This is a genomic window from Streptomyces chisholmiae (assembly GCF_031845445.1).
Taxonomy (GTDB): Bacteria; Actinomycetota; Actinomycetes; order Streptomycetales; family Streptomycetaceae; genus Streptomyces; species Streptomyces chisholmiae.
Genome location: NZ_JAVREO010000004.1, coordinates 230687 through 287154, shown reverse-complemented (window position 1 = coordinate 287154; position 56468 = coordinate 230687). Strand labels below are relative to the sequence as shown.

The 56468-nt window shown below is 76.3% G+C and carries 50 protein-coding genes and 1 pseudogene (2 of these 51 running past the window's edge); 21 read left to right on the top strand and 30 right to left on the bottom strand.

Going from position 1 to position 56468, the window contains the following annotated elements:
• Positions 1–507, bottom strand: the 5' portion of a protein-coding gene (locus RM844_RS08710; RefSeq protein WP_311666393.1) for a class I SAM-dependent methyltransferase. 276 nt of this gene lie to the left of the window's left edge; the window shows 507 of its 783 coding nt (coding positions 1–507); its start codon is at positions 505–507; the stop codon falls past the left edge of the window.
• Between the two features lie 272 nt (positions 508–779).
• Between RM844_RS08710 and RM844_RS08705 the strand changes: the two genes are divergently transcribed.
• From RM844_RS08705 to RM844_RS08695, 3 genes are all read left to right on the top strand, one after another.
• Positions 780–1598 (top strand): FadR/GntR family transcriptional regulator, encoded by an 819-nt coding sequence (locus RM844_RS08705; protein WP_311666392.1) that lies wholly within the window; start codon positions 780–782, stop codon positions 1596–1598.
• A gap of 345 nt (positions 1599–1943) precedes the next feature.
• Positions 1944–2957, top strand: a complete 1014-nt coding sequence (locus tag RM844_RS08700) for an aldo/keto reductase (protein ID WP_311666391.1) — start codon at positions 1944–1946, stop codon at positions 2955–2957.
• Positions 2954–3817 (top strand): amidohydrolase family protein, encoded by an 864-nt coding sequence (locus RM844_RS08695; protein ID WP_311666390.1) that lies wholly within the window; start codon positions 2954–2956, stop codon positions 3815–3817. The genes RM844_RS08700 and RM844_RS08695 overlap by 4 nt, the downstream gene beginning before the upstream one ends.
• Before the next feature lie 914 nt (positions 3818–4731).
• On the opposite strand, the gene RM844_RS08690 is transcribed toward RM844_RS08695, so the two are convergent.
• Together RM844_RS08690 and RM844_RS08685 are read right to left on the bottom strand one after the other, a co-directional pair.
• Positions 4732–5397: an AAA family ATPase gene (locus RM844_RS08690; RefSeq protein ID WP_311666389.1), complete on the bottom strand. Its 666-nt coding sequence runs from the start codon at positions 5395–5397 to the stop codon at positions 4732–4734.
• Positions 5398–6062: 665 nt separating this feature from the next.
• The gene (locus tag RM844_RS08685; protein ID WP_311666388.1) at positions 6063–6938 is read right to left on the bottom strand and encodes a hydrolase; all 876 of its coding nucleotides are present in this window, start codon (positions 6936–6938) and stop codon (positions 6063–6065) included.
• A 406-nt stretch (positions 6939–7344) separates the two neighbouring features.
• Here RM844_RS08685 and RM844_RS08680 point away from each other — a divergent pair, with 406 nt between their 5' ends.
• On the top strand, positions 7345–8166 hold the full coding sequence (locus RM844_RS08680) for an arylamine N-acetyltransferase family protein (RefSeq protein WP_311666387.1): 822 nt from the start codon (positions 7345–7347) through the stop codon (positions 8164–8166).
• A 128-nt stretch (positions 8167–8294) separates the two neighbouring features.
• On the opposite strand, the gene RM844_RS08675 is transcribed toward RM844_RS08680, so the two are convergent.
• A complete protein-coding gene (locus RM844_RS08675) occupies positions 8295–8666 on the bottom strand; it encodes a hypothetical protein (RefSeq protein WP_311666386.1) in 372 nt (123 codons plus the stop codon).
• Between the two features lie 102 nt (positions 8667–8768).
• Positions 8769–9305, bottom strand: coding sequence for a DinB family protein (locus RM844_RS08670; protein ID WP_311666385.1), 537 nt, complete (start codon positions 9303–9305; stop codon positions 8769–8771).
• A 72-nt stretch (positions 9306–9377) separates the two neighbouring features.
• Between RM844_RS08670 and RM844_RS08665 the strand changes: the two genes are divergently transcribed.
• From RM844_RS08665 to RM844_RS08655, 3 genes are all read left to right on the top strand, one after another.
• Positions 9378–11198 (top strand): gamma-glutamyltransferase family protein, encoded by a 1821-nt coding sequence (locus tag RM844_RS08665; RefSeq protein ID WP_311666384.1) that lies wholly within the window; start codon positions 9378–9380, stop codon positions 11196–11198.
• Between the two features lie 120 nt (positions 11199–11318).
• Positions 11319–12833, top strand: a complete 1515-nt coding sequence (locus tag RM844_RS08660; protein WP_311666383.1) for a hypothetical protein — start codon at positions 11319–11321, stop codon at positions 12831–12833.
• Positions 12834–12926: 93 nt separating this feature from the next.
• The gene (locus RM844_RS08655; RefSeq protein ID WP_311666382.1) at positions 12927–13781 is read left to right on the top strand and encodes an inositol monophosphatase family protein; all 855 of its coding nucleotides are present in this window, start codon (positions 12927–12929) and stop codon (positions 13779–13781) included.
• A 533-nt stretch (positions 13782–14314) separates the two neighbouring features.
• Here the strand turns inward: RM844_RS08655 and RM844_RS08650 are convergent.
• Positions 14315–14923 (bottom strand): GNAT family N-acetyltransferase, encoded by a 609-nt coding sequence (locus tag RM844_RS08650; protein ID WP_311666381.1) that lies wholly within the window; start codon positions 14921–14923, stop codon positions 14315–14317.
• 153 nt (positions 14924–15076) lie between these two features.
• On the opposite strand from RM844_RS08650, the gene RM844_RS08645 reads away from it, so the two are divergent.
• From RM844_RS08645 to RM844_RS08635, 3 genes are all read left to right on the top strand, one after another.
• A complete protein-coding gene (locus RM844_RS08645; protein WP_394814460.1) occupies positions 15077–16525 on the top strand; it encodes a phytoene desaturase family protein in 1449 nt (482 codons plus the stop codon).
• Positions 16526–16707: 182 nt separating this feature from the next.
• The gene (locus tag RM844_RS08640) at positions 16708–17850 is read left to right on the top strand and encodes a glycerate kinase (protein ID WP_311666379.1); all 1143 of its coding nucleotides are present in this window, start codon (positions 16708–16710) and stop codon (positions 17848–17850) included.
• A gap of 199 nt (positions 17851–18049) precedes the next feature.
• Entirely contained in the window at positions 18050–18682 is a 633-nt protein-coding gene (locus RM844_RS08635) for a hypothetical protein (protein ID WP_311666378.1), read from the top strand.
• A gap of 277 nt (positions 18683–18959) precedes the next feature.
• On the opposite strand, the gene RM844_RS08630 is transcribed toward RM844_RS08635, so the two are convergent.
• The 3 genes from RM844_RS08630 to RM844_RS08620 form a co-directional block, all read right to left on the bottom strand.
• Positions 18960–19643 (bottom strand): GNAT family N-acetyltransferase, encoded by a 684-nt coding sequence (locus RM844_RS08630; protein ID WP_311666377.1) that lies wholly within the window; start codon positions 19641–19643, stop codon positions 18960–18962.
• A 146-nt stretch (positions 19644–19789) separates the two neighbouring features.
• Entirely contained in the window at positions 19790–20437 is a 648-nt protein-coding gene (locus tag RM844_RS08625) for a hypothetical protein (protein ID WP_311666376.1), read from the bottom strand.
• Positions 20434–21582, bottom strand: coding sequence for an ROK family glucokinase (locus RM844_RS08620; RefSeq protein WP_311666375.1), 1149 nt, complete (start codon positions 21580–21582; stop codon positions 20434–20436). The genes RM844_RS08625 and RM844_RS08620 overlap by 4 nt, the downstream gene beginning before the upstream one ends.
• A gap of 271 nt (positions 21583–21853) precedes the next feature.
• Between RM844_RS08620 and RM844_RS08615 the strand changes: the two genes are divergently transcribed.
• Together RM844_RS08615 and RM844_RS08610 are read left to right on the top strand one after the other, a co-directional pair.
• Complete coding sequence (locus tag RM844_RS08615) at positions 21854–22873, top strand: LacI family DNA-binding transcriptional regulator (RefSeq protein WP_311666374.1); 1020 nt, start codon at positions 21854–21856, stop codon at positions 22871–22873.
• Positions 22870–24021, top strand: a complete 1152-nt coding sequence (locus RM844_RS08610; RefSeq protein WP_311666373.1) for an amidase — start codon at positions 22870–22872, stop codon at positions 24019–24021. Before RM844_RS08615 ends, RM844_RS08610 begins: the two co-directional genes overlap by 4 nt.
• Before the next feature lie 103 nt (positions 24022–24124).
• Here RM844_RS08610 and RM844_RS08605 read toward each other — a convergent pair whose 3' ends face one another.
• The 3 genes from RM844_RS08605 to allB all read right to left on the bottom strand — a co-directional run bounded on the left by RM844_RS08605 (position 24125) and on the right by allB (position 27260).
• Positions 24125–24577, bottom strand: a complete 453-nt coding sequence (locus tag RM844_RS08605) for a ribonuclease domain-containing protein (RefSeq protein WP_311666372.1) — start codon at positions 24575–24577, stop codon at positions 24125–24127.
• Between the two features lie 134 nt (positions 24578–24711).
• Positions 24712–25896: an allantoicase gene (alc, locus tag RM844_RS08600; protein WP_311666370.1), complete on the bottom strand. Its 1185-nt coding sequence runs from the start codon at positions 25894–25896 to the stop codon at positions 24712–24714.
• The gene (gene allB / locus RM844_RS08595) at positions 25893–27260 is read right to left on the bottom strand and encodes an allantoinase AllB (RefSeq protein WP_311666369.1); all 1368 of its coding nucleotides are present in this window, start codon (positions 27258–27260) and stop codon (positions 25893–25895) included. The genes alc and allB overlap by 4 nt, the downstream gene beginning before the upstream one ends.
• Before the next feature lie 156 nt (positions 27261–27416).
• Here allB and RM844_RS08590 point away from each other — a divergent pair, with 156 nt between their 5' ends.
• The 3 genes from RM844_RS08590 (at position 27417) to aceB (ending at position 30709) form a co-directional block, all read left to right on the top strand.
• A complete protein-coding gene (locus RM844_RS08590) occupies positions 27417–28205 on the top strand; it encodes an IclR family transcriptional regulator (protein WP_311666368.1) in 789 nt (262 codons plus the stop codon).
• A 226-nt stretch (positions 28206–28431) separates the two neighbouring features.
• Positions 28432–29043, top strand: a complete 612-nt coding sequence (locus tag RM844_RS08585; protein WP_311666367.1) for a nucleotidyltransferase family protein — start codon at positions 28432–28434, stop codon at positions 29041–29043.
• Between the two features lie 70 nt (positions 29044–29113).
• Entirely contained in the window at positions 29114–30709 is a 1596-nt protein-coding gene (gene aceB / locus RM844_RS08580; RefSeq protein WP_311666365.1) for a malate synthase A, read from the top strand.
• A gap of 24 nt (positions 30710–30733) precedes the next feature.
• Here aceB and RM844_RS08575 read toward each other — a convergent pair whose 3' ends face one another.
• Positions 30734–31606 carry a class I SAM-dependent methyltransferase gene (locus tag RM844_RS08575; protein WP_311666364.1) on the bottom strand — a complete coding sequence of 291 codons (873 nt, stop codon included), beginning with the start codon at positions 31604–31606 and terminating at the stop codon, positions 30734–30736.
• Between the two features lie 114 nt (positions 31607–31720).
• On the opposite strand from RM844_RS08575, the gene RM844_RS08570 reads away from it, so the two are divergent.
• Positions 31721–32197, top strand: coding sequence for an Lrp/AsnC family transcriptional regulator (locus tag RM844_RS08570; protein WP_311666362.1), 477 nt, complete (start codon positions 31721–31723; stop codon positions 32195–32197).
• 24 nt (positions 32198–32221) lie between these two features.
• Here the strand turns inward: RM844_RS08570 and RM844_RS08565 are convergent, their stop codons facing one another.
• The 8 genes and pseudogenes from RM844_RS08565 to RM844_RS08530 all read right to left on the bottom strand — a co-directional run bounded on the left by RM844_RS08565 (position 32222) and on the right by RM844_RS08530 (position 38843).
• Complete coding sequence (locus RM844_RS08565) at positions 32222–33502, bottom strand: sulfite oxidase (RefSeq protein WP_311666576.1); 1281 nt, start codon at positions 33500–33502, stop codon at positions 32222–32224.
• A gap of 144 nt (positions 33503–33646) precedes the next feature.
• Positions 33647–34123, bottom strand: a pseudogene (locus RM844_RS08560) (RNA-guided endonuclease InsQ/TnpB family protein); the annotation flags it as partial.
• A 118-nt stretch (positions 34124–34241) separates the two neighbouring features.
• Positions 34242–35654 carry an 8-oxoguanine deaminase gene (locus tag RM844_RS08555; protein ID WP_311666361.1) on the bottom strand — a complete coding sequence of 471 codons (1413 nt, stop codon included), beginning with the start codon at positions 35652–35654 and terminating at the stop codon, positions 34242–34244.
• A 74-nt stretch (positions 35655–35728) separates the two neighbouring features.
• Positions 35729–36622, bottom strand: a complete 894-nt coding sequence (gene pucL, locus RM844_RS08550) for a factor-independent urate hydroxylase (protein ID WP_311666360.1) — start codon at positions 36620–36622, stop codon at positions 35729–35731.
• Positions 36623–36626: 4 nt separating this feature from the next.
• Positions 36627–37478 carry a 2-oxo-4-hydroxy-4-carboxy-5-ureidoimidazoline decarboxylase gene (gene uraD / locus RM844_RS08545; RefSeq protein WP_311666359.1) on the bottom strand — a complete coding sequence of 284 codons (852 nt, stop codon included), beginning with the start codon at positions 37476–37478 and terminating at the stop codon, positions 36627–36629.
• Positions 37479–37575: 97 nt separating this feature from the next.
• Positions 37576–37962: a helix-turn-helix domain-containing protein gene (locus tag RM844_RS08540; RefSeq protein WP_311666575.1), complete on the bottom strand. Its 387-nt coding sequence runs from the start codon at positions 37960–37962 to the stop codon at positions 37576–37578.
• A 149-nt stretch (positions 37963–38111) separates the two neighbouring features.
• Positions 38112–38399: a hypothetical protein gene (locus RM844_RS08535; RefSeq protein WP_311666358.1), complete on the bottom strand. Its 288-nt coding sequence runs from the start codon at positions 38397–38399 to the stop codon at positions 38112–38114.
• Between the two features lie 51 nt (positions 38400–38450).
• Entirely contained in the window at positions 38451–38843 is a 393-nt protein-coding gene (locus RM844_RS08530) for a DUF5955 family protein (RefSeq protein WP_311666356.1), read from the bottom strand.
• A gap of 327 nt (positions 38844–39170) precedes the next feature.
• Between RM844_RS08530 and RM844_RS08525 the strand changes: the two genes are divergently transcribed.
• Positions 39171–40253: a hypothetical protein gene (locus RM844_RS08525; protein WP_311666355.1), complete on the top strand. Its 1083-nt coding sequence runs from the start codon at positions 39171–39173 to the stop codon at positions 40251–40253.
• A gap of 46 nt (positions 40254–40299) precedes the next feature.
• Here the strand turns inward: RM844_RS08525 and RM844_RS08520 are convergent, their stop codons facing one another.
• The 4 genes from RM844_RS08520 to RM844_RS08505 form a co-directional block, all read right to left on the bottom strand.
• Positions 40300–41490 carry an XdhC family protein gene (locus RM844_RS08520; protein WP_311666354.1) on the bottom strand — a complete coding sequence of 397 codons (1191 nt, stop codon included), beginning with the start codon at positions 41488–41490 and terminating at the stop codon, positions 40300–40302.
• A 97-nt stretch (positions 41491–41587) separates the two neighbouring features.
• A complete protein-coding gene (gene pucD, locus RM844_RS08515; RefSeq protein ID WP_311666353.1) occupies positions 41588–43999 on the bottom strand; it encodes a xanthine dehydrogenase subunit D in 2412 nt (803 codons plus the stop codon).
• Positions 44000–44001: 2 nt separating this feature from the next.
• The gene (locus RM844_RS08510) at positions 44002–44517 is read right to left on the bottom strand and encodes a (2Fe-2S)-binding protein (RefSeq protein ID WP_311666352.1); all 516 of its coding nucleotides are present in this window, start codon (positions 44515–44517) and stop codon (positions 44002–44004) included.
• Positions 44508–45395 (bottom strand): FAD binding domain-containing protein, encoded by an 888-nt coding sequence (locus RM844_RS08505; RefSeq protein WP_311666351.1) that lies wholly within the window; start codon positions 45393–45395, stop codon positions 44508–44510. Before RM844_RS08505 ends, RM844_RS08510 begins: the two co-directional genes overlap by 10 nt.
• Before the next feature lie 267 nt (positions 45396–45662).
• Here RM844_RS08505 and RM844_RS08500 point away from each other — a divergent pair, with 267 nt between their 5' ends.
• Together RM844_RS08500 and RM844_RS08495 are read left to right on the top strand one after the other, a co-directional pair.
• The gene (locus RM844_RS08500) at positions 45663–47327 is read left to right on the top strand and encodes a PucR family transcriptional regulator (protein ID WP_311666350.1); all 1665 of its coding nucleotides are present in this window, start codon (positions 45663–45665) and stop codon (positions 47325–47327) included.
• A gap of 201 nt (positions 47328–47528) precedes the next feature.
• On the top strand, positions 47529–48341 hold the full coding sequence (locus tag RM844_RS08495) for a hypothetical protein (RefSeq protein WP_311666349.1): 813 nt from the start codon (positions 47529–47531) through the stop codon (positions 48339–48341).
• A gap of 434 nt (positions 48342–48775) precedes the next feature.
• On the opposite strand, the gene RM844_RS08490 is transcribed toward RM844_RS08495, so the two are convergent.
• Positions 48776–49492, bottom strand: coding sequence for a GntR family transcriptional regulator (locus RM844_RS08490; RefSeq protein WP_311666348.1), 717 nt, complete (start codon positions 49490–49492; stop codon positions 48776–48778).
• A gap of 134 nt (positions 49493–49626) precedes the next feature.
• Between RM844_RS08490 and RM844_RS08485 the strand changes: the two genes are divergently transcribed.
• Positions 49627–50451, top strand: a complete 825-nt coding sequence (locus tag RM844_RS08485) for a (2Fe-2S)-binding protein (RefSeq protein ID WP_311666347.1) — start codon at positions 49627–49629, stop codon at positions 50449–50451.
• Between the two features lie 235 nt (positions 50452–50686).
• On the top strand, positions 50687–51658 hold the full coding sequence (locus RM844_RS08480) for a DUF2637 domain-containing protein (protein ID WP_311666346.1): 972 nt from the start codon (positions 50687–50689) through the stop codon (positions 51656–51658).
• 51 nt (positions 51659–51709) lie between these two features.
• On the opposite strand, the gene RM844_RS08475 is transcribed toward RM844_RS08480, so the two are convergent.
• The 4 genes from RM844_RS08475 to lon form a co-directional block, all read right to left on the bottom strand.
• Complete coding sequence (locus RM844_RS08475; RefSeq protein WP_311666345.1) at positions 51710–52192, bottom strand: methylated-DNA--[protein]-cysteine S-methyltransferase; 483 nt, start codon at positions 52190–52192, stop codon at positions 51710–51712.
• Between the two features lie 69 nt (positions 52193–52261).
• On the bottom strand, positions 52262–53728 hold the full coding sequence (locus RM844_RS08470) for an AlkA N-terminal domain-containing protein (protein ID WP_311666574.1): 1467 nt from the start codon (positions 53726–53728) through the stop codon (positions 52262–52264).
• Positions 53729–53811: 83 nt separating this feature from the next.
• A complete protein-coding gene (locus tag RM844_RS08465) occupies positions 53812–54273 on the bottom strand; it encodes a PPOX class F420-dependent oxidoreductase (protein WP_311666344.1) in 462 nt (153 codons plus the stop codon).
• A 68-nt stretch (positions 54274–54341) separates the two neighbouring features.
• Positions 54342–56468, bottom strand: the 3' portion of a protein-coding gene (lon, locus tag RM844_RS08460; RefSeq protein WP_311666343.1) for an endopeptidase La. Its footprint extends 285 nt past the window's final position; only the last 2127 of its 2412 coding nucleotides appear in the window; the start codon falls outside the window, past its right edge; it ends in the stop codon at positions 54342–54344.

Sequence of the window (56468 nt, the reverse complement as noted above, 5' to 3'; positions counted from 1 at the left end):
CGGCGAGCGCCAGCTGAACGCGAGTCGCCCGCCGGGGGCCAACAGCCGGGCCGCCTCGGGCACCCAGCGGTACGGGTCGCACCAGAGCGAGGCGCCGTAGTCGCTGATCACCAGCGCGAACCGGCCGTCGCGCAGCGGCACCCGCTCGGCGTCCGCCAGCAGCAACGGGAACTCCAGGCCGAACTCGCGCTGCAGGGCGCGGGCGGTGGCCAACTGCTCGGCGGAGATGTCGATGCCGACCGGCCGGGCCCCGGCCCTGGCCAGCCAGGCCGACACGTAGGCCGTGCCGCAGCCGAGTTCGACCACGTCCTGACCCGCGATGTCCGCCGGGATCAGCCCGGCGCGGGAGTCGGGGGTGCCCCACAGGCCCCAGGTCGGCTCCGTACTGGCCCAGTGGGCGCGGGCCAACGGCCCGTGGATGGCGGCGCGCTCCCCGTCCCAGTGGGCACGGTTGCGGGCGACGTGGTCCTGGCCGTCCGGGGTCGCCCCGGGTCGCGGTTCCGTCACACCCGCCATCGCAGCGGGTGGGCGAGGCCACCCGCAACCCGTTTTTCTCCCCCGCGTCGCTCCCCCGGGGCGGCCGGGAGGCCCAGACATAGGATCACTGGGCCACCGACCACCGCCGGCCCTCGCCCGGCCGGGCCCGCTCACGGGGCAACGTCCCTGCTCGGCGGCCGGTTTGGTGGGAGCGGCGACGGCGGGGGCCGTCGGCCCCCTCGCCCGTGATGGGATCTTCCTGTTAGGGTCCTCCCGTCCCAGGCCCTTGCGAGGTTGAGCTGATGTCGCTGACCGACGACGCCATCGCCCGCATCCGGGAGCTGATCCGCTCCGGTGCGCTCCCGCCGGGCGCCAAGCTGCCCCCGGAACAGCGGCTCGCCGCCGAACTCGGCCTGTCCAGGAACCTGATGCGGGAGGCCGTCAAGGCGCTGGTGGTGGCCGGGGTACTGGAGATCCGCCGGGGCGACGGCACCTACGTGACCAGCCTCCAGCCCCGGCTGCTGCTGGCCGGGCTGTCCGTCGCGGTCGAACTGCTGCACGGCGAGACGCTGCTCGAACTCACCGAGACCCGGCGGCTGTTCGAGCCGGTCGCCACCGGGTTGGCCGCCCGGCGGATGACGCCGGAGGCGCTGGCCGTGGTGGCCGGGGAACTGGCGGCGATGCGCGCCGCGCGGGACGACGTGGCGGCGCTGGTCCAGCACGACGCGGCCTTCCACCGCGCGGTGCTGGCGGCCACCGGCAACGAGACGCTGCTGTCACTGCTGGACGGCATCTCCGGCCGCACCCTGCGCGGACGGGTCTGGCGTGGGCTGGTGGACGAGCGGTCGGCGGACCGGACGCTCGCCGAGCACGAGGCGATCTACCAGGCCCTGGCGGCGGGCGACGCGGCGCTTGCGGAGGCCACCGCGCTGGTGCACGTGAGCAGCACCGAGGACTGGCTGCGGCGCCACCTGCGAGAACAGCGGCGGGCGCGGGCCACGGCGGACGACCAGGGGCATGACGACGCATCGCCGACGCCGGCGGCCGAGCCGACACCGGCCAAGGCGGAGGCCGCCGGCACCGCCAGCGACGGGGACGGGGACGGGACGAGCCGTGACTGAATGGCTGAGCGCTGGACGTCCGGACGCTGGACGGCCGAAGGCCGGTGGGCCGCAGGTCCACGCGCGGAAGGCGCACAAGGCTCCGGGGCAACAGCCGGAGGCCGTCCGGCCGATGACACACCGGCGGGACGCCGCGCGGTCACCGGCCGGACGGCCGAAGGCGCCACGACCGGGGGCCGGGCGGCCGGTGCCGGAAAGACAGGGCGTCCGACGGCCGCAGGCCGGACGACCGAAGGCCCCCGCGCCGAAGGCGCAACGGCCGCGGGCCGGGTGGCCGGGAGCCGAACCGCCGCAGGCGCTCGCGCCGCGGATCGGGCGGCCGGTGGCCGGGCCGCCGGAGGCCCGGTGAACGCCGCCGGGGCCTCGGTGCCGTTGGGGCGCTCGGGGGTGTCGGTCAGCCGGATCGGGCTGGGCACCGCGCCGCTGGGCGGCCTCTTCACGCCGGTGTCCGACGCCGCCGCCGCCGAGACCCTCGCCGCCGCCTGGGACGCCGGCGTGCGCTACTTCGACACCGCCCCGCACTACGGACTCGGCGTCGCGGAGCGGCGGTTGGGCGCTTTCCTGGCGGACCGGCCGCGCGCCGAGGTGGTGGTCTCCACCAAGGTCGGCCGGCTGCTGCGGCCCGGCCACTCGCCGGCCGGTACCGACGGCTTCCACGGCGTGCCGACCGACCTGACCCGGGTGTGGGACTTCAGCGCCGCCGGGGTGCGGGCCTCGCTCACCGAGAGCCTGGAACGCTCCGGGCTGGACGCCTTCGACCTGGTGCTGCTCCACGATCCGGACGACCACGGCGAACAGGCGCTGGCCGAGGCGTACCCGGCGCTGGCGGAGCTGCGCGCCGAGGGCGTGGTGCGGGCCGTCGGCGCCGGGATGAACCAGACGGCGGCGCTGAGCCGGCTGGTCACCGCGACCGACCTGGACTTCGTGCTGGTCGCCGGGCGTTACTCGCTGCTGGACCGATCGGCTGCCGAAGCGTTGCTGCCGGCGTGCGCGGCACGCGGCGTCGGGGTACTGGTCGGCGGGGTGTTCAACAGCGGGCTGCTGGTCGCGCCGCGCGCCGGCGCGACCTTCGACTACGCCCCGGCGCCCGCGCCGTTGCTCGCGCGGGCGCGCCGACTGGCCGCGCGCTGCGCGGAGTTCGGGGTGCCACTGCCGGCGGCGGCGATCCAGTTCCCGCTGCGCCACCCGACGGTCAGTGGGGTGTTGCTCGGCGCGCGCGACGGCCGTGAGGTGACCGAGAACATGGCGCACGCGGCCGTCGAGATCCCCGAGGAGCTGTGGCGGGAGCTGGACGCGCTGGCGGCCGACGACCGGACCGACGACCAGGCGGACGGGAACGGCGACGGGGGCACGGCATGAGCGGGCCGACCGTGATCGACGCACACCACCACCTGTGGGACCCGGCCCACCGGCCGCAGCCCTGGCTGCGCGAGTCCGGCCTCGACCCGCTGCACCGGGCCTTCACGGTCGCGGAGTTGGCCGCCACCGCCGGCCCGGCCGGAGTGGCCGGCACGGTACTGGTCCAGGTGCTGCCCGACCCGGCGGAGACCGCCGAGTTCCTGGCGGTGGCGGACGGGTCGTCACTGGTCCGTGGGGTGGTCGGCTGGGTCGACCTGACTGCCGGGCGGGCGGCGGTGGCCGATGAGCTGGCCCGGCTGCGGGCCGGTTCCGGCGGCGCTCGGCTGGTCGGCGTGCGCCACCTGGTGCAGGGCGAGGCCGACCCGAGGTGGCTGTGCCGGCCCGAGGTGCGCGCGGGACTGTCCGCGGTGGCCGCCGCCGGGCTCGCCTACGACCTGCTGGTCCGCCCCCACCAGCTGCCGGCCGCGGTGGCGACCGTGCGGGCGCTGCCCGAGCTGACCTGGGTCCTCGACCACTTGGCCAAGCCGCCGGTCGCCACGGGGGAGTTGGCCGGCTGGGCGGAGCCGCTACGGGAGCTGGCCGCCGAGCCGGGAGTGAGCTGCAAGCTCTCCGGGCTGGTGACGGAGGCGGACTGGCGGCACTGGACGGTTGACCAGCTGCGCCCGTTCGCGGGGGTCGCGTTGGACGCCTTCGGCCCCGAGCGGCTGATGTTCGGCTCCGACTGGCCGGTCTGTCTCGCCGCCGCCTCCTACACCGATGTGCTGGGCGCGGCCGAGGAGTTGACAGCGGAGTTGACCCCGGCCGAGCGGGCGGCCGTGTTCGGCGACACCGCGCGGCGGGTCTACCGCCTGCCGGACTGACGACGACGCCCCGGGCCACCGCCGGCGGGGACGGGAACGGGGACCGTGGCTCGGGCCGCCGCCGGCGGGGGACGCGAACGGCGCCGCGTCCCCCGCCGCGAGCGCCTGGTAGATCGCCTCGTGCTCGCGAGCGTCCGGTCCGCCGACCGCTCGTGGCCCGGGGCCGCCGCCGGCAGGGACGGGAACGGGGACCGTGGCCCGGGCCGCCGGGGGCCACCGGGGCAGCGCCGAGCGGCCGCGCACCCCCACCCGCGGGCGTTTCGCGCCGGCCCGGCTGACGGGCCGCCCCGGGGCAGCCCTCCGCCCGTATGCCCCGGAGCCGGCCAGCGGGTCCGCCACTCCCCGGGCGGCGAAGCACCGCCCCCGGCTGAGTCGGCTGGGCCAGCGGTCCGGGCGGCGCGGGCCCGGCGCCCCAAGCCGAACGGCCGCCCCGCCACGCCACGATGACCGGCTGCCGGGTCCGCCCGTCGGTGACCCGCCACCCGCCGGGTGACGCGCGGCCCGGCCCCTCCTGACCGGCGCCCGGGACCGGTCTGCCACGTCCGGCGGTGCGGCGACCACGGTGCCCCGGGCGCGATACCCCGACGGCCCCGCCAACTGCCGTGCCCGCGCCCGGCGTCGCCCGGCAGACGTGACAGCACCACGGGCGTGGCAGCACGGCGGTGGGGCGGCGCGCATGCCGGCGGTGCCGACCGCCCGAAGGGCTGCGCTCGCGGAACGAGGGCCCCCGCCGAGGCGGCCAGCGACGCGGAGCGAACCCGGCCGCCACTCGACATCGGCGGGCCCCGCGCCGCGCGCGTCCCCGGTGCCCAACGGCCGCCCGGGCCGGTGGCCAACGGGCAGGTTTCGGCCGGGCTTTGCCGAACATTTGCCCGGCCCGACGCGCTGGGCGTCGCCCCCCGGCCCCACCATCGCTAGACTCGGTCCACCAGCGGAAACGCCCCGGAGGGCGCGTCCGTGTCGGCGGCGAACCGCAGTTGGGTGCGGGCCGCGACCCGACCGTCGATCAGCACCACCGAGCCGCAGCCAGGCGGCAGTCGGCCCGCCTCGACCCGGGCCAACAGCCGGGCCAGCGCCCGCCGATGTCGCCGGAAGGCGTACCGGGAGACCGACCGGCCCCGGCGCCGCTGCCCGGCCAGCGCCCGCTCCGGCGGAACGTCGAAGAGCAGCAGGTGGTAGGGCTGCCGTTGGCGCCTGGCGTGCCAGGCCAACCAGCCGCGCACCCAGCTCAACCGCCCGCAGTCGTGCACCAGCACGGCAGCCGGCCGGCGCAGCGCCAGCCACAGCCGCAGGTAGTGCGCCACCCGAACCAGCGGCCGGTAGGCGGCATACGGCAGCCGGTGCCCCAGCCGGGCGTCCCAACGCTCCCTGACCTCCTGTGAGTCGACCGTGACCAGGCCGCGCCCGGTCCCGTCCGGGCCGGTCGCCCGGCCCATCAGCGTGGACTTGCCACAACCGGGGAGGCCGCTGACCACCACCCGGTGCCCGACCGGCCAGATCAACGACAGCGGTCCTTCGTCGGGGTCATGCCGCAGGTCACGCACGCGAGGGAAGGCCGGGTCGGCCACGGTCTGGTTCATGCTGCCCCTTCGCCCGGCCGCAAGTCGGCCTACCTGGCTGATTCTGCCCGCTCCCCTCGCCGGCCGATCGCCCGCCCACCTCAACTGTCCATCTAGCGACGGACGATGGGCCAGAAATCATCGATGGGTGGTCAGCTCCCGTTCACCTGGCGGACGGATCTTCCCCACGCCGCCGTCGGCCGACGGGGATTGGCCGTGCGGGACGCCGGGTAGGCCCCCGGCTCTCCCTCCCCCAGCGCCGCGCCGTGCCCGGTCCGGCGCGCCCGACTCGGGCCGCGCCGGCGCGCACATCGGCGCCCACGCCGGCGCGCCCGCACACAGCGGGGAGCACCGCGCGCCCATGCCCGAGCCGGGCCGGGCCGCGATCCACCGCGTCGCGGCGTGTCCGCCCGAAGGCCGCCCCTCCGACGCCCGAGCGCGGCGCGGCACCGCCGGTCCCTCGTTCCCCGGTTCCCCCCGTTCCCCCTCGGGTCGGGGCGCCTCGCCCCGCCGGACCGGAGCGTGCTGGCGGTGGCCACCGAACCGTGGCCGCTGACGCACCGCCGACCAGCACCCGGAACCGCCCCGCGGCGGGCGGCCGTTCGCCTCGCGTCTCCGCCCGGGCGTGGGGAACGAGGACGACAGCCCGACCCGGCCCCGGGGTGTGGCCGGGTCGGACGGTCGGTTCAGCAGCCGGTGCGGGTGGTGCCCACCGCCAGGTCGTCGTACCAGAGGGTGTCGGCACCCTGGCCGTAGCTCTCCCAGCCCAGGCGCAGGTCCACCACCTCCGGGGCCCAGGCGCCGCGGCTGAGCCACTGCTGGTCCACGTCGTGGGTCGGTTCGCCGTCCACCACCAGCCCCTCGACCAGTTCGCCGTCGAGCCAGGTCTCCAACAGTCCGTTCGGGCCGTCGAGCGCGAACTCCACGCACGACCACTCGGTCACCGGCAGCGGCGCGCTCAGCGCCACGCCGGCCGGGCTCTGCGCCGGCAGGGTCGCGTCGTCGGACTCCCGGTTCCACTGGAGCGCGCCGTTCTGACCACCCATCCGCAGGTCACGGGAGTTGTCGGCGACGTCCTCCAGGGCCAGGAACGTCACGTGCTGCGCCGGCAGTTCGGTGGTGTGCCGCACCCAGAAGCGGACGTAGAGCCCGGTCGAGGTGGCCACGTCGGCCAGCTCGGTGGCGGCGAAGACGTGGTTGCAGTACCCGTCGGCGCCGTCGATCCGCAGCGCCTGGCCACCGTCCCGGCCGGTGCCGGCCGCCACGGTTGCGGTGCCCGTGCCGGAGCAGTCACGGGCCTCCACGGCCCAGCGCCCGCTGGGCTCGCCGACGGGCAGCCCCTCGAAGTCCTCGCAGAACCCGTCCACGGCGCACTCGGCCGTCGCCCGCTCCGGCGCGGGCGAGGCGCCGGCGGCCGGGCCGCCCAGCGCGGTGCCGGCGCCGGCGGCGACGAGCGCCGCCGCGAGGGCGAGCGCGCGGGGCGCCCGGCGGGCCCGGCGAGCGGGCGCGGGCGCGGGCGCGGGCGCGGGCGGGGTGAACGGCTGGGTCGGGTCGGACGTCATGGCAACTCCTGGGGGTGTGGGGGCGTGACGACGATCGGTCGAGTGCGTGCCGGCTGGCGCCCGCACGCGACGTGGGAGCGCTCCCATTCGGACGTTAGCGGCCGGTCCGGCCCGCGGCCAGAGGCCGGGCACGGCCCGCTTCCGGCGCGGGCCGGCGAAGCGCCGCGCCGGCGGGCGTGGCACCCGGCGCGAACGAGCAGGCGGTGGCGGGCCCGCGGACCCGCCACCGGGCCCGCGGGCGCCGGCCGGGCCGCCGGAAGCTTTACCCGCCCTTGGTCCGGTCGGCCCCGGGCCGGGCCGGACTCAGGACCTAGAGCCGACCGGCGTGCGGCCTAGGACCAACCGCCCTGCCGGTTCGGTCCGGAGCCCGGATACCGGGCCAGGTCCTCCTGGTTAACGTCAACTCATGCCTGACGAAAAGCAGTTCGAACTGGACGCCTATCTGGACCGGATCGGCTGGCGGGGCGGGCGGGCCGCCGACCTGCCGACGTTGCGTGCCGTCCACCACGCCCATCTGCGGTCCATCCCGTTCGAGGCCCTGGACCCGCTGCGCGGCACCGTGCCCTCTCTCGACGTAGACGACCTGGTCGCCAAGTTGGTGCACCGCCGACGCGGCGGCTACTGCTTCGAGCAGAACCTGCTGCTGGCCGCGGCGCTGCGCGCGCTGGGCTTCGGGGTGACCGTGCTCAGCGGGCGGGTGGTGCTGGGCGCGGAGCAGCTGACCAGCCGCCCGCGGGTGCACGCCCTGCTGGTGATCCGGGTGCCCGGCGACCCGCAGCCGTACCTCGGGGATGTCGGCTTCGGGGCCGTCGGCGCCCCGTTGGTGCCGGTGCCGCTGGTGCCGGACGTGGAGTTCCGGGCCGGTCCGCGCCGGCACCGACTGATACACGCCCCGCACGACGGGCCGCTGCCGCTGTGGGTACTCCAGGCGTGGGCGGGGGACGCCTGGCAGGCGCAGGTCGCGTTCACCGAGGAGCCGTTCACCCTGTCGGACCTGGTGACGCAGAACTGGTACACGGCCACCTACCCGAACTCCCCGTTCGTGCTCCGCCCGTTGGCCCAGCGGACCCGGGAGGGCGCGCACCTGATGCTGGACGGCCGGGTGTTGACCGAGACCCGGGACGACGGGACGGTCAGCCGACGGGAGTTGGCGGACGAGGCGGAGGTGCGGCGGGTGCTGGAGGACGAGTTCGAGCTCGACGTGCCCGAGGGCATGGCGCTGCCCTGACCCGGGCCGGGACTGCGCCAGGGGGCGGGCGGCGGGCTCCGGGTACCGGCGCGCGGCGGAGTGAGGGACCGGGGTGCGCGCGCCCCGATCCCACGCCGGCGTGCACGCCGGGGGCGCGCCGGGCGCCGCTAGCGGGAGTCCTTGCCGAACGGGGGTGGCGGGAGGGGGTGGTCCGGGTCCAGCTCCTCCAGCGCGAGCCGGAGCCCGCCGGCGGCTGAGCCCAGCTTCAGCGCGAACCGCGCCTGGGAGACGGGGCGGGTCAGCGGGGTCCGCTGGTGCGTGTGCCCCGCCTTCCTGGCCACCTGGAGCGCCTTGACCGCGCCGGCGAGCAGGCGCTGGACCTCCGTCGACTCGGTGACCTCCAGCAGCTCGTCGGCGTAGGCGGCCACCTGCCGCTCGGCGGCCTCCAGTTCGGCGGCCCGGTGGATGGCGGACGGCCCGTCGAAGCTCTCCACCAGCACGAGGACCTCACGCAACCCGTTCACGGCTTTGACAGACATGAGGGACACAGTATGTCGTCGGCCGGCCGGCCCGGCCGGCGCGTCCCGGACCGGCCGACGCCCGAACTCCCTTCCCCGGGCCGGGGGTTCGTGGTCGGGGGCTCAGCCAGCAGCCGCGCGGAGCAACCGGAGTTGGCCGATCTCGCCGGCGTTCTTGGTGAGTTCGACGTTGGCCCAGGCATAGAGGTGGGCGCGTCGCAGGCCGGCGTCGGCGGGCCAGGGGTACGCGGCGGGGGCCGCCAGGTCGTCGGCGTCGGCGCCGTCGAGCACCTCGCACCAGTCGTCGTGGAGGGCGCGCAACCAGGCGATGGTGGGGTCGCCCGGGCCCGGCCAGTGGATCTCCGTGCGCTCCCGGGGCGTGCGCCCCCGCGCGTGGTCCAGCGCCGTGCTCCACCACCAGCCGAGGTGCCAGCTGACCCAGCCGATGGTGGGCACCGGGATGGGATCGGGTTCGGGGTTCGCCCAGTCCGGGCGCCAACCGCCCTCGGGCGTGCGGTGCATGGTCCAGACGAGCGGGCCCGGCGCCCAGAGGAAGTCCTCGGGCACGAGTCGCTGGAGGTGGTAGTCGAAGAGCGACCAGGCCAGGTCGAACTGCCAACGGAGCTGGGCCCCGGGGGACCCGGGGGACGGTGTAGCCATGGCGGGACCCTGCCACGAACGACCCGTGCCACGAAACGATTAACGGGCCGGCGCCGCGCGTATGCTCCGCGCATGTTCACCACACGGCCCACGTTGCAGGGCACCTTCGGCATGGTTTCCAGCACCCACTGGCTGGCGTCCCAGTCCGCGATGGCGGTGTTGGAGGACGGCGGCAACGCCTTCGACGCGGCGGTGACCGCGGGCTTCGTGTTGCAGGTGGTGGAGCCGCACCTGAACGGGCCGGGGGGCGAGGTGCCGGTGATCCTGGCCCCGGCCGGCGGGCCGGTGCGGGTGCTGTCCGGGCAGGGGCCGGCACCGGCCCGGGCGGACATCGCGCACTACACCGGCCTGGGGCTGGAACTCGTCCCGGGCACCGGGCCGTTGGCGGCCGTGGTGCCGGGCGCCTTCGACGCCTGGCTGACGCTGCTGCGGGACCACGGCACCCGGAGCCTGGAGCGGGTGCTGGAGTACGCCATCGGCTACGCGGAGCGCGGGCACCCGGCGGTGGACCGGATCGGCGCCACCGTGGAGTCGGTCAGGTCGCTCTTCGAGCGGGAGTGGACGAGTTCGGCCGCCGTCTACCTGCCGGACGGCCGGTCCCCGGCGCCCGGCGCGCTGCTGCGCAACCCGACGCTGGCGGCGACCTGGCGCCGGGTGCTGGCCGAGAGCGCCGCCGCCGGCCGGACCAGGGAGGCCCGGATCGACGCGGCCCGGCGGATCTGGCGGGAGGGCTTCGTCGCGGAGGCGATCGTGGCCCACGCCGCCCGGCCGGCGATGGACTCGTCGGGCGAGCGGCACGCCGGGCTGCTGACCGGGGACGACCTGGCCAACTGGGCGGCCGGGTACGAGGAGCCGGTCAGCTACCGGTGGCGCGACTGGACGGTCCTCAAGGTCGGCCCCTGGTGCCAGGGCCCGGTCCTGTCGCAGCAACTGGCCCTGCTCGACCCGGGAATGGACGCCTCCGCCTACGGCACGCCGGAGTATGTGCACGCCCTGATCGAGGGGAGCAAGCTTGCGCTGGCGGACCGGGAGGCCTGGTACGGGGACGCGGCCGAGGTGCCGCTGACCACGCTGCTCTCCGCCGGGTACAACGCGGAGCGCCGCCGGCTGGTCGGCGAACGGGCCTCCCTGGAGCTGCGCCCCGGCGCGCCGGACGGGCGTGCGCCCCGGCTCGCACGCCTGGTCGAGCGCCTGATGACCGAGGGCGTCGCCACCGACGGGCTGGCCGGCGCCGGCGAGCCGACGGTGTCCAGGGACGGCGAGCCGCCGGTGGCACCGAGCGGCGAGACCCGGGGCGACACCTGTCACGTGGACGTGGTGGACCGGTGGGGGAACATGGTCTCCGCCACGCCGAGCGGCGGCTGGCTCCAGTCCAGCCCGGTCATACCCGAGTTGGGCTTCCCGTTGGGCTCGCGGCTCCAGATGAGCTGGCTGGAGGCGGGACTGCCGGCCTCGTTGACGCCCGGCCGCCGGCCGCGCAGCACGCTCAGCCCGACGCTGGCGCTCCGCGGCGGCGAGCCGGTGCTCGCCTTCGGCACCCCGGGCGGTGACCAGCAGGACCAGTGGCAGGCGCACTTCTTCCTGGCACTGGCGCTGCGCGCCCCGGTGCGGGGCGGGCTGGACCTGCAGGGCGCCATCGACGCGCCCAACTGGCACCAGGACGCCTTCCCCAGCTCGTTCTACCCGCGCGGCGGCCAGCCCGGCGCGGTCACCGTGGAGTCCAGGATCGGCGAGCCGGTGATCGGGGAGCTGCGCCGGCGGGGGCACCGGGTCACGGTGGCCGGGCCCTGGACCGAGGGGCGGCTGAGCGCGGTGGCGCGGGACCCGGAGTCCGGGGTGCTGTCGGCGGCGGCCAATCCCAGGGGGATGCAAGGTTATGCCGTGGGCCGCTGAGCACCGGCGCGTCCACCGGAGCGCGCGCCGGACACGCGCCGGGGCGTGCGAGCAAGCCGAAAACGTTCTGTAGCCCGCGGGAAACAAAGCCCGTAACACGGCTTGGATTCAGTACGGGCCATGCCTGATGTGCGCATGATGGAACGCGAGTGGTCCGATCGGCTGGCGGCGTTCACTTCCGAGCTGCGGGCCCTGGCCGAGGTACTCGACCCGTCGGCCGGCTGGTTCGCCGCCTTCCACCGCCGCAACGGCGCGGAGTTGGCCGCCTGGCTGGCCGGCCGGACGCTGCCGCCCTGGGACGCGGTGGCCGACCTGGCGCAGGACCTGGCGGTGCTCAGGGGGGAGGGCCCGGCACGGACGGCGGCCGGGCGGCTGCGGGCCGGCTACGAGGCCGCGACCGCGGCCAGGGACGCGCTGCCCGGTGGGCGCGCCGCGCTCACCGGGCTGCTCGCCGACCTGGACCGGGCGGCCGACGAACTGGCGGCCCGCCTGCGGATGTTGACGCACGCCGCCGACTCGGCCCGACGGGCCGGCCAGCCGGCCGAGGCGGACCGGCTGGCGGGGCTGGCCGAGTGGACGCGGGACGACCAGGAGCGGGTGCTGACCCGCCGCGCCGAGGCGCACGCCCGGCTCGCGGCGGTCGGAACGCGCCCCGGCGAGCCGCCGATCGGCGGCCCCAAGCCGACCGGCCCCGAGGCGGTCCCCCCGCGGCCCGACCACGCGGGGGCGGGGCCCCGCGTCCCGACAGCGGCGCGCCAGGCGGCGGCCCGACCGGCGCGGGCGACCGCCGGCCCGCAGCGGGCGGCGGCCACCGACGCGGACCCCGACGCGGCCGGTGCCGCGCCCGCGCGCCGGCGCGCCAAGCCGGCGCGCCGCCCCCGGGGCGCGCGGTTCGCCGGGCTCGACCCCGTTGACGAAGCCACCGCAACCGGCGCAGCCGGCGAAACCAACGCGGCCGTGGCGCCGAGCCCGGCCCCTGCGAGCGGCGGCACCGCGCCGGACGGACACCCGCCGGCGACCGGCGAGGCCGGCCCGCCACCGCCCAGCGGCTCCCGGTTCGCCGGGGCGCTGCGCGACCACCGGCCCTCCCTGGCCGACCGGGTGACCGACCACGACCTCGCCACCGCGACCCGCACCGCCGACCAGTTGCGCGACCTGCGGGCGCTGGGAGAGAACGGGGCCGCGCACGGTCTGCTCTGCGCGGCGGTCGGCGGCCCGCCCGTCCGAATCCCGTTGCTGCTGGCCGAGTTGGAGCGGGCCGGCATGGACGCCGAGATGACCACGCTGCTCTGGGAGGCGGCCTCGCTGCCGCCCGCGCCGCTGGCCGCCGCGGCCGAGGCGCTGACCGTCGCCGGGCGGGCGGCGGACTGCGGTCAGCTGCTCCGGCAGGGCGCCGCCCGGCCGGCGGCCGAGGTCGGCTCGGTGGCGGCGGCGCTGCGCGCGCACGGGCTGGGCGACCGGGCGGTGGCGCTGCTACGCGCGCTGGTCCAGGCGCGCACGGCTGAGGAGGCGGCACAGGCCGCGCGCCCCGCCCCCCGGGTGCTGGTACCGATGCTGCTGGCGGCGGCCCAGGAGGTCTCGCCCCGGCACCACCGGGCGGTCAGCAGTGAGCTGCGCCGCGCCGGGGTCGCCTGAACTCACCCCGCGCGCCAGGCGCGCGAGGCGGAGCGCGCGGGCGCTGGCGAGGCCGGCTCCGCCGGGTCGGCCGGCCCGTGGTTCGATGGTCGGGTGGAAGCGAAAGAGCTGGTGGAGCCGGTGGCCGAGGCGGTCAGAGCGGTCGCGGCGCGGGAGATCCTGCCGCGTTGGCGGCAGTTGGCCGAGCACGAGGTAACCCAGAAGGCGGGGCCGCACGACCTGGTGACGGTCGCCGACCGGGAGGCCGAGCGGTGCCTCACCGCCGAGCTGACGGCGCTGCTGCCGGGCTCGGTGGTGGTCGGCGAGGAGGCGGTGCACGAGGACCCCAGCCGCTACGCGGCGCTGGCCGGCGACGCCCCGGTGTGGATCGTGGACCCGGTGGACGGCACCCGCCAGTTCGTCCGTGGCGAGGCCGGCTTCGCCACCCTGGTGGCCCTGGCCCACCACGGTGAGTTGCTGGGCTCCTGGACCTACGCGCCGGCGCGCGGCGACTTCGCGCACGCCTGGCGGGGCGCGGGCGCCTGGCTGGCCGGCGAACGGCTGACGACCGGCACGCCGGACCCGACGCGCCCGCTGCGGGTGGCGCACTCGCATCCGGACTACACCACCCCGGCCCAGAAGCGCGCCCTGGCGGCGCTCCGGGTGGACGGTGTGGCACCACGCCCCTGCGGGGCGGCCGGTCTGGAGTACCTGGCGGTCGCCCGCGGCGAGTTGGACGCCATCGCCTTCGACTGGGAGAACGCCTGGGACCACGCGGCGGGGCTGCTGCTGGTCGAGGAGGCCGGCGGCGCGCAGGGCACCTGGGCCGGCCAGCCGTTCCAGCTGACCGGGGGCAACGCCACCCCGTTCACCGCGGCCAGGGACCGGGCCACCGCCGACCGGCTGCTGGCCCTCTTCCGCGCCGCGCACGAGGCCCACGACGCCCCCACCGGCCCCCCGCCCGCCTGACCGGCTGCCCTGCTGACCTGCTGACCTGCTGACCTGCATCCCCACCGCCGGGGCCGACCGCCGACGGGCCAGACCAGACCGGCCAGGGCCGGGCGCGGGCTCCGGCCGGGAGGGGACCCGCCGCGCCCTGGCCCGACGGCCGGCCCGGGGCACCACAGGGCTGGTCACGGCGCGGCGGGCTCGGCCCGGCTCACCGCCGGCCGAGCCCGGTGACCGAGCCTGGCATCGGTCGCGCACGCCCCCGGGCCGGGGGGCGCGGCCCGGGGGCGTGCCAAGACCCGCCGCACCAGGGCCCGTCGTGTCGGGGCCCGCCGTGCCAAGGCCCGCCGCACCAGGGCCGTCGTGTCAGGGGCCGTCGTGTGAGAGCCCGCCGCACCAGGGTCCGCCGTGCCAGGGGCCGAACCGCCGGCCGCTCCGACCGCCGCGTGCCCGTCAGCGCACGGCGTCGGGTCGGATGGCCGCGTACGCCGCCGAAGGACGGTCACCGAGCGGCACCCTCGGACAGCCCGGTCGAGCCGTGCCCGGGCCGGGGCTCAGCCGGCAGGCGGGGCGAGTGGTTGGCTGAAGCGGCGGCACACGTACACCCGCCGGAACGCGGCCCGCAGCTCCGCCTCCCGCGCCAGGGGCGCGTGCGCGAACACCCGCACCGGGCGCAGCCCGGCGCCCGCTCGCTCGACCGCCCGCGCCAGCTCGGCGGCACCGGCCCCGTCATCCGCGTCGGCCGCGTGCGTGTCGTCCGCGTAGACATGCAGGTAGTGGTCGCTCTCGGCGAAGCCGGTCGCCCGGTACCAGGCGAGGGTCGCGGGCTGGTCCCTGGTCCAGGCGTCCAGCGTGCTCGCGCCGGCCGTCGCCGCCCGGGCGGCGGCCTCGGCGAGCAGCGCCCGGCCGATGCCCCACCGCTGGTGGTCGGGGTGGACCGCGACGGTGTCGATGGTGGCCAACGCCCCCTCGACACTCACGTCGAGGCAGCCGACCACCGCGCCCTGGGCCCCCTCGGCCACCAGGCCGAAACCGGGCGGCGGAAGCGGTGGCCTGGCCGTCAGCACGTCGTCGTAGTAGGGGGTGCGCAGGAAGGACAGCACCCGGCAACGCAGCCAGGAGACCTCGTCCGCAGGGCGGTAGTCACGCACCACGAATCCCATGGCGTCAGTCTGGGAGACGCGGCGTCCTGGGACAACTGCTTATCGGACCGGCCGAGTTGACCGGCGCGCCGGCCGCCGGAACGGGCGGCGTATCCTCGGGGTGCTGGTCCGAGTTTCGCCTGCCCCGGAGGGGAGAACCGTACGTTGCCTGCGTTGCGTGACGTGGTCGTGGTGGGGGCCGGGCCGAACGGCCTGACGGCCGCCGTGGAGTTGGCGCGGCGCGGGATGTCGGTCGCCCTCTTCGAGGCCAAGGAGACGGTCGGGGGCGGGGCCAGGACGGAGGAGCTGACGCTCCCCGGCTTCCGGCACGACCCGTGTTCCGCGGTGCACCCGATGGGGGCGGGCTCCCCCGCCTTCAACGCGATGCCGCTGGCTCGGTACGGGTTGGAGTGGGTGCACCCGGAGCTGCCGCTGGCGCACCCCTTCCCGGACGGCAGCGCCGCCGTGCTGGCCCGCGCGGTCGGCGAGACGGCGGCCAGCCTGGGCCCGGCGGACGCGGCCAGCTACCGACGGCTGGTGGCGCCCTACCTGGGGCGCTGGGAGACGCTGGTCGGGGACTTCATGAAGGTCCCGTGGGACGGGCTGCCGCGCGACCCGGTGTTGCTGGCCCGGTTCGGCCTGACCGCCCTGCAGCCGGTGTCCTGGCTGGCCAGGCGGTTCTCCGACGACCGGGCTCGGGCGCTGCTCAGCGGCCTGGCCGCCCATGTGATCGCGCCGACCTCCACGCCGGCGACGGGCGCGGTGGCGCTGGTCTTCGCGCTGGCCGCGCACGAGGTGGGGTGGCCGATCGCGCGGGGCGGCTCGCAGGCCATCTCCGACGCGCTCGCCGGCTACCTGCGGGATCTCGGCGGCGAGATCCACACCGGGGTCGAGGTGCGGCGGCTGGACGAGCTGCCGCCGGCCAGGGCCTACGTCTTCGACACCTCGCCGACCGCGCTGGCCAGGATCGCCGGACTCGGCCGCGCCTACCGGGACTTCCGCTACGGGGCCGCCGCGTTCAAGATCGACTACGCGCTGGACGGGCCGGTGCCCTGGACCGCGCCGGAGGCGCGGCGGGCCGGCTCCGTCCACCTCGGCTCCAGCAGCGCGGAGATCTCCCGGGCGCTGGACGACGCGGCCCGGCACGGGCGGGCGCCCGAGGTGCCGTTCCTGGTGACCTCCCAGCCGACGCTCTTCGACCCGAGCCGGGCTCCGGCGGGCAAGCACGTCTACTGGGCGTACGGGCACGTGCCCAACGGGTGGACCGGGGACCTGACGGAGGCCGTCGAGCGGCAGATCGAGCGGTTCGCGCCGGGCTTCCGGGACCTGGTGCTGGCCCGTGCCGTCGCGGGGCCACCGGAGTTGGCCCGGCGGAACGCCAACTACGTGGGCGGGGACATCGCCTGTGGCGCGTTCACCGGGACCCAGACCATGTTCCGACCGCGGATCGGCCCCCGGCCGTACGCCACCGCGCATCCATCGGTCTTCCTGTGTTCCTCCGCCACCTGGCCGGCTCCCGGGGTGCACGGCATGTCGGGGCACAACGCGGCGAAGGCCGTCTGGCGGCAGCTGCGCGGCGGCGCGGCGCGGCCCCGCCGCTCCGGCGCCGCGTTCCGCGGCTGACCGCCTTTCCGGGGGGCGCGGCGCGGGGCGGACGTTCTGTCCCGTGGTGCGGCGAACGTCCCCGGCGGTTCCGGCGGCGCGCGGGGCGTCGGTGTGACCGGCGCGGCACTCGGCGACCGTGGTGATCGGCGACGACGGCGGATAGGGTCCGTGTTCGACCGCAACGACCACAGGGATCGCAGATGACGCAGAGCTGGCGCGTGCTGATCGCCGCCGACAAGTTCAAGGGCTCGCTGACGGCCGCCGAGGTGGCCGAGCACGTCACGGCCGGTATCCGTCGGGTCAGGCCCGGCGCCTCGGTGGTGGCGCTGCCCGTCGCCGACGGCGGGGACGGCACCGTGGACGCGGCGGTGGCCGGCGGGTTCACGCCCGTCGAGGTCGAGGTCACCGGGCCGTTGGGGCTGCCCGTCGCGGCGCGGTTCGCGCTGCGTGGCGAGACCGCCGTGGTGGAGATGGCGCAGGCGGCCGGGCTGGTGCTACTGCCGCCCGGCACGTTCGCGCCGATGACCGCGACCACCTACGGCGCCGGGGAGTTGATCGCCGCGGCGCTGGACGCGGGGGCCTCCCGGGTGATCCTCGGGGTGGGCGGCTCGGCCACCACCGACGGCGGTGCCGGGATGCTGATGGCGCTGGGCGCGCGGCTGCTGGACGCGGACGGCGACCCGCTGCCGCTCGGCGGCGCCCCACTGCGTGAGCTGGCCACGGCCGACCTCTCGGCGCTCGATCCGCGGCTGAAGGACACCGAGTTCGTGCTGGCCAGCGACGTGGACAACCCGCTGACCGGTCCGACCGGCGCGGCCAGCGTCTACGGCCCGCAGAAGGGCGCCGATCCGCTGGAGGTCGACATCCTGGACCGGGCGTTGGCCCACTTCGCCGAGGTGCTGGCGCGGTCCGAGGGCAGTCGGGCCGCCGAGTTGGCCGACGCCCCGGGGGCGGGCGCGGCCGGCGGCATCGGCTTCGGCGCGCTGCTCGGGCTGCGCGCCACCTTCCGGCCGGGGATCGAGGTGCTGCTCGAGGTGTTGGGGTTCGCCGAGGCGCTGGTCGAGGCGGACGTGGTGATCACCGGCGAGGGCTCGCTGGACGAGCAGACGCTGCGCGGGAAGGCGCCGGCCGGGGTGGCCGCGGCGGCCCGCGCCGCCGGCAAGCCGGTGCTGGCCGTCTGCGGCCGGCTGGCGTTGGAGACCACGCCGCTGGCCGAGGCGGGGATCGAGGCCGCCTACCCGCTCACCGCCCTGGAGCCCAACCCGCAGCGCAGCATCGCGAACGCCGGGCCGCTGCTGGAGCGGGTCGCCGCCCAGCTCGCCGAGGAGCGGCTCGCCGCCTGACCGGGCGCCCGCCGGCCCTGGCGCCGGGGGCCCGCCCGCCGAGCTGTGATCGGTAGCGCGGGCGGCCGGGCGAGGCTCGGGGCATGCCCCCACCTCACGAGCGGCTCCGCCGCCCCGGCCTGCGCGCCGCCCGCCGATCCGCCGCCCCGCGCCCGATTCGACCCGCCAGGCGGGCCGCCAACGCCACGCCGGGGCCGGCGTGTTGAGGAGCGCCGCGCGGCGGCGGGCCCGGCTGCGGCGGTTCGCCCGCGAGCACGCCCTCCGGTACGTGGCGGAGCCGACCCCACGGCGCCGGGCGGCCGACATCTTCGGCTACGGCAGGGACCGCACCCACCTCGACTGGCTCGGCGTGCCGGGCACCACCGGGTTCGAGGTGGGCGGCTACCGCTGCGTCGTCGAGAGCGGCTTCGACGGTGTGGAGACCCACCGCTGGACCTACGGCGTCTTCACCCTGCGCCGCTGCTACCCCCGCACCACGGTGCGCCCCCCGCGGTACCCGATCCACCCGCCGCGGCGGCTGCGGCACGCCACCCCGCTGACACCGCCACACGCGCCCCGGTACCGGCTGCTCAGCGCCCGGCCCGACGAGCCGCACCTGCGCGCCCTGCTCTGCCCCGAACTGTTCTCCGCCCTCGCCTCGTTGAGCCGCCGCGCGGCCCTGGAAGTCGTGGACCGCGAACTGTTCGTCTCCGTGCCCCGACCGCTCGATCTCACCTCCCCTCGTCTCTGGCGGTCACTCCACCGCCTGCGGGACGTGCTCGCCCCGCATCTGATCCCGCCACCCCGGGTCACCGAGCCGCCCCGGGGGCTGGCCCCCGAGGACCACGCCTGACCGCCGCCACCGGCGCACGCCACGGGCTCCGCCCCGCACGAGCGCCCCACCGCTACTCCCCGCCGCTACTCCCCCACTGGCACTCCCCTCCGTCGCGCCTCGCGCCGCCGGCTCCGGATCCGACGACTTTCACGGTCACCCACCGTAATCGAGGCCACTGACAGTCGCCCCTCCCCGGGCGGTCCGCCGCGAGCCGGCCGGCCGGCTCGGCCAGCCCAGGTGGGTCAACCCGGTGGGTCAGCCGGCTCGGCCAGCCCCGCTGGGTCGGTCGGCTCGGTCAGTCGGTGACCAGCAGCGCCTCGGCACCGACCGGCCGGTAGCCCGCGGCCTGGAAGGTGCGGACGCTGCGCGCGTTCCCCGGCGGCTGCTGGGACCACAACAGCTCGCCGGCCGGCACCAGATGACGGCCGGCGACGGCCAACGCGCGGCCCAGTCCGTGCCCCCGGGCCGCCTCGTCCACCTCGATGGCCACCTCCCAGCGGCCGGCGACGCCCCGGCCCAGCACCACCAGGCCGCCCGCGGCAGCCCAGACCCGCACCCCGTCCCTGAACCGCCGGGCCCGGACCACCCGCGGGTGGTCCGCCTCGGTGATCTCGCGCAGCGGCAGGTCCGGCGGGCCGGGCAAGGCGGGGGCCACGGTCAGCAGGTCGACGCAGTTCACCCGGCGGCCGGTCCGGGCACCGAGCGCGGTGAGGAAGGCCGGGCCGAGCGGGGCGGCCAGCGGGTCGGGGGAGGCGGCCCGGACGGCGGCCCGCACCCAGTCGGGGTCCTGGTCGGTGAAGACCACCGCGTGCGCGGTCATGCCCAGCACACCGGCGTCCCGGTCGTTGGGCTGCGGCACCACCGTGATCCCGGCGTCGGCGGGCGGGAAGACGCCGCGCGCCACCGCCCCCAGCACCCCGGCCAGGGTGCGCTGGTCGGCCCACGACGGCCGGTCCGTCCGATCCACCTCGGCGTCCATCCGCACCACCTCCACGTCACCGGCACACCCGGCCGACGACGCCCACCATGATCCGCGCCCGGCCTTCCGGGACGACCAGCGGGGCCCGGCCGCACCGCCGGAGCCGCGAAAAGGGAGGCGGGGAGGAGCCGGCGCGGCGCCGCGGGTCAGGGCTCGGTGATGGAGACCGCGTACACGCGCGGCCTTTCCTCCGCCGTCAGATCCACCGTGATGGCGACCTCGGGCTCGTTCTCCGACTGGCGCACGATCGTCCCCGCGTAGACCCGGCCCGGCTCGTCGAAGGTCCAGCCGACGGTGTCCGCCTCCTCGGTCGGGATCGTCACCGTGCCCTCGACCAGGCCGGCCCTGCTGGTGCCCAACTGTTCGAGAAAGCCGCTCAGCTGGCTCGGCGAGCAGCGGAACTCCACGTACATGGTGCTGCGGTCCCAGGAGTTGGTCTCGAAGTGCCCGACGTAGGCCGAGCCGCCCGGGATGGGGATGTCGTAGATGCGGCGCTGGACCTTGCTGGGCCACTCGTAGACCAGGGTGCGGGCGGAGGCCGCCCGCGCCTTGTCCTCGCCGCTGTCCCGGCTCTCGTAGGCGGAGCGCACCAGGTAGCCGGCCGGGATCGCGATCAGCAGCAGCACCACGAGGGCCACCAGCCAGCGGTGCCGAGGTCGGTGCGGCGGGTGCCTGGGCACCTCGGACGGGCCGCCGGCCGCGCCGCCGGAGGAGCCGTTGGCACCGCCGCCGTTGACGCCTCCGGTCGTGGCGCCGTTGCCGGGACCGCCGGCCGGCCCGGATGTCGTCGTCACTGCTCACCCGCCCAGTTCCGCGGGGTGAGCCGCAGCTCGAAGCCGGGGCGGTGCGCCCGCTCCGCGCGCCGCCGGTTCGCCCGGCGGAAGCGGCGGGCCACCAGGCGCGCCAGATCGGCCGCGCCGACCATGCCGGCGTCGGCGCCCAGCTTGGCGCGCACGATCGTGGCCTCCGGGCGGTACCCGCGGCCGGTCAACTGCCGCCGGAAGGCCTCCCTGGCCGGGCCGATCAGCAACTCGTCCGCCTCACTGACCCCGCCGCCGATCACGAACCGCGCCGGGTCGAGCGCGGCCGCCAGGTTGGCGATCCCCACACCCAGCCAACGTCCGATGTCCTGGAGCAGTTCCACGCACATCGCGTCGCCCTCGCGGGCCAGCTCGGTGATCAGCGGGCCGGTGATGTCCCCGACCTGCCCCCCGACCCGCTCCAGGATGTGGTAGGCCACCGGCGAGTCGGCGGCCGCTAGCTCCCGGGCCTCCCTGACCAGCGCGTTCCCCGAGCTGTACTGCTCCCAGCAGCCACGGTTGCCACACGGGCAGCGGTGGCCCTCGGGCACCACCTGCATGTGGCCGAACTCGCCGGCCACCCCGTAGGCGCCGCGCTTGACCTTGCCGGCCTCCAGTATCCCGCCGCCGATTCCGGTACCCAGCGTGATCATCACCAGGTGGTCGGCGCCCCGGCCGGCGCCGAACCGCCACTCGCCCCAGGCCGCGGTGTTGGCGTCGTTGTCCACCATGATGGGCACCACCAGGCGGGACGCCAGGGCGGCCCGCAACGGCTCGTTCCGCCAGGCGAGATGGGGCGCGAAGAGCACCGTGGACCGGTCGGCGTCCACCCAGCCGGCGGCGCCGATGCCCACGGCGTGCACGTCGTGCCGGTCGGAGAGGTCGAGCACCAGCTCGGCGATGGTGTCCTCGACCACCTTGGCGCTCTTGGACTTGTCCGGCGTCTCGGTGCGCACCCGCTCCAGGATCGTCCCGTCGGCGTCCACCACGCCGGCCATCACCTTGGTGCCGCCGATGTCGATGCCCACCGTGGGCACCCGGGGCGCGGAGAGGTGTGAGGAACGCTCTCGGCTGGCGATGGCGCGCAGCACGGAGGCCCGTGCCGTCTGGCGGTGCGCACGCTCACGGTAGGTACTCATCGGCTCGATTGTGCCCTACGCCGCCGTCCGGTGGCGGGCTGCCCACCGGCTGGCGGCGCACCGGGGAAGCCGGGGGAACGCCCCGGTGACCGGCGGACGGACGGCCGGGAAAGCCCGGGGGAACGGCCGGCGCGACACCAGCCGAACGGGCGTCCCGCACCGGGTGCCCGGCCGGTCGGGGCGGGGGTGGCCGGTTGCCGCGGTCGCCGACCGGGGATCATTGCGGAGCCCGGGACCGCTCGGCGCGGTGGCCGGTCGTCGAGGAGGTCCGTTGAAACGCCCCACCATGCGGGACATCGCCGAACGGGCGGGGGTCACCAAGGCCGCCGTCTCCTTCGCGCTCAACGGGCGTCCCGGGGTCTCGGAGTCCACCAGGGGCCGCATCCTCGCCATCGCCGAGGAGCTGGGCTGGCAGCCGAGCAGCGCCGCGCGGGCCCTCTCCGACGGCCGGGCCGGCGCCTTCGGCCTGGTGATCGACCGGCCGGCGCACACCCTCGGCCTGGAGCCGTTCTTCATGCAGCTGATCTCCGGCATCCAGGCCGAACTGGCCAGGGACACCACGCCGTTGCTGCTCACCATGGCGGAGGACCAGGCGGCCGAGATCGCGCTCTACCGGTCCTGGTGGGCGCGCCGCGCGGTGGACGGGGTGTTCCTGGTGGACCTCCAACTCACCGACGCCCGGGTGCCGGTGCTGGAGGAGTTGGGCATGCCGACGGTGGTGATCGGCGCCCCGGTGGGCACCGGGCGGCTGCCCGCGGTGTGGAGCGACGACGCGGCGGCGGTGGCCACCGCCGTCACCCACCTGGTGGAGCTGGGGCATCGCCGGCTGGCCCGGGTCTCCGGCCCGAACCGGCTGCGGCACACCTCCGTGCGGACCGCGGCCTTCGACCGGGTCACCGCCGAACTCGGGGTCTCGGGACGGACGTTGGAGGCCGATTACAGCGGCGAGGGGGGCGCGGCCGCGACCCGCGAGCTGCTGTCCGGGGCCCGGCCGCCGACGGCGGTGCTCTACGACAACGACGTGATGGCGCTCTCCGGGGTGACGGCCGCGCACGGGCTCGGCCTGCGGGTGCCGGCCGACGTCTCCATGGTGGCCTGGGACGACTCGGCGCTCTGCGAGCTGGTGCACCCGCCGCTCACGGCGCTGCGCCGGGACATCGGCGGCTACGGCGCGCGGGCGGCGCGGCGGTTGCGGGACGCGGCGGCCGGCCGGCGGCCGGGCGACGTGCAGGCCCCCGCCCCCTCCCTGACGCTGCGCGGCTCCACCGCCCCACCCCGGGCGGACGGTTGACCACGACGGGGGGCCTGCCCGGATATCCGGGGTGGACGGCCACCGCGATCGCGGCGGCGGTGCGCTCCGGCGCGCTGTCCGCCGTCGAGGTCACTGCGGCGGCGCTGCGGACCGTCGCGGAACGGGACGACCGGGTGCGGGCGTTCACCGCCGTCTGGCCGGCGGCGGCGCTGGCCCGCGCGGCCACGGTGGACGCGGCGGTGCGGGCCGGTTGGCGGCCGCCGCTGGCCGGCGTGCCGGTGGGAGTGAAGGCGAGCGAGGGGGTGGGCTCCTGGCAGAGCCGCCGGCTGCTGGCGGCCGGCGCGGTGCCGGTGGGGGCGACGGCCACGCCGGGGCCCGGCACGCCATGGCGGACGTGGGGCAGCACGGGGCGGGGCCCGACCCGCAACCCGTGGCTGCCGGACCGCTCCCCCGGTGGTTCCTCGGCCGGTTCGGCCGCCGCGGTGGCCGCCGGCATGGTGCCGCTGGCCACCGGCAGCGACGGCGCCGGCTCGGTGCGGATACCGGCGGCCTGGTGCGGCGTGTTCGGGTTCAAGCCGACCAACGGGCGGGTGCCGGCGCGGGATCGGGCGGGGTTGAACGTGGGCGGGCCGCTGGTCCGGCACCCGGCGGACGCGGCGGCCTGGCTGACGGCGGTGGCCGGGCCGACGCCGGCGCCGGCCGGCGGGCCGGTCCGGGTGGTCTGGTCGGCCGATCTGGGCTTCGCCGGGACGGAGCCGGCGGTGGCCGCGGTGGCGCGGCGGGCGCTGCTCGGGCTGCTGGCCAGCGGGCCGCTGACCGAGGTGCGGGTGCCGGTGCGGCTGGCCGACCCGGCGCCGGTCTGGGCGGCGCTGCGCGCCGGGGAGCCGGCGGACCGGGCGGTGAACGAGGCCGCGCTGGCCGGGGTGTTCGCCCCGGCCGAGGTGCTGGCCACGCCGACCACGCCGAGTCCGCCGCATGGGCACGGGGGGCCGGGTGTCGTCCTGAGCCCGGCTCTGACCTGGGCGTTCAACCTGGGTGGGCAGCCGGCGATCAGCCTGCCGGCCGGCTTCACCGAGCGGGGGGAGCCGGTGGGCTTGCAGTTGGTGGCCCGACACGGTCAGGAGCGGCTGCTGCTCGCGCTGGCCGGGGGCGCGCGCCCCGCGCCGGCGTGGCCGGCGGCCGGCTGAGGCGCGCGGCCGGCTGTCCGGCGGGTGGGTCGCGGGGCCGGGACCGGTGGGGACGGCCCGGCGCCGCCGTGGGGGGACGATGGTCGGTGGGGGTGGGACGGCTTCAGCAGCCGTAGTCGATCAGGTCGAACGACTCGTAGTGGTCGGCGGTGTAGTAGTCCTCCTGGGCCGAGTCACCGGTGACGACGCGGCGGGCGCCCCGGTGGTCGATGCCCGGGGTCTCCACCGTGTACTCGTGGTAGTAGCCGGTGGCCTGGTCGGGCAGCAGGCCCTCGCGGTTGTAGAAGACGCCGCCGTCCTGCGGGTAGGGGTAGGGGCCGCCGCGCTCGATCAGGTCGAGCGTGTCGTGCGCCTGCGACGGCAGGGCGCCGTAGCAGATGTCGCCGAAGTCCTGCGGCTGGACGAGGGTGGTCGCGGAGGTGGGGGTGGGGGCAGGAGTAGGAAGGGGTGCGGCGGTCGCGACGCTCTGACCGCCGACCAGCACGGCGGCGAGGAGCGTGCTCAGCGCGCCAACACGGGCGCTCCTGGCCGTCCTTGACACGTTTTTCATGCCCATCCCCCTAGTGTGACGCGCGTAGCTTGATGCGCGTCAACCGCACATCCGGGATATTTCCCGAGAGTTCACAGGACGCCGACGTGGCGCCCACGACTTGCGTGCACGCCCAGGGAGCGGCGCCGGCGCGTTCCGGATCAGTCGGCGTGCGCCCCGGCGCGTTCCCGTAGCCGGCGCAGCCCGGTGTCGGTCAGCGTGCCGTGCAGCCGCAGGCGCGCGATCCCGCCGTCCGGGAAGACCCGCAGGGTGGCGTGGGTGGCGGGCGGGGTGTCGGCGGGCAGCACGAAGCGGTGCACGGTGTCCGGGCGCAGCGGGGTGCGGGGCAGCGCGAGCCGCCAGGCGTCGAACGCCACCCCGGCGGCGTCGCCGGGCGCCGCGCCGCCGGCCGACTCCCCGTCCCAGAGGGCCAGTTCGGCCCAGCCCGGGGCGTTGCCCAGGTAGCAGCCGGTGTCGATCTCCACCGCGCGGAGCCGGCCCTGCCCGGCGAGCCGGTAGCGCAGCCAGTCGTGTCCGTCGTCCCGGCGGCGGCGGGTCTCCCAGCCCTCGTCCATGGCGCGGGGCCGGCCCGGCAGGATGGTGTGCACCGGCGGCGAGTAGAAGCGGTCCGAGGCGTCCTCGACCAGCCCGCCGTGCTCCAGCGCCGCGAGGTCGAAGGTGCCGAGGGCGGTCAGCCAGTCCGGGTCGGGCGCCGGCTCGCCGTGCGCCCGCAGCCGGGCGACACCCCCGTCGGGGAACTGGCTCAGCCGCAGATGGGTGACGCGCCGCCGGGCGGCCGGCGGCAGCGGGAAGAGGTGCGCGGCGTGGCCGCCGACCTCGGTCAGCGGCACCAGCTCCGTCCAGCGGGTGGTCGGCGCCAGCAGCGTCTCCGGGCCGGGCGCGCCCGGCAGTTCGGTGCCCTCCACCCGCACCGCGTGCGGGTGGTTGCCGCGGAAGTGGGCGGTGTCCACGACGAGGCCGTGCAGCCGGCCGGGGACGCCGAGCCGGATCAGCGCCCAGTCGTGCTCCTCGGCGGTCGGGTGCGGCCGGTCGGCGCGCGCGCCGCGCCGCCGGCGGGTCTCCCAGCCGTCCATGACCTTGCCCTTGTGGCCGAAGGCGGCCGGGTCGAAGCGGGCCGGCCCCGGGGTGAGCAGGTTCTCCCGCTCGGCGAAGAACTCGTCGCTGGCGGCCGGGACCGAGCCGCCCAGCCGCCGGTCGGCCAGGTCGGGCAGCCGGGTGCAGGACGCGGCCTCGGGGGCGGGCGACCGGTAGTCGGCGTACGGGTCGCCGCCGGCGTAGGGGGCGGCGGCACCGCGGAAGACGGTGGGCTCGTGGGCGCTGGTCACGCGGTCGGGCTCCTTTCGATCAGCCGGCCGGTCGGCACCGGCGCGGTGCCGCCGCCCGCGACCCGGGTGCCGCGCAGCCAGGTCGCGCGGACCACGCCGCGCAGCGGCCGGCCGGCGTAGGCGGTCACCGGGTTGCGGTGGTGGAGGGCGGCGGGGTCCACGGTGAACTCGGCCTCCGGGTCGAGGACGGCGAAGTCGGCGTCCCGGCCGGGCTCGATGGCGCCCTTCCGGTGCAGCCCGGCGAGCCGGGCGGGCGCGGTGGCCATCCAGCGGGCCACGTCGGCGAGCGAGTGGCCGCGGGCGGCGGCGGCCGTCCAGACGGCGGGCAGCCCGAGCTGCAAGGAGGAGATGCCGCCCCAGGCCCGGGCGAAGTCGGGGACCTTGAGGTCGGTGGTGCAGGGCGAGTGGTCGGAGACCACGCAGTCCAGGGTGCCGTCCGCGAGCCCGGCCCACAGCGCGTCCTGGTTGGCGGCCTCCCGGATCGGCGGGCAGCACTTGAACTCGGTGGCGCCGTCCGGGATCTCCTCGGCGGTCAGGGTGAGGAAGTGCGGGCAGGTCTCGGCGGTGACGGCGACGCCGGCCGCCTTGGCCTCGGCGATCAGCGGCAGCGCCGAAGCGGCCGACAGGTGCAGCACGTGGACCCGCGCGCCGAGCCGGGCGGCCAGCGTCAACAGGCGCTCGATCGCCGCGTGTTCGGCGGCGGCCGGGCGGGAGGCGAGGAAGTCCGCGTACCGCGGGCCGGTCGGTTCGGGGGCGGCGGCCAGCCGTTCCGGGTCCTCGGCGTGCGCGATCAGCAGCCCGTCGAAGCCGGTGATCTCGGTCATCGCGGCGGCCAGTTGGTCCGGGTCCAGCAGCGGGAACTCCTCGACGCCGGACGGGGAGAGGAAGCACTTGAAGCCGTACACGCCGGCCTGGTGGAGCGGCCTGAGCAGCGGGCGGTTGTCCGGCACGGCCCCGCCCCAGAAGCCGACGTCCACGTGCACCCGGCCGCGGGCGGCGGCCCGCTTGGTGGCCAGCCACTCGGGGCGGGTGGTGGGGGGCAGGCTGTTGAGGGGCATGTCCAGCAGGGTGGTGACGCCGCCGGCGGCGGCGGCCCTGGTGGCGGTGGGGAAGCCCTCCCAGTCGGCGCGGCCCGGGTCGTTGATGTGCACGTGGGTGTCGACCAGGCCGGGCAGCAGCGCCGCCGTCCCGTAGTCGACCGTGACGGCGCCGTGCGGCGCCGGCGCGTCGTGCGGCAGCAGGGCGGTGATCCGGCCGTGCGCCACGGCGACGGCGGCCGGCCGGACGCCCTCGGGGGTGACCACCCGGGTGGCCCGCAGCAGCAGCTCCGGCGCGTCGCCGCGCGCGCCCTCGAACCTGGTCAACCGGCCACCCCTCGACGCTCACCGACGCACGGACACCTGCAACATTTTGTTGAAGTCGAGCGCTTCGATGGTCGACCGCCCAGGGCGAGCCGTCAAGGGCCGGTAGGCTGCCGGTGACCGTTGTTCACAGAACTGGGCCGCTGGAGGAAACGCGCCGTGTCGCCGTCCGAGGTGCGCAGGTCCTCCGCGAGCGGCGGGGTGCAGTCCCTGGAGCGGGCCTTCGCGCTGCTGGAGCTGATGGCCGACGCCGGCGGGGTCACCGGACTGAGCGAGCTGGCCAGCAGCAGCGGGCTGCCGCTGCCCACCATCCACCGGCTGATGCGCACCCTCGTCGCCTGCGGCTACGTCCGCCAACAGCCCAACCGCCGCTACGCGTTGGGGCCCCGGCTGATCCGGCTCGGGGAGGCGGCGACCCGGCCGCTGGCCACCTGGGCCAGGCCGTACCTCACCCGGCTGGTGGCGGAGACCGGCGAGACGGCCAACATGGCGCTGCTCGACGGGGACGACGCGGTCTACGTGGCGCAGGTGCCCTCCCGGCACTCGATGCGGATGTTCACCGAGGTCGGCCGGCGGGTGCTGCCGCACTCCACGGGGGTGGGCAAGGCGCTGCTGTCCGGGCTGACGGACGACGAGGTGCGCGCGCTGCTGCGGCGCACCGGCATGCCGGCGGCCACCGAACGCACCATCACCACGCCGGACGCCTTCCTGCGGGCGCTGCGGGCGGTCCGCGAGCAGGGCTACGCGGTGGACGACAACGAGCAGGAGATAGGCGTCCGTTGCATCGCGGTGGCGCTGCCCGACGCGCCGACCGCCGCCGCGATATCCGTCTCCGGGCCGGCCGGTCGGCTCACCGACGAGGCGGTGGAGAAGCTGGCGCCGCTGCTGCGTGAGGTCGCGGCCGAGCTGGGCGCCGCGCTGGCCACCTCGCCGGACGTCGAGGGCTGAAGGCCCGGCCGGGGCCGGACCGGGTCTCGGCGCGGGGCCGCCGCAGCGTCCCGAACGTCGGCGCCGGCGTCGCGGGCGACAGCGGCACCGGCAGGCACTGGTGTCGGCAGCGGCGTCCGCTGGTGTCGGCAGGCGCTGGCGTCGACACCGACGCCGGTTGTCGACATCGACACGGAGAGCGGCGCCGGGGCGGCGCGGCGCGGACACGGACGAACGGGAGGCGCCGATGGCGCGGGTGGCCGGGGTGCTGTTGGCGGCCGGCGGGGGGCGGCGGCTCGGCGGTCGGGTGAAGGCGCTGCTGCCGTACCGGGGGCGCCCGCTGGTGGAGTTGGTGGTCGGGGAGTTGCGTGCCGCCGGTTGCGCGCCGGTCGTGGTGGTGTTGGGCGCCGGCGTGGACGAGGTGCTGGCCCGCGCCGCGCTCGACGACTGCCTGGTGGTGCGCAACCCGGCGTGGGAGTCCGGCATGGGCTCGTCGTTGCGCGCCGGTCTGGCCGCGCTCGGCGGGCTCGCCGAGCCACCGGCCGGAGCCCTGGTCGCGCTGGTGGACCAGCCCTTCGTGGGGACGGCGGCGATGGCCAGGGTGGCCGGCGCGCTGCGCTCGCCGGAGACGCTCGCCGCGGCGGCCTACCGGGGGGAGCGCGGCCATCCGGTGCTGCTGGGGGCGGCGCACCTCGCCGGGGTGGCCGAGGCCGCCCGGGGTGACCGGGGCGCGCGCGACTATCTGCGGGCGCGCGCGGACCGGCTGACGCTGGTGGAGTGCGCCGACGTGGCCGACCCTGGCGATCTCGACCACCCCGCCGACCTGCGTCGACTGTCCGAGCCACCGACCGCTCATTGATCTTCCACAATGTAGAAACTACTATCCATTTCCGTCCCGCCGAGGTGGAACCGTCGCTAAGGAGTCCCCCATGTCAGCCGTCACCGTGACAGCCCGGCACGAGGTGCCACGCCAGGACGAGGTGCTCACCCCCGAGGCCCTGGACTTTCTCGCCGAGCTGCACCGGCGGTTCACCCCGCGCCGGGACGAGCTGCTCGCGCTGCGCACCCGCCGCCGGGAGGAGATCGCCCGCACCGGCCGCCTGGACTTCCGGCCGGAGACCGCCGAGATCCGGGAGGGCGCGTGGACGGTGGCCCCGGCGCCGCCGGCGCTCCAGGACCGGCGGGTGGAGATCACCGGCCCGACCGACCGCAAGATGACCGTGAACGCGCTCAACTCCGGGGCCCGGATCTGGCTGGCCGACTTCGAGGACGCCACCTCCCCCACCTGGGAGAACGTCATCGGAGGTCAGCTCAGCCTGGCCGACGCCTACCGTCGCCGGATCGACTTCACCGACGAGCGCGGCAAGGAGTACCGGCTGCGCCCGGACGCCGAGTTGGCGACCGTGGTCACCCGGCCGCGCGGCTGGCACCTGGACGAGCGCCACCTCACCGTCGAGGGCCGCGCGCTGCCCGGCTCCCTGGTGGACTTCGGGCTCTACTTCTTCCACAACGCCGCCCGGCTGATCGAGCTGGGCAAGGGGCCGTACTTCTACCTGGCGAAGCTGGAGTCGCACCTGGAGGCGCGGCTGTGGAACGACGTCTTCGTCTTCGCCCAGGAGGCCCTGGGCATCCCGCACGGCACGGTCCGCGCCACGGTGCTGATCGAGACGGTCACCGCGGCCTTCGAGATGGAGGAGATCCTCTACGAACTCCGCGACCACGCCTCCGGGTTGAACGCCGGCCGCTGGGACTACCTGTTCTCCATCGTGAAGAACTTCCGGGACGGCGGCGAGCGCTTCGTGCTGCCGGACCGCAACGCGGTGACCATGACCGCGCCCTTCATGCGCGCCTACACGGAGCTGCTGGTGCGCACCTGCCACAAGCGGGGCGCGCACGCCATCGGCGGCATGGCCGCGTTCATCCCGGCCAAGGACGCCGAGGTCAACAAGGTGGCCTTCGAGAAGGTCAGGACCGACAAGGAGCGGGAGGCGACGGACGGCTTCGACGGCTCCTGGGTGGCACACCCGGGCCTGGTGCCGGTCGCCGAGGGCGCCTTCGACGCCGTGCTGGGCGAGCGGCCGCACCAGAAGGACCGGCTGCGCGAGGACGTCCTGGTGACCGCCGAGGAGCTGCTGGACATCGGCTCGCTGACGGCCCGCCCGACGGTCGAGGGGCTGCGCAACGCGGTGCAGGTGGGCACCCGTTACCTCCAGGCATGGCTGGCCGGCCGGGGCGCGGTGGCGGTCTTCCACCTGATGGAGGACGTGGCCACCGCCGAGATCTCCCGCTCGCAGATCTGGCAGTGGATCAACGCCGGGGTGCTGCTGGACAACGGGGAGCGGGTCACCCGCGGCTACGTCCGCCAGGTCGCGGCCGACCAGCTGCTGGCGATCCGCGACGAGGTGGGCGAGGACGCGTTCGCCGCCGGCGGCTGGGAGCGCGCCTTCGACCTGCTGATGGAGATCGCGCTGGACGAGTCCTACGTGGACTTCCTGACCCTGCCCGCCTACGAGTTGCTGGACTGAGCCGGACCGAGGGCGGCTCGCCGGTCAGCCGGCGAGCCGCAGCGCCACGGTGCGGGCCACCCCGCCCTGGCCGACGCGTTCGCCGACCACCGCCAGGCCGGCCGTCCGGCACTGCCGCAGCACCCAGTCGTGGGAGAGCCGCAGCTTGCGGTAACTGCCAGTGGTCAGCGTCCAGTCGTCGTCCGCGCCGGTCCGGCTGTGCACCAGATCGTGCACCACCACCGTGTAGTCCTCGAAGTCGGCCGGATATTCCAGGAAACAGGTCATGATCCGGTCCTCGGTGGCTCGTACCGGAAGGAAACGGTCGGTCCCGGTCAGTGGCACGGTGAGGTCCCGGTAGGCGAGCACGGCGGTGCCGTCCGGGGTGAGCGCACCGGCGACATCGTTCAGCAGCGCCGCCACGTCGCCCCTGGTCGGCAGGTGGGTCAGGGTGTCGCCGAGGCAGACCACGGCGTCCGCGGTGCCCGGGCCGACCAGCTCGCGCAGCGCGGTGCGCAGGTCGGCGTGGACCGGCCGGACCGCCGGCACCTCGGCGGCGTAGCCCGCCAGTTCGGCCAGCAGCGGCCGGCTCAGGTCCACGGCGAGCACCCGGTCGTAGCCGAGGCCGGCCAGGGCCAGGCTGGTGTGGCCGGGACCGCAGCCGAGATCGACCGCCAGCCGCCGCTCGCCGCCGGCATCGCCGTCACCGTCGCCGGCGCCGTCGAGCCCCAGCTCGGCCAGCAGCGCCCGCTGCTCGGCCACCAGGTCGGGCAGGTGGCCACCCAGCATCCAGGTGTAGTGCTCGGCCAGCAACCGGTCGTAGTGGTCGGCCGGCGTGCTGGGTGCCCCGCCGCTCGTGGGGGTCGTCGTGGTGGAGGTCGCTGGAGCCCCGGCGCTGGTGGTCGTCGTGGTCGTCAAGGTGCGGCCCTTCTACGGTCGGCTGGCGCGGACACCCGACGAAAGCTAGCCCGAAGTGCGCCCGAGTGGGGGACACACCGAACCCTGTTCGGAAGAGACCGGACAATGGCGACCATGGACGACATAGATTCGGCGATCATCCGGCATCTCCAGCGGGACGCACGGCTCACCAACCGGGAGCTGGCCCGGCTGGTGGGCGTCGCCCCGTCCACCTGTCTTGAGCGGGTGCGGAGCCTGCGCGCCCGGGGCGTGATCACCGGCTACCACGCCGCCGTCGACCCCCGGGCGCTGGGCCGGCCACTGCAGGCGCTGATCTTCGCCCGGCTGCGCCCGCTCAGCCGGGAGGTGATCACCGGCTTCCAGCACTACCTGTCCCAACAGCCGGAGGTGCTCTCGGTGTTGGTGGTCTCCGGCGACGAGGACTTCGTGATCCAGGTGGCCGTGCCGACCATCGAGCGGCTGCACGCGTTCCTGATGGACCAGGTCAGCGCCCGCCGCGAGGTGGTCAACTTCCGCAGCTCGGTGATCTACCAACAGACCGTCACCCAGGTGCTGGCCCCGGTCGACGAGGGCCGCCGGGGCGACGCCTGACGCCGGGCGGGCGGGTCGGCGCCGTCAGGCGGTCACCAGGACGGGGTGCCGGACCACCGCGTTGAACAGGTAGCCCTGGGCGTTGTAGGTGGCCCGCTCCGGCTGCCGGGTGCCGTCCGCGTCGGTGGCCCGGGCCAGCAGGGTGGCCGGGCCCGGGGTGGTCGGCGTCCAGGGCAGCGACCAGCGCACCCAGCCGTCCGGCCGCGGCCGGTCCCGCAGCCGGGCCGCCCGCCACCGCCGGCCGCCGTCGACGCTGACCTCGACGGAGCGCACCGGCGCGCCGCCGGACCAGGAGCGGCCGGTCAGCTCGTGGGTGGCGCCGACGGCCAGCGGCGCGTCCCAGTCCAGCTCGAAGGCGCTCTTGAGGGTCTGCCGGGTCAGCGGGGCGCTGCCGCCGGCCGGGTGGTCCGGGCCGAAGAGCCGGTAGAGGTCGGTGTTCCAGGGCGAGTAGAGCGGCTCGGCCGACACCTCGATGTCGCCGACCCACTTGATCGAGGCGATGCCGATCCAGGACGGGACCAGCACCCGCACCGGGTGCCCGTGGTCGGCCGGCAGCGGCTCGCCGTTCATCTGGTACCCGAGCAGCACGTCGTCCAGCGCCTTGGCCAGCGGCAACGGGCGCCGCACCCGGCCGAGTTCGGCGCCGGAGGAGTCGGTGAACGGATCGTCCAGGCCGCGCGGCTGCACGTCGACGGCGTCCCGGCGTAGCCCGGCACGGCGCAGCACCTCGGCCAGCCGCACCCCGCGCCAGTGCGCCACCCCGATGGCGCCCAGCTTCCAGGCCGTGCCGGAGACCGTCTCGCCCTGCTGTGAGGTATAGAAACTGCGCCCGTTGCCGGCACACTCCACGGCCGCCGTCAGCTCGGTCGCGGGCAGCGCGCGCAGCTCGTCGAACCCGAACTCCACCGGCCCGGACCGCAGGCCGCTCCCCCAGACGGTGAGCCGCCAGTCGGCGGCGGCCAGCCGCGGGGTGCGGGTGTGGTTGCGGACGAAGAACAGCTCGTTGGGGGTGTGGTAGCCGGTGTCGCGCAGCGCCGCCCAGCAGGTCTCGGCGTTGGTGCCGTGCACCACGAACCGGTCGTCGGGCAGCGGCTTGACGATGCCGGGCGCGCTGTCGGCGGCTCCCGGGGCGCGCGCGGCCGCGCCGGCCGGCGACGCCACACCGAGCGCCGAGGCCGCGCCGACCGCGTCACCGGCGGCCAACAGCCGCAGCAGCGCCCGCCGGTCGACCCCATCCGCCCTGGCGGTACCGTCGAGGAACTGGCGCAGCCGGAGGCGGTCGTAGGACCTCTCGTCGTTCGTCATGGCCCGCCATCCTGCGCCAATCCCCCGGCGAAGGCCATTGCGGCACCTTGCGACCGTGTGAACAGTGACTTCCCCCCTCCCTGAGGGGAGGGGCCTCATTCCCTCGCGGGAGTGAGGTTCCTGTTTCATCGGCACGAGCCAGCGGCCCGCCGCGTCCTGGGACACGGTCACCGACGACGGTTCGGCACCCTCCGGGAGCGGACGGTGCGTACGCGCGGGAAGCGGCTCGCTGGTCTTGGCCAGCTTCAACCGCCCCTCGCGGAAGGTGATGGCGTTGTTCTGGAACGTCGCAGACTTCCGCGACTTCTTCCGCGACTTGAATCCCGGGTACCGGGCGCGCTGGGCGAAGAAACCCGCGAACGCCTGCTGCTGAGCCCGGAGGGCCTGCTGGAGCGGCACGTTCGACACCTCGCGCGGGAACGAGGACTCCTCCTCCCGCTTCCACGCGGTGAGCCACTTCGCCGTGTCCACATAGGTGGTGTTCGCGCCTTCGCCCTTGTAGCGGCGGGTACGTTCGGCGAGGGCCTTGTTCCAGACGTACCGCACACAGCCGAACGTGCGCAGCAACAGCTCCGCCTGTTCGGACGTGGGGTAGCAGCGGTACTTGTACGCCCGCTTCACCGCCTGCGACACGGCTAACACGACACCATCCGCGCGTGTTAAGGCCGCCAGGGTACGGGCCCGGACCCGGCCTTGTCCCCGCCCTGAAGGGCGGGGCTTGCGGCCTTAACGGACATGATCAGCCGGCCGCCGCGCGTTCGGCCAGCCGGCGGGCCTGCGTCCGGGCCGTGGCGGCGATCTCGGCCACGTCCGCGGTGACCAACTCACCGTCCACCACCACCGGCACGCCGTTCACCAGGGACAGGCTGATCGGCGCCGGCGGTCCGAGGACCAGCGCCGCGACCGGGTCCTCGATGGTCGAGTGCCCCAGGCCGTCCAGCCGCCAGAGCACCAGATCGGCGAGCTTGCCCGGCTCCAGCGAGCCGATCTCGTCCCGCCGGCCCAGCACCTCGGCGCCGCCGGCGGTCGCCAGCCGCAGCGACTGGCGCGCCGTCAGCGCGCGTTCCCGCCACGGCCCCAGCCGGCTGACCAGCAGCGCGTTCCGCAGCTCCGGGTGCAGCTCGCCGGACTCGTTGGAGGCGGTGCCGTCCACTCCCAGGCCGACCGGGACACCGGCCGCCAGCAGGTCGGGCACCCGGGCGATGCCGGCCGCCAGCCGGGCGTTGGACGAGGGGCAGTGCGCGACCCCGGTGCCGGTGCGGGCGAAGGCGGCGATGTCCGCGTCGGTCATGTGCACGCAGTGCGCCATCCACACGTCGTCGCCCAGCCAGCCGGTGCTCTCGAAGTAGGCGGTCGGGCCCATCCCGAAGCGCTCCTCGCAGAACGCCGACTCCTCGGCGGTCTCCGAGCCGTGGGTGTGCAGCCGCACCCCCAGCCGGCGGGCCAACGTGGCGGACTCGCGCAGCAGTTCGGTGGTGACGGAGAACGGCGAGCAGGGCGCGACGGCGATCCGCAGCATCGCGTCGGGCGCCGGGTCGTGGTGGGTGGCGACGGCCTCCTCGGTGGCGGCCAGCGCGGCCTCGGTGGTCTCCACCGCGAAGTCCGGTGGCAGCCCGCCGGCCGACTCGCCGAGGTCCATCGAGCCCCGGGCGGCGGTGAACCGGACGCCCAGCTCGCGGGCGGCCCGGATCTCGGCGCCCAACAGGTCACCGGCGCCTCGGGGGAAGACGTAGTGGTGGTCCATGGCGGTGGTGACCCCGCCGCGCGCCATCATGGCCAGCGAGGCGCGGGCGGCGGTGTGCACCATCGGCTCGTCGATCCGGGACCAGAGCGGGTAGAGCGCCACCAGCCAGTCGAAGAGCTTGGCGTCCTGCGCCAACCCCCTGGTCAGCCACTGGTAGAAGTGGTGGTGGGTGTTGACCAGCCCCGGGGTGGCCAGCTGGCCGCCGGCGTCGATCCGGCGGCCGGCCGCCGCGTACCGCGCCGGGGCCGGCCCCGGGCCGACGGCGAGCAGCCGCTTGCCGCCGACCACCAGATGGCCGCTGGCGTACTCCTGCCCCGCGGCGTCCATGGTCGCGATGGCGCAGTTCTCGATCACCAACAGCGACTGTCCGTCGGTCGATTGATCAGGCGTGGCGGCTGTGGCGGGCATACCCCACCTCCCGGTGGTCAGGTTCGGTCAGAAGCGGTGCCGTGCGGGTGCGAGTGCCCGTGCGGGCGCGCGGGTCAGGCCGGGCTGGTGAGCTCGACGGGGATGCGCTGCTCCGCGCCCTCGCGCAGCACGGTGGCCTCGATCAGGCCGAAGGGCTGCTCGGTGGCCAGGTAGACGGCGCCGTCGCCGGTCTCGTTGGCGATCCCGAACGGGCTCAGATCGGCCAGGAAATGATGCTTGTTGGGCAGCGAGAGCCGCATCTCGGCCACCCCGGGAAGCGTCTCGATCACCGCGGACGCCATCGCGAACAGCGTCTGCTGCAGCGAGTAGGAGTAGGTCCCGCTGAACGCCGCCAGCAGCCGCTCCCGGGCGGTGGCGTAGTCGGCGTTCCAGTCGGCCGCCGCGATCGTCTCGGCGTCCTGGGCGGTGTGCCGCCAGACCGCGGTCACCTCGGTGGCCAGCACCCGGTCGGTGGTCTCCGCGAGGGTGGTGTACGCGTCCCGCGCGAAACCGTGGAACTCCGAGTCGGTGGTGTTGAGCACGGTCAGCCCGGTCAGCCCGGACAACACCTCGAACCTGTCCGCGCGGTAGGCGACCCGCGCCGTCCTGGTCTCCTGCCCCGAGCGGACGAAGGAGTGGTCGGCCAGCCGCTCCCAGCGGTGCTCCTCGACGGTGACCAGCGCCCGCTCGACGGTCGGCTGGGAGGTGACGAAGTGTCGGGCCAGCTCCGCCGCGAACGCCTCGGGAGAGGCTATGCCGCGCTCCCTGGCGAAGACGTAGACGGTGTTCTTCATCGTGTCGGTGGGCAGCACCGCGGCGTTGGAGCCCACCAGGTGCGCCTCGGTCAGCTGCCCGGAGAGCGCCACCTGGACGGTGAGGTCGGTCAGTTGGTGGGTCGCGCCCGCCCGCGCGACCCGCACCACGCGGGTCGCGGCCTTGCCGTACTGGTTCTGGCCGAGCACCGGCATCGGATCAGCTCCCTCGGTAGACGGAATAGCCGAACGGGTTGAGCAGCAGCGGGATGTGGTAGCGCTCGCCGGCCGTGACCGCGAAGTCGACGGTGGCCTCCGGGAAGAACGCGACGCCCGGGCCGCCCCCGGTCAGATAGGGCTCGACGACGAAGGTCAGCCGGGCCGCGACCGAGCCGCCCGGCAGCGGCGGCAGGGTGCCGCAGCGGCCGTCCGCGTCCGTGCGCCCCTCGGCGAGCGGCGTCCACTCCGCCGACTCCCCCGGCCGGCCGTCCCGGACCGCCAGCCGCACCGGGACGCCGGCCGCCGGCCGGCCGGCGCTGGTGTCCAGCACATGGGTGGACACGGTCACCTCGGTGGTCACCAACCGGACCAGGCGCAGCCGGTTGATCTTGCCCAACTCACCCCGCGCGACGGCTGCTTCGTGTGCCGGCTCGTGGGCGAGCCGGGCCCGCAGCGCGTCCCGCATCCGCTCCCCGGACAGACCGCTGGCGCAGATCAGGAAGACCCGGCCGAAGCGCTCCTGGTAGCTGAGGTTGAGGTCGAGCAGCTCGGCGCGCAGCTCCTGGTCCGCGTCGGCCAGTCCGCTCTGCTCGCGGGCCGAGGTGGGGTCTCCGGGTCTGGGGCGGCCGATCGGCGGGTGGCCGGCCACCGCGGCCTCGAACTCCGGCTCCGGCAGCTCGGCCAGCGCCGCGTCCGCGGCGGCCAGCAGCGCCTCCTGGTCGGCGAACGGGCGGGCGGCCAACAGCCGTTCGCCCCAGGCGGCGGAGGCGCAGACGCGGTGCAGGGCGGCCCGGACGGCGCCGACCGGCGCGTGGTTGAGCCAGGCCAGCCCGGGATGTGGGGGCGAGGTCATGCGCCAAGCTAAGTACCCCAAGCCACCAACGTCAACAGTTTGTTGAAGTGCGTGGCGCGCCGGCCCTCGCCCGTCGTCCGCGCGGCCACCGCCCCGGTCAGCCGTCCCGCCGGCTCCCCCCTTCGTCGCCGCGCGCCTCGGCCCGCCGCTCCGACACGTAGTTGAGGTAGTTGTAGACGGTGAAGCGGCTCACGCCGAGCGCGGCGGCCACCGTCTCCACGCCGTGCCGCAGGGCGAACGCGCCGCGCTGCTCCAGGCTCCTGACGATCCGCTGCTTGGTCCTGCGATCCAGCTCGGCCAACGGCCGGCCGTGCCGCCGACGCAGGTCGTCCAGGAGGTGGTCCAGCGAGTCGGAGAGCAGCGGCAGCCGCACCGCGGCCACGGTGGCCCCGTCCCAGTGCAGCGGGACGTCGTCCTCACCGGCCTCCGTCGGGTCGACCAACTCGCCGCCGATGGCCGTCAGCAGCGGCCCGAGCGCGGCCAGGAACCGTGCCTCCCCGGACTCCGGCTCGCCGGCCGCCCCCGGTCCTGGCGGCGGCTGCGGCGCGCGGCCGGCCGGCCTGGCCGGCGGGGGGGTGCTCGGCTCGGCACGGGGGCCGGGCCCGACCGGCCCCCGCTCGCCGTCCGGAACGCTCATGGGGCACGCCCCCCGTCCGCCGGCCGCGTCGGGTCGGCGGCCGGCTGGTCAACCGTGTTGATCTGCAGGGATATTCGGGTCGCGCCGGCCGCCAGGGAGCGGCGCAGCACCGCCTGAACGGCGTCGATGACGGCCTCGGGCGCGCCCTCCGCGCTGTTCCCGAACGGGCCGACGTCCACCGCTTCCAGCTCGGCCGCGCGCACCACCTCGCGCGCCGCCAGGGCGTGCGCCGGCGGTCGGTCCAGGTCGAAGGGCTCCGTGGAGAACTCAAGTCTCAGTCGCACCCGGTCAACCTAACCCCGCACCCCGCCCGCCGGCGGGCGCCCGGGGCGCACTCAGCCGGGGAAGCGTCGCCAACCGACCGCGCCGGCGCTCGGCACGGTCAGCCCCGCCGGCCCCGGCGCCCGGAAGTGCGGGACGCCGAACAGCTCGACCGCCCGCCGGAACTCCGCGACCGCCCCGGCCAACGCGCTGACCGAGCCGAGCGCCGCGGCGATCACCAGCAGCGACTGCCCCAGGGTGGCCTCGTCGGGCGCCCCGGTGACCGTCAGCTCGTCCAGCAGGGCCAACTGGCGCTCCGCGACCTCGCGGTCGTCCAGCGCGAGCCGGTAGCCGCCCAGCTCGCGGTGCAACCGGTGCACGGCCGCGCGCAGCGTGGTCACCCGGGGGTCGAGCGCGCCCATCGGCACGCCGCGCACCGCGTGGGTCCGCTCAGCTTCTCCTGCCACCCAGCCCTCCCCTGCCCATACGTCGCAGAGCCGCCCGAAGAACACGCCGTGGCCAACACACCCGGCCAGACGTGAAAAGACCCGGCAGGGAAAGTAAATATCACTGTCCGCGCATCACGCCATACGGAGGGCTAGATCGCGGGTCACATTCCGATGAACAATGGTCGCCGGCGCTCGCTCGGGCCTCCTGCGGGGTGGTGCGCGTACCGGGTGGCGTGGGGCGTGTTCGGATGGGAGGGGCGGCTCCCAGCGTAGGTCCGTAGGCTCGACCCACGACTGGGGGTCGTGTGAGAGTCCCGTCAAGAAGTTCGGTTGGGGGAGCGTCCGATGGCCAGAAGCGTGTCGCTGCGATGCCCGGCGTGCCGGCGCGAACACCGGTACGTCCCGCCGGAGTATCCGTGCGCCTGTGGCGCCCCGGTCACCCTGCCGGTGACCGGCGACGTCCAGCCGGTGCGGGTCGGGCACCGCTCCTGGGGCGACATCTGGACGGAGCTGGACTGCCCGGCCTGCGGGCTGCGCGGGCAGTGGCCGCACCCGGGCTTCGACTGCCCCTGCGGCGCGCTGGTCCGGCTGGCGCCCCGGGCGCCCCGGGTGGCCGGCCCGTCCTGGCACCGCGCGGCGGACGGGACGGGCCCCGCCCACGAGGGCGCGCCGGGCGGCCAGGAGGACGCGGCGGGCGCGGCGGGCGCGGCGGGCGGGGACGCGAGGACGGGGGCCGGCGGCAGCAGCGCGGGCGTGGAGCGGACGACGGGGACGGGCGGCGCGGTGGGGATCGACGACACGACGGGGCCGGACGAGGCGACGGGCGCGGACGGCACGGAGCGCCCGGACGGCCGGGAGGACACGGCGGACCCCTCGGACGCCGGCCGCGAGCAGCGGCCGCCCCAGCGCCCGAACGAGCCGCGGGAGGGCGCCGGCAGCAACGCCGCCCGGGACTTCGCCCAGGGGCGGCGGGCGGCGCGCGGCGCGCCAGACGGCCGGGCCGCCGGCACGCCGGCCGCCGAAGCCGCCGGCCGGCGCGGCCCGTTCCGTCCGCTGACCATCAGGACGGGCTACGACGCCGTCGCCTGCGCGGCGCACTTCCTGCGCTGGCTGGGCTTCAGCGGCGTCCGCACCGCGGTGCCCAGGACCGCCTCCGGCCTCGACCTGCGCGGCCCGTCCGTGGTCGGGCTGGTGGACGCCAGCACCCAGCCGACCGGCGACGAGGAGCTGGAAGTGCTCTGGCTGCACGGCCTGTTGGGCAGCTCGCTGGCCGTCGCCTTCTCGCTGGCCGGCTACCGGCGGCAGGCCAGGGCCCTGGCCGACCGGCTGCGGCTGCCGCTCTTCGTGCTGGACCTGAGCGGCACGCCGCAGCCCGTGAACGAGCCGGGCGAGCTGCTGCTGCGGGACGGCGTCAACACCGAGCCCTGAGCACCGCGCGCCGCGGGCGACGCCCGGGCGGCCGGGCCACCGGCGGTCAGGCGGCGTGCGGTTGGGGCCTCGCGGGAGGCGCCGACGAACGGTCATGGGGCGAGGCTATGTCCTCCCACTGACAGTCGGCCGGGGCCCGCCCGTCCCGGTGGATGGGCAGGCCGCTGCCGGTCAGCGGCACCCCGCTGCCGCCGCGGCGCACCGCGACGATCTCGGCGGCGATGGCCAGCGCCGTCTCGGCCGGGGTGCGCGCGCCCAGGTCGAGCCCGATCGGCGAGCGCAGCCTGGCCAGGTGGGGCTCGCCGAGGCCGGCGGCGCGCAGCCGGCGCAGCCGGTCCTCGTGGGTGCGCCAGGAGCCCATGGCGCCGACGTAGCCGGCCGGGCCGCGCAGCGCCCGCACCAGCACCGGCACGTCGAACCTGGGGTCGTGGGTGAGCACGCAGACCGCGTCGGCGGCGGTCAGCCGTTGGCCGTCGAGGTACCGGTGCGGCCAGTCGGTGACCACCTCGGCCGCCGCCGGGAAGCGTTCCGCGGTCGCGAAGACCGGCCGGGCGTCGCAGACCGTGACCCGGTGGCCGAGCGGGCCGGCCACCGCGGCCAGCGCGGCGGCGAAGTCCACCGCGCCGAACACCAGCAGCCGGGGCCGCGCCGTCCGGCACTCCACCAACGCCCGCCGCCCGCCCGGCAGTCGGATGGTGCCGCTGAGGCCGCGGGCGAACAGCGCGTCGGCCTCGGCCAGGGCCAGCCGGTCGGCCTCCGCGCCCCAGCCGAGGGTCCCCACGCCCCCGGCCGGGTCCGCCGACTCCCGGAGCAGCAGGCCGCCGCCCGGGCGGCCGGGCGTCGGGAGGGCCCGGACCAGCACCAGCGGCCCGCCGCCGGCGGCCGCCGCCAGGGCGCGCGCCAGCAGCGCCCGGTCCGGCGCGTCCGCGGTCACCGGGGTGACCAGCAGCTCCACCGTGCCGCCGCAGGTGAGCGCCGGGGCGAACGGGTCGGCCGGGTCGGCGGCGTAGCGCACCAGCCGGGGCGTGCCCGCGCGGAGCGCCGCCCGGCACTCCTCCCAGAGCGCGCCCTCCACACAGCCGCCGGAGACGCCGCCGAGCGCCCGCCCCCGCTCGTCCACGGCGAGCGCGGCGCCGGGCTGGCGCGGCGCGCTGCCGTCGACGGCCACCACGGTGGCGACGGCGAACGGCCGGTCCTGGCGGCACCACGCGTCGAGTTCGGTGGCGATGTCCAGCATGGTCGGCCTCCGTTCCACGAGTTCGGGCCTGGGGCCCTGGTCGGGCGGTTCCGGTCGGGGGCCGCCGCGGGGCGGCGGGCACAGCGGTCGCGGCCGGTCAGGTGCCCGTGAGGTGCTCGGGTCGGACCGGAACGCGCGGCAGTTCCAGGCCGGTGGCCTGCCGGATGGCGGCCACGATGGCCGGCGTCGCGGAGAGGGTGGGCGCCTCGCCGACCCCGCGCAGCCCGTACGGGGCGTGCTCGTCGGCGAGTTCCAGCACGTCCACCGGCATCGGCGGGACGTCCAGGATGGTGGGGATCAGGTAGTCGGTGAACGACGGGTTGCGGATGGTCCCGTCCGGGCCGACCAGGATCTCCTCCAGGACCGCGAGGCCGAGCCCCTGGGTGCTGCCGCCGTGGATCTGGCCGAGCACCGCCCGTGGGTTGATCGCCCGGCCCACGTCCTGCGCCGCCGCCAGCTCGACCACCTTGACCAGGCCCAGCTCCACGTCCACGTCCACCACCGCGCGGTGCGCGCAGAACGAGTACTGGACGTGGCCGAAGCCCTGGCCGGTCTCCCGGTCGAACGGCTGGGTGGGGCGGTGCCGGAACTCCAGCTCCAGGTCGATCGCCTCGTCGCCGAGCACCTCGGCCAGCCCGGCCAGCACCGCGCCGTCCCGGGTCACCACCTTGCCGTCCACCAGCCGCAACCCCGGCTCGTCCCAGCCGGGTTGGCCGGCGCCGAGGCGCCGCCGGCCGAGCCGCAGCGCCTCGGCGCGGACCGCGAGGCAGGTGTTGCGCACCGCGCCGCCGGTCATGTAGGTCTGCCGGGACGCCGAGGTGGAGCCGGCGGAGCCGACCCGGGTGTCGGCCGGCAGGATGTTGACCTGGCTCACGCCCAGCTCGGTGCGGGCGATCTGGGCGTGCACGGTGACCCCGCCCTGGCCGACCTCGGCCATCGCGGTGTGCACCGTGACCCGCGGTTCGCCGGCCACCACGGCCAGCCGCACCCGGGCCGTCGAGTAGTCGTCGAAGCCCTCGGAGAAGCCCACGTTCTTGATGCCGACGCCGTAGCCGACGCCCCGCACGATGCCCTCGCCGTGGCTGGTGTTGGCCAGCCCGCCCGGCAGCTCCCGCAGGTCGACACCGACCTGGCCGTCGGCGCCTCCGGCCGCCGGCACCTCCCAGGGGCGCTCCGGCGGCAGCGGCCGCTCCCGCACCAGTCGCAGCAGTTCGGCGACCGGCGCCGGGGAGTCCACCGGCTGGCCGGTCGGCATGGTGTCGCCCTGGCACAGCGCGTTGCGCTGCCGCAGCTCGACCGGGTCCATCGCGAGCGCGGCGGCCAGCTTGTCCAGCTGCGCCTCGTACGCGAAGCACGCCTGCACGGCGCCGAAGCCGCGCATCGCGCCGCACGGCGGGTTGTTGGTGTAGAGCGCGATGGCCTCCAGATGGGTGTGCGGCACCCGGTAGGGGCCGACGCCCAGCGAGGCCGCGTTGCCGACCACGGCCGCCGACGAGGAGGCGTAGGCGCCGCCGTCCAGGACGATCCGGCCCTTCACGTACACCAGGCGGCCGTCCCGGGTGGCGCCGTGCTCGTAGGCGAGCCGCGCCGGGTGCCGGTGCACGTGGCCGAAGAACGACTCCTCCCGGTTGTAGACCATCTTCACCGGCCGGCCGGTGCGCAGCGCCAACAGGCACGCGTGCGCCTGCATCGAGAGGTCCTCGCGGGCCCCGAAGGCGCCGCCCACCCCGCCCAGCGTCAGCCGCACCAGCTCCGGCGGCAGGCCGAGGACGGGCGCCAGCTGGCGCTGGTCGACGTGCAGCCACTGGGTGGCGACATAGAGGTCGACGCCGCCGTCCTCGGCCGGCACCGCCAGGCCCGACTCGGGTCCGAGGAACGCCTGGTCCTGGGTGCCGACGGTGTACTCGCCGCGCACCACCACCTCGGCGGTGGGCGCGGCGGCGGCCACGTCGCCGCTGATCACCGGCTGCCGGTGGACCACGTTCGGGTGCGGCACGTGGGCGGCGTGGTGGTCCGTGCGGTCCGGGTGCAGCACCGGCGCCCCGGGCGCGGTGGCGCTGGCCTCGTCGTGGACCACGGGCAGTTCGACGTAGTCGACCCGGATGCGGGCGGCGGCCCGGCGCGCGGTCTCCGGGTGGTCGGCGGCCACCAGGGCGACCGCCTCGCCCTGGTACCGCACCCGGTCGACGGCGAGCACCGGCTGGTCGGTGAACTCCAGGCCGTAGTGGGTGGCGGCCGGCAGGTCCCGGTGGGTGAGCACGGCGTGCACCCCGGGCACGGCCAGCGCCTCGGCGATGTCCACGGACCGGATCTCGGCGTGCGCGTGCGGGCTGCGCAGGGTGTGACCCCAGAGCATGTCCTGGTGCCACAGGTCGGAGGCGTAGGCGAACTCGCCGGTGACCTTGAGCACGCCGTCCGGGCGCTGGGTCGACTCGCCGATCCCGCCGGTGGCCTGGGGCGCGGTGTCCCCGCGTTGGGTCAGCCCGCTGGGGGGCGGCACCACTCCCATGGTCAGGGCCTCCGTTCGGGGGTCGGGCCGGCGCCGGCCGGGTCGGGCGCCCCCGCGGCGCGGGCCGCGGCCAGCCGGACCGCGTCCAGGACGGCCTCGTAGCCGGTGCAGCGGCAGAGGTTGCCGGAGAGCGCCTCCCGGATGTCGGCGTCCGCCGGGCGCGGGACCCGGGCCAGCAGGTCCTCGGCCGCCAGCAGCAGCCCGGGGGTGCAGAAGCCGCACTGCACGGCGCCGGTCTCGACGAACGCCGCCTGGATCGGGGCCAGTCGGCCGTCGGCCTCGGCCAGCCCCTCGACGGTGCGGATCTCGGCGCCCTCCGCCTGCCCGGCGGCCACCAGGCAGGCGCAGACCAGGTCGCCGTCCAACCGGACGGTGCAGGAGCCGCACTCGCCCTGCTCGCAGGCGTTCTTGGCGCCCGGCAGGCCGAGCCGTTCGCGCAGCACGTACAGCAGGCTCTCCCCCTCCCAGACGTCGTCGGCGGTCAACGGCCGGCCGTTGACGGTGAGGTTCACACGCATTCCGGGGCTCCTTCGGGCCGGGCCTGGGCCCGCCAGGCCCAGTCCAGGGTGCGGCGGGCCAGCACCCGCACGGCGTGCCGGCGGTAGTCGGCGCTGCCCCGCACGTCGTCGATGGGGGCGCAGGCGGCGGCGGTCAGTTCGGCGAACCGCCGGGCGGCGGCCGGCGGCGGGGGCCGGCCGGTGGTCCAGTGGTCCCCCTCGGCCAGCACCCCGGCCAGGAACTCCTCGGCCTCGGTGGCCCGGATCGGGGTGGGGGCGGCGGAGCCGACTCCGGTGCGCACCGCCCGCTCCTCGGGGCGCAGCGCCACGGCCACCGCGCAGACCGCGATCACCATGGCGTTCCGGGTGCCGGCCTTGGCGAACTGCTGGGGCCCGGTGGCCCGGTCGACCAGCACCGAGTGGATCAGCTCGTCGGGCGCGAGCGCGTTCCGCTTCGGGCCCGTGTAGAACTCCTCGACCGGGATGGCACGGGTGCCGCGCACGCTGGCCACCTCGACCCGGGCGCCGGCGGCGAGCAGCGCCGGGTGCGCGTCGCCGGCCGGCGAGGCGGTGCCCAGGTTGCCGGCCACGGTGGCCCGGTTGCGGATCTGCGGCGAGCCGACGGTGCGGGCGGCCAGCGCCAGCGCGGGCAGTTCGGCGCCGAGCCGGTCGATGACCGTGCGGTAGGGCACGCAGGCCCCCAGCCGCACCGCCCGGTCCGCCGGCCCCCAGGCGCGCAGTTCGGGGACGCGGCTGAGGTCGAGCAGCCGCTCGGGGCGGCGCCGGTCGAAGTTGATCTCCACCATCAGGTCGGTGCCGCCGGCCAGCGGCACCGCGTCGGGGTGCGCCGCCTTCACGGCCAGGGCCTCCGGCCAGGTGGCCGGGCGAAGGAACTCCATCGGGTCGGCTCTTTCCGCTTGCGGACGGGCGGGCTCGGCGCGCGCGGCGCCGTCGGGCGCGAACGTGCCGCACGCCCGGTATGGGACGACGCCGGACGGGGCCACACGACAGGCGCGCGTCCCGGGCCTCCAGTAGAGCCCGACCCGGCCCGCCGGGGGCAGTCACGGAAGGCCCGAAGCCCACGACTGGCGGCACTACCGTTCTTGTAGATTCATCCGAAGAACCCGCCACGGACGCCGTTCACCAGCCCGTCGAGGGAGTCAGAGATGCGCCTGCGCGCCCTTTTGGAGTCGGACCAGCTCGGCCTGCGACTGTTGTGGGGCCGCGAGGAGTTGGACCGCCCGGTGCGCGGGGTGATGACCACCGACCTGCGGGACCCCAGCCGCTACCTGCACGGCGACGAGCTGGTGCTGACCGGGCTGGCCTGGTGGCGCGGGGCGGCGGACGCCGAGCCGTTCGTCCGGCTGCTGGCGGCCGCCGGGGTGGCCGGGCTGGCCGCCGGGACCGCCGAGTTCGGGTCGGTGCCCGACGAGTTGGCCACCGCCTGCGCCCGGCACCGGCTGCCGCTCTTCGCGGTCGCCGAGGAGGTCGGCTTCGCCGATCTCACCGAGCACGTGGTGCGCCAGGTCTCCGTCGAGCGGGCCGGCGACCTGGCCGCCGTGGTGGCCAGGCACCGCCGGCTGACCTCGGCCGGCGGCGGGCCGCGGGCGGTGCTCGCCCTGCTGGGCTCCGATCTGGACCTGCCGGCCTGGCTGTTGACGGCCACCGGCCGGCCGGTGGCCGACTCGGGGGCCGGGCCGCTGCCGGCCGGCGTCGGCGCGGAGCTGGCGGCCCGGCGGCTGGCCGCCGGCGGGGCGCCGCCGGGGCCGCAGCGGGTGGCGCTGCCGGCCGGCGGGCCGGGCGGCGGGGTCTACTCGCTCTTCCCGGTGCCGGGCGAGGGGCTGGTGCCCGGGCCAGGCGCCGGGTCGCCGGCCGACCGGCGCCCCGCGCTGCTCGCCGACTGGCTGCTCGCGGTCCGCGCCGACACCGGCGACTGGCCGGCGGAACGGCTGGCGCTGCTGGACGGGGTGGCCGGGCTGGTCGCGGTGGAGCGCGACCGCCGGGAGGCCGCCCGCGGGGTGCGCCGGCGGCTCGCCCAGCAGGTGCTGGAGCTGCTGACCACCAGCGCCCCGGCGGCCGAGGTGGCCGCCCGGCTGCGGGTGGCCGCGCCGGTCCTGCTGCCAGGCCGGGCCGGCCAGGACTGGCAGCTGGTGGTGGCCCGACTCAGCTGGCCGGACGCCGGATTCGACACCGGGCCGACCGCCCGCGCGGTACTGGAGGAGCTGCTCGGCGACCCGACCGAGCCGGACGCCGAGGTCGCGGTGGCGCACGCGGACGGCGAGGCGGTGGCCCTGCTGCCGGTCTGCCCGCTGGCCGAGGCGGGCACCCCGGGCGCCCCGGTGCGGGCCGAGACGCTGGAGAGCGCGGCCCGCCACCCGCTCACCGCTGGCCTCGGCACCGGCGGCCGGCTCACCCTCGGGGTCAGCTCGGCCGTGCCGGAGGCCGAGGGGCTGCGCGGGGCGCTGCGCGAGGCCCGGCACGCCCGGCGGCTGGCCGCGGCCAGGACGGAGCCGGTGGCGGTCGCCGGCCATGACCAACTCGCCTCCCACATGGTGCTGCTCCCCTTTGTCCCGGAGGACGTGCGGGGCGCCTTCAGCGAGCGGCTGCTCGACCCGCTGCGCGAGTACGACCGGCGGCACCGGGCCCAACTGCTGCCCACCCTGGAGGCGTTCCTCGCCGAGGACGGCTCCTGGACGCGCTGCGCCGCCCGCCTCCACCTCCATGTGAACACCCTGCGGTACCGGATCGGCCGGATCGAGCAGCTCACCGGCCGCGACCTGGGGCGGCTGGAGGACGCCGTCGACTTCCTGCTGGCGCTGCGCCTCGGGTGAGGTCCTGGCAACCCCGGGAACACGCCACGGTAACCGGCCCGTAAATGGCTGATTCCCAGCCCTGTCGGGCCCGCCGAATCGACCCGCGCGGCAACTTGTGAACTGATTCACTCTCCCCTCTTGGCCGGGTGCCGTCCCTCATGCTGAGATGCACTCACATCACGAGGGGCTAACAGCACAACGACGCGCTGGGAGGGCGATGTGACGGATACCGCCGTACCACATCCGGTTCTGGAGACGGCGAGCGGAACGGCGCTCGACAGTGCGGTATGGCGGCTGCGGTCCCGAGGCTGTTGGGAGGACGCGGCGGAGTTGCTGGCCCCGGCGGCCCGTCGGGACCCCCGCGCGGCCCTGCTGCGTGCCCGACTCCTCGTCGAGCGCTGCATGTTCACCGGCCAGGGTTGGGAACGCGCCGAGGAGGCGCTGCGCGCGGTGGAGTCGATGACCCTCGACGACGAGGAGCGCGGCGCCGCGGCCTGCGAGCGCGGCTACCTGGCGTACGCGGCCACCCTGCTGCGGGTGCGCGACCGGGCCGACGAGGCCCGCGCCGCCCTCGGGCGGGCCGCCGCGCTGCTGGCCCCCGACTCCCCCGGCCGGCCGCTGCTCGACTTCCGTCGCGGGCTGATGGCCGAGCACGTGAGCGGCAACGCGCGGGCGGCGGAGACCGGTTACCGCCGGGCGCACAACGAGGCGCTCAGCCGGGGCGACGCGCTGCTCAGCTCCTACACCTGGCGCCACCTGGCCGCGCTGGCCCTGGAGAACGACGACCTGCCGGAGGCGCGGCACGGCTTCGCCGAATCGCTGCGGCTGCGCGAGGAGTTGGGCTTCCTGGTGGGCATCGCCCCGGCGCTGGTCGCGCTGGCCGGGGTGCAGCCGGCGGACGAGGCGGCCCGGCTGCGCGCGGAGGCGGCCCGGCTCTACCGCCTGCTGGGCAACGTACCCCGCTGGCTGGCGCCCCAACTGCCCCCGGAACCACCGGCCGAAGCCCCGGCCCCGGTGGCCGCCACGGAGTAACCCACCCGGGCGCGCGCACGCCGGCGCGCGCGCCGCGCGCGCCACGGGATACCGGCGCTGGCCGGCTGCCGGTTCGCGCCAGCGCGCGCCGGGGCGAACCGGCCAGGCGCCCCGGACCGCCCGGCACCGCCCGCACGGCCGGGCCGGCGGCCCGCCTCCCGACGGCGCACACGAATCGGCCACCCTTGACGCTCGCCAACCGCTGGGACACATCCCCAACGGGCGACTCGGCCGCCTTCCCCGGCAGGCAGCCGAGCCCGCCGGGCACGTGCCCGGCGACGCCCGACGGGCGGCCAAGCCGCCCGGTGGCCCCGGCCGCCGCGCCGGGCGGAGGCCCCGACCCGTCACACCGGCGCGCGGTCCCGCCCGCGTCGGGCGGTGGACCTGGCGCCAGACCGGTCGCCACCCGTCAGGTGCCCGGCGGGCCCGGGCGGTCAGGCGACGAGGTGGGCGTGGGCCAGCCGTTCGGTGGCGGCGATGTCGCCGCGGCCGAGGGCGTCCAGCAGCACCCCGTGCTGCCGGGCCTCGGCGAGCAGTTCGACCGAGCCGGGTGGGCCGCCCGGCACCGCGGGGCACTGGGCCTTGCGGTGCAGTTCCTCGGCGACCGCGACCAGTTGCCGGTTGCCGGTCAGCCACAGCAGCTCCCGGTGGAAGCGGCGGTCGGCCTCCGCGTAGCCGAGCACGTCCCCCAGGGCCGCGGCGCCGACCGTCGCCTCGGCGAGCGGGCGCAGCTCCTCGAAGCGCTCGGCCGGCAGCGTGCGGGCCAGCCGGAGCAGCGCCGGCACCTCCAGCGCGGCGCGCACCTCGGCCAGCTCGGCCACGTCGCGCGGGCTGCGCCCGGCGACCCGGAAACCCCGGTTGGGGACCGTCTCGACCAGCCCCTCGCTGGTCAGCTGCTGCATCGCCTCCCGCACCGGGGTGGCGGAGACGCCGTAGCGCTCGGCCAACAGCGGGGCCGAGTAGGTCTGGCCGGGCGTCAACTCCCCGGCGGCCAGGGCGTCCCGGAGCGCGGCCAGCACCTGGGCCCGCACCGAGTGGCGGGTCGGTGGCGGGCGGCGGCGCGCCGCCAGCGCCGACCGGCTTCTCGGCCGTGGTCGCCCGACCAGGGTCGTCGCCCCCGAAATGGCCGATTCCGTTCGGGTGGACTCCATCTTGTCCGCTCCATCCCTCTCGCCCCCGAATCAAGTGGGTTCCAGCACCCTAGGCGGAGTTTCCGGCAGGGCAAACCCCGCACACCGTCGGGTAAGGTAAGCCTTGCCTGCACCAACAAGGGAACGATGGCCCCATGACCGTGCCCGCCGTGGCCGCGACGACGCCGCTCACGCCCGCCTACGCCCGCTTCGCCGAGCTGATGCCCACCCTCCGGGTGACCGAGGGCGAACCGCGCTCCGACGCGGGCTGGACCAGGGCAGACGCGCTCGCCGACGGCGGCGCCGAGCTGGACGCCTTCCTGGCCGACGAGGCCCGGCTGGCGGCCGAGACCTACGGCCGCCCGGCCCGGCCGGACGTCGTGGCGACCTTCGGGCTACACCGCTACGGCTGGCCGGCGGCGGCGCTCTTCACCGTCCCCTACTTCCTGCTCCGCCGGGTCCCGCGGCTGGCTCCCGAGGACGTCTCGTTCCGCCGGGACCCGGCCTGGTTCACGGTCCGGGTCACCGCGTTCGCCTGCCTGCCGGACGATCCGGCGGCCGGTGACCCGGGGGCGCTGGTGGTCCCCGACGAGGAGGCGTTGCGCGCCGAGGTGCGACGCGCGGCGGCCGACCACCTCGGCCCCCTGCTGGACGCCTTCGGCCCCCGGATGCGCCGCCGGTCGCGCGCGCTGTGGGGCGCGGCCGCGGACGAACTGGTCGAGTCGATGTGGTATTTCGGCCATCTCCTGGGCGAGGAGGAGCGCGCCGTGCGGGAGTCGGCCCTGCTGCTGCCGGGCGGCACGGCCCCGTTCGGCAGCGGTGCCGGCTTCCGTGAGCTGGCCGGCCCGGGCGACACCGCCCTGCGTACCCGGGAGCGCGCCAGCTGCTGCATGTTCTATACGCTGCGACCGGCGGACACCTGCGTCACCTGCCCCCGGCTCTGCGACGCCGAGCGCGTGACGCGGCTCACCGCCTCCTGACCGGGGGACGGGCCGCCGCATCCCCGCTTATAACAGATCATTCAGTGATGGGCGGCAAGTTCCGGTGAAATACCACTCGTTGGTGGCATTTCGCCCGAATCGGAACTGACGGCAACTCAGGTAGCATCACGCTTCTTCCAGGGCGGCACGTTCCGGACCGCCCGCTGTGGACTGCTGACCAAGCGACGCCCGCCCGGTGAGCCCGCACTCCCGGGCGTGGGGCACGCGTATCGCGGTGAAGGTGACATACATGGAGTTCAGTTGGGTGTTGGCCGCTGCCGTGGCCCTGGCGGGCTGCCTGGTGGCGACGGCGTTGCTCGCGCGCGGTCGCAGACCGGGCGGGGCCGAGGAACGCGAGACCGACTCCTGGGAGCGGCTGGAGGCGCGCCGCCGGCGCCGTGAGCGGCTCTACGCCTCGGCCTCCTACACCCTGCTCTTCTGCTGCGCCGGGGTCGCCGCCGCGCTCTCCTTCCAGGGGCTGGTCGGCTTCGGGCGGGAGAATCTCTCGCTCTCCGGCGGCTGGGAGTACCTGGTGCCGTTCGGGCTGGACGGCGCGGCCATGTTCTGCGCCGTGATCGCCGTCCGGGAGGCCAGCCACGGCGACTCCTCGATGGGCTCGCGCCTGCTGGTCTGGCTCTTCGCCGGCGCCGCCGCCTGGTTCAACTGGGTGCACGCGCCGCGGGGCACGGGCCACGCGGGCGCCCCGCACTTCTTCGCCGGGATGTCGCTCTCGGCGGCCGTGCTCTTCGACCGGGCGCTGAAGCAGACCCGCCGGGCGGCGCTGCGGGAACAGGGCCTGGTGCCCAGGCCGATGCCGCAGATCCGGTTCGTCCGTTGGCTGCGGGCGCCCCGGGAGACCTTCGGCGCCTGGTCGCTGATGCTGCTGGAGGGCGTGCGCACCCTGGACGAGGCGGTCGAGGAGGTGCGCGAGGAGCGTCGGAACAAGGAGGAGGCGCAGCGCCGGCAGCGCGAGCAGCGGCAGTTGGAGCGCGCTCGGTTGCGGGCGATCGGGGGCGGCCCCCGGCTCTTCGGACGCGGCCGGCGTCCGCTGCCGCCGGCGGTCGCCCAGGAGCCGGCGGCGCTGGAGGCGGCCGCCCAGCCCCGGGCGCTGCCGGGCGTCGATCCGGACGCCGGGGTCTCCACCGCGGCTCCGCGGCTGGACACGTTGGAGGAGAAACTCGCCAAGATCGAGCGGCAGTTCGGCTGACGCCGGCCGGCTCGCGAACCAGCCCCCGGGCCCCCGGGGGCTTTCGCGTGCTCAGCCCAGCGCGGCGCCCTCGTGCAGCAGCAGCTGCCGCTTGCGCTCCAGGCCGCCGGCGTAGCCGGTGAGGGAGCCGTTGGCACCCACCACCCGGTGGCAGGGCTTGATCACCAACAGCGGGTTGGCGCCCACGGCGCCGCCGACGGCACGCACCGACCGGGCCGGGAAGCCGGCCAGCGCGGCGAGTTGGCCGTAGGTGGTGGTGGCGCCGAAGGCGATCTGGTCGAGCGCGGCCCACACCCGTTCCCGGAACGGGGTGCCCGCCGGCTCCAGGACCAGGTCGAACTCCTCTCGGCTGCCCGCGAAGTAGGCGTCGAACTGCTCGGCCGCCGCCCGGAAGCCCGCGTCGTCGCGGACCCAGTCGGGCTGGACGGTGGCACCGCCCCGCTGGCCCGGCACGGTGACCGAGGCCAGCACGCCGGGCCGGGGGCCGGCGATCAGCAGGTCGCCGAGCGGGCTGGGGTGCACGGTGTAACGCATGGTGGTTCCTCAGGGATGTCGGGCGGTCGGGAGCGGAGGGTTCGGGCGGGGCGGTCAGCGGCGGAGGGTTCAGGACGCGGTGGCGTGCCAGAGGTGGTGGACGGCGTAGGAGCGCCAGGGGCGCCACTCCTCCGCGTCGGTCGGGGAAGCACCGAGCAGGGCCAGCCCGTGCCGCACCCCGGCGTCGCCGGTGAGCAGCACGTCGGGGTCGCCGAGCGCCCGCATCCGGACGTAGCCGGCGGTCCACGGGCCGATGCCGCGCAGCGCCAGCAGCGCCGCCGTCACCTCGTCCCGGTCGGCGCCCGGGTCCAGCACGACCCGGCCGTCGGCCAGCGCGGCGCCCAGGGTGCGCAGCGTCGCCCGGCGGCTCTCCGGCATGCCCAGCTCGGTCAAGGGCGCGTCGGCCAGTGCGGCCGGCTCGGGGAAGAGGTGGGTGAGGCCGCCGTCGGGGCGGTCCAGCGGCTTGCCGAGCGCCGCCACCAGCCGGCCGCCCAGGGTGCGGGCGGCGCCCACGGTGATCTGCTGGCCCAACACCGCGCGGACGGCCAGCTCCGCCGGCTCGGCGGCGCCGGGCGACCGCAGCCCCGGGGTGGCGGCGACCAGCGGCCCCAGCAGCGGGTGCCCGCCGAGCCGCTCGGCCACCGCGTAGGGGTCGGCGTCCAGGTCGAAGAGCCGCCGGAGGCGCTGCACGGCGCAGGTCAGGTCGCGCGGGTCGGACAGGTGCAGCCGACAGGGCAGCCAGCGGCCGCCGGTCGCCCCGGCCGACTCGCCGACCTCGGCGATCCCGGTGCCGTGCGGCAGCGCCAGGGTCCGCCGGTAGCGCCGGTCGCCGGCCGGGCCGCTGGTCTCCTCGACGCCGGGCAGCGCGCGCCGCTGGAGGAAGTCGAAGACCGCGCCGGCCGCGTAGGCCCCCCGGTAGGCCAACCGCAGCGGGATGCCGGCGCCACCGGGCCCGGCCGCCGGGCCGTCCCGGTCGCCGGCCGGCGCCGCGGCGCGCAGGGCGCTGGGGGTGCGGTCGTACACCGCGCGGATGGTGTCGTTGAACTGGCGGACGCTGGCGAAGCCGGCCGCGAACGCCAGCTCGGTGATGGGCAGCTCGGTCGTCTGGAGCAACACCCGTGCGGTGTGCGCGCGTTGCGCCCTGGCCAGCGCGATCGGGCCGGCGCCCAGCTCGGCGACGAGCTGGCGCTGCACCTGACGGGCGCTGTAGCCGAGGCGGTCGGCGAGGCCGGCGACGCCCTCCCGGTCCACCACGCCGTCGCTGATCAGCCGCATCGCGCGGCCGACCGCGTCGGCCCGGACGTTCCACTCGGCGGAGCCGGGGACGGCGTCGGGGCGGCAGCGGCGGCAGGCGCGGAAGCCGGCGCCCTGGGCGGCGGCGGCCGAGGGGACGAAGCGGACGTTGGCCCGCTTCGGGGTGGTCGCCGGGCAGCTGGGGCGACAGTAGATCCCGGTGGTCAGGACGGCGGTGAAGAACACCCCGTCGAACCGCTCGTCACGGCTGCGCACCGCCTGGTACCTGCTGTCGTCGTCCATCACCCCGCCAGTGTGCGGGGCGGCACGCCCCCCACACTGGCGGGATTCGGACACGGAGGTGGTGCCTCCGCCGTGGTGCGCCCCTACGCGAGCCGGGCCGGGAAGCCGCCGGTGGCGATCGGACCCCAGCGCTCCGGGGTGACCCGGATCAGGGACTTGCCCTGCCGGGCCATCGCCGTCCGGTACTCGGCCCAGTCCGGGTGCTCCCCGGCGATGTTGCGGTAGTACTCGACGAGCGGCTCCACGGCCTCGGGGACGTCCAGCACCTCGGCACTGCCGTCGAGCTGCACCCAGGGGCCGTCCCACTCGTCCGACAGCACCAGCACGCTCACCCGCGGGTCCCGCCGGGCGTTGCGGACCTTGGCCCGCTCCGGGTAGGTGGACATCACGATCCGGCCGGAGTCGTCGACGCCGCAGGTCAGCGGCGAGGACTGGGGAGCGCCGTCGGCCCGCCTGGTCAGCAGGATGGCACGGTGCCTGGCCCGGACGAAGTCCAGCAGGCCGTCGAGGTCAACGCGCGTGTTCGTCGCGATCGAAGGACTCATAACGGCAGACCATACGCCCCCTCCCGGCGGTCCCGTGCGGGGCCGTCGGGAGGAGACGAAACCGCCGGTCAGGCGGCCAGCGTGGCCGGCGACTCGGCCGGCGCCCCGGCCGGCGCGAGGGCCAGCTCCAGCACCTGCCGGACGTCCGCCACCGGGTGCACCCGGAGCGTCTCCAGCACCTCGGCCGGCAGGTCGTCGAGGTCCGGCTCGTTGCGCGCCGGGATGATCACCGTGGTCAGCCCGGCCCGGTGCGCGGCCAGCAGCTTCTGCTTGACCCCGCCCACCGGCAGCACCCGCCCGGTGAGTGACACCTCGCCGGTCATCGCCACCTCGGGACGCACCCGGCGCCCGCTGAGCAGCGAGGCCAGCGCGGTGGTCATGGTGACCCCGGCGCTGGGCCCGTCCTTGGGCACCGCGCCCGCCGGCACGTGCAGGTGGATGCCGCGCTCCCGCAGGTCGCCGACCGGCAGCTCCAGCTCGGCGCCGCGCGAGCGGAGGTAGGCGAGCGCGATCTGCCCGGACTCCCGCATCACGTCGCCCAGCTGGCCGGTGAGGGTCAGCCCGGCGCCGCCGGTCTCCGCGTCGGCCAGCGAGGCCTCGACGTAGAGCACGTCCCCGCCGGCGCCGGTGACGGCCAGGCCGGTGGCCACGCCCGGCACCGAGGTGCGGCGGACGCCAGGCTCCTGGGCCGCCTCCGGCACGTGGTGCGGACGGCCCACCAGGCGGCGCAGCCCGTCGGCGGTGACCGCGTGCGGCAGGGTCAGCTCGCCCAACTCGGCCTGGGCGGTGACCTTCCGCAGCACCCGGGCGATCATCCGCTCCAGGCCGCGCACCCCGGCCTCACTGGTGTACTCGGTGGCGAGCCGGCGCAGCGCCGCCTCCTCGACGGTGACCTCGTCTGCGGTCAGCCCGGCCAGCCCCAGCTGCCGGGGCAGCAGGTGGTCCCTGGCGATGGTGACCTTCTCCTCCTCGGTGTAGCCGTCGAGCCTGACCAGCTCCATCCGGTCCAGCAGCGGCTGCGGGATGGCCTCCAGGGCGTTGGCGGTGGCCAGGAAGACCACGTCCGAGAGGTCCAGCTCGACCTCCAGGTAGTGGTCCCTGAAGGTGTGGTTCTGCGCCGGGTCCAGCACTTCGAGGAGCGCGGCCGACGGGTCGCCCCGGTAGTCGGCGCCGACCTTGTCGATCTCGTCGAGCAGCACCACCGGGTTCATCGAGCCGGCCTCCTTGACGGCCCGCACGATCCGGCCGGGCAGCGCGCCCACGTAGGTGCGGCGGTGGCCCCTGATCTCCGCCTCGTCGCGGACGCCGCCGAGCGCCACCCGGACGAACTTCCGCCCCATGGCCTTCGCCACGCTCTCACCCAGCGAGGTCTTGCCGACCCCGGGCGGGCCGACCAGCGCCAGCACGGCGCCGCCGCGCCGGCCGCCGACCACGCCCAGGCCGCGGTCGGCGCGCCGCTTGCGCACCGCGAGGTACTCGGTGATCCGCTCCTTGACGTCGGTCAGCCCGGCGTGGTCCGCGTCCAGCACCGCGCGGGCGCCCGGGATGTCGTAGGAGTCCTCGGTCCGCACCTGCCAGGGCAGTTCGAGGACGGTGTCCAGCCAGGTGCGCAGCCAGCCGGCCTCCGGACTGGCGTCCGAGGCCCGCTCCAGCTTCTCCACCTCCTTGAGCGCGGCCTGCCGCACCCGCTCCGGAAGGTCGGCGGCCTCGACCCGGGCCCTGGGGTCCGCCTCGTCGCCGTCCGGCGAGCCGCCGTCCAGCTCGGCCAGCTCCTTGCGGACCGCCTCCAGCTGGCGACGGAGCAGGAACTCGCGCTGCTGCCGCTCGACGCCGTCCTGGACGTCCTTGGCGATGGACTCGGAGACCTCCTCCTCCGCCAGGTGGTCGCTCAACCAGCGGCTGGCGTGCCGGAGCCGCTCCACCGGGTCGAGCGTGCTGAGCAGGGTGGCGCGCTGCTCGGCGGTGAGGAACGGGAAGTACCCGGCGTTGTCCGCCAGCGCGCCCACCTCCTCGATGCCGGCCACCCGGTCCACGGCCTGCCAGGCGCCGCGCTTGCGCAGCCAGCTGGTGGCCAGCGCCCGGTACTCCTTGACCAGCTCGGCGACCGCCCCGGGCAGCGGGCTCGGCTCCGACTCGTCGACCGGGCCGACCTCCACCCACAGGGCCCGGCCCGGGCCCGTGGTGCCGGCGCCGAC

Excerpts from the sequence above, each read along its gene's own strand:
- RM844_RS08630 (WP_311666377.1), bottom strand. The coding sequence starts at position 19,643 with ATGGACGCCGAGGTGGATCGGACGGACCGGCCGTCGTGGGCCGACCAG.
- pucD (WP_311666353.1), bottom strand. The coding sequence starts at position 43,999 with ATGGGAGTGGTGCCGCCCCCCAGCGGGCTGACCCAACGCGGGGACACC.
- RM844_RS08685 (WP_311666388.1), bottom strand. The coding sequence starts at position 6,938 with ATGACGTCCGACCCGACCCAGCCGTTCACCCCGCCCGCGCCCGCGCCC.
- RM844_RS08500 (WP_311666350.1), top strand. The coding sequence starts at position 45,663 with ATGCGCCTGCGCGCCCTTTTGGAGTCGGACCAGCTCGGCCTGCGACTG.
- pucL (WP_311666360.1), bottom strand. The coding sequence starts at position 36,622 with ATGCCGGTGCTCGGCCAGAACCAGTACGGCAAGGCCGCGACCCGCGTG.
- RM844_RS08555 (WP_311666361.1), bottom strand. The coding sequence starts at position 35,654 with ATGCCCGCCACAGCCGCCACGCCTGATCAATCGACCGACGGACAGTCG.
- aceB (WP_311666365.1), top strand. The coding sequence starts at position 29,114 with ATGTCAGCCGTCACCGTGACAGCCCGGCACGAGGTGCCACGCCAGGAC.
- RM844_RS08585 (WP_311666367.1), top strand. The coding sequence starts at position 28,432 with ATGGCGCGGGTGGCCGGGGTGCTGTTGGCGGCCGGCGGGGGGCGGCGG.
- RM844_RS08680 (WP_311666387.1), top strand. The coding sequence starts at position 7,345 with ATGCCTGACGAAAAGCAGTTCGAACTGGACGCCTATCTGGACCGGATC.
- RM844_RS08605 (WP_311666372.1), bottom strand. The coding sequence starts at position 24,577 with ATGGGCATGAAAAACGTGTCAAGGACGGCCAGGAGCGCCCGTGTTGGC.
- RM844_RS08570 (WP_311666362.1), top strand. The coding sequence starts at position 31,721 with ATGGACGACATAGATTCGGCGATCATCCGGCATCTCCAGCGGGACGCA.
- uraD (WP_311666359.1), bottom strand. The coding sequence starts at position 37,478 with ATGACCTCGCCCCCACATCCCGGGCTGGCCTGGCTCAACCACGCGCCG.
- RM844_RS08520 (WP_311666354.1), bottom strand. The coding sequence starts at position 41,490 with ATGCTGGACATCGCCACCGAACTCGACGCGTGGTGCCGCCAGGACCGG.
- RM844_RS08650 (WP_311666381.1), bottom strand. The coding sequence starts at position 14,923 with ATGGGATTCGTGGTGCGTGACTACCGCCCTGCGGACGAGGTCTCCTGG.
- RM844_RS08660 (WP_311666383.1), top strand. The coding sequence starts at position 11,319 with ATGCCTGATGTGCGCATGATGGAACGCGAGTGGTCCGATCGGCTGGCG.
- RM844_RS08695 (WP_311666390.1), top strand. The coding sequence starts at position 2,954 with ATGAGCGGGCCGACCGTGATCGACGCACACCACCACCTGTGGGACCCG.
- RM844_RS08525 (WP_311666355.1), top strand. The coding sequence starts at position 39,171 with ATGGCCAGAAGCGTGTCGCTGCGATGCCCGGCGTGCCGGCGCGAACAC.
- RM844_RS08690 (WP_311666389.1), bottom strand. The coding sequence starts at position 5,397 with ATGAACCAGACCGTGGCCGACCCGGCCTTCCCTCGCGTGCGTGACCTG.
- RM844_RS08510 (WP_311666352.1), bottom strand. The coding sequence starts at position 44,517 with ATGCGTGTGAACCTCACCGTCAACGGCCGGCCGTTGACCGCCGACGAC.
- RM844_RS08675 (WP_311666386.1), bottom strand. The coding sequence starts at position 8,666 with ATGTCTGTCAAAGCCGTGAACGGGTTGCGTGAGGTCCTCGTGCTGGTG.
- RM844_RS08465 (WP_311666344.1), bottom strand. The coding sequence starts at position 54,273 with ATGAGTCCTTCGATCGCGACGAACACGCGCGTTGACCTCGACGGCCTG.
- RM844_RS08490 (WP_311666348.1), bottom strand. The coding sequence starts at position 49,492 with ATGGAGTCCACCCGAACGGAATCGGCCATTTCGGGGGCGACGACCCTG.
- RM844_RS08485 (WP_311666347.1), top strand. The coding sequence starts at position 49,627 with ATGACCGTGCCCGCCGTGGCCGCGACGACGCCGCTCACGCCCGCCTAC.
- RM844_RS08705 (WP_311666392.1), top strand. The coding sequence starts at position 780 with ATGTCGCTGACCGACGACGCCATCGCCCGCATCCGGGAGCTGATCCGC.
- RM844_RS08565 (WP_311666576.1), bottom strand. The coding sequence starts at position 33,502 with ATGACGAACGACGAGAGGTCCTACGACCGCCTCCGGCTGCGCCAGTTC.
- RM844_RS08620 (WP_311666375.1), bottom strand. The coding sequence starts at position 21,582 with ATGAGTACCTACCGTGAGCGTGCGCACCGCCAGACGGCACGGGCCTCC.
- RM844_RS08470 (WP_311666574.1), bottom strand. The coding sequence starts at position 53,728 with ATGGACGACGACAGCAGGTACCAGGCGGTGCGCAGCCGTGACGAGCGG.
- RM844_RS08505 (WP_311666351.1), bottom strand. The coding sequence starts at position 45,395 with ATGGAGTTCCTTCGCCCGGCCACCTGGCCGGAGGCCCTGGCCGTGAAG.
- RM844_RS08665 (WP_311666384.1), top strand. The coding sequence starts at position 9,378 with ATGTTCACCACACGGCCCACGTTGCAGGGCACCTTCGGCATGGTTTCC.
- RM844_RS08475 (WP_311666345.1), bottom strand. The coding sequence starts at position 52,192 with ATGCGTTACACCGTGCACCCCAGCCCGCTCGGCGACCTGCTGATCGCC.
- RM844_RS08670 (WP_311666385.1), bottom strand. The coding sequence starts at position 9,305 with ATGGCTACACCGTCCCCCGGGTCCCCCGGGGCCCAGCTCCGTTGGCAG.
- RM844_RS08640 (WP_311666379.1), top strand. The coding sequence starts at position 16,708 with ATGACGCAGAGCTGGCGCGTGCTGATCGCCGCCGACAAGTTCAAGGGC.